57 protein-coding genes (2 of these 57 only partly in view) are annotated in these 57,671 nt (G+C 41.2%); 29 read left to right on the plus strand and 28 right to left on the minus strand.

The genetic code is table 11. The features are described 5' to 3' along the window. Nucleotides 1-1,864: the 5' portion of a SusC/RagA family TonB-linked outer membrane protein gene (locus tag EGN73_RS08365; RefSeq protein WP_219288252.1), read on the minus strand. 1,214 nt of this gene lie to the left of the window's left edge; the window shows 1,864 of its 3,078 coding nt (coding positions 1-1,864); its start codon is at nt 1,862-1,864; its stop codon lies off the left edge, out of view. Between the two features lie 430 nt (nt 1,865-2,294). Between EGN73_RS08365 and EGN73_RS08370 the strand changes: the two genes are divergently transcribed. The 4 genes from EGN73_RS08370 to EGN73_RS08385 are packed head-to-tail and all read left to right on the plus strand — an operon-like array spanning nt 2,295 to nt 6,183. Beyond that, a complete protein-coding gene (locus EGN73_RS08370) occupies nt 2,295-3,590 on the plus strand; it encodes a DUF2851 family protein (protein ID WP_219288254.1) in 1,296 nt (431 codons plus the stop codon). Nucleotides 3,591-3,645: 55 nt separating this feature from the next. Beyond that, entirely contained in the window at nt 3,646-4,284 is a 639-nt protein-coding gene (locus EGN73_RS08375; RefSeq protein ID WP_219288256.1) for an acetyltransferase, read from the plus strand. Nucleotides 4,285-4,340: 56 nt separating this feature from the next. Next, entirely contained in the window at nt 4,341-5,354 is a 1,014-nt protein-coding gene (trhO, locus tag EGN73_RS08380; protein WP_219288258.1) for an oxygen-dependent tRNA uridine(34) hydroxylase TrhO, read from the plus strand. Then, on the plus strand, nt 5,317-6,183 hold the full coding sequence (locus EGN73_RS08385; protein ID WP_219288260.1) for a nucleoside phosphorylase: 867 nt from the start codon (nt 5,317-5,319) through the stop codon (nt 6,181-6,183). Before trhO ends, EGN73_RS08385 begins: the two co-directional genes overlap by 38 nt. A gap of 22 nt (nt 6,184-6,205) precedes the next feature. On the opposite strand, the gene EGN73_RS08390 is transcribed toward EGN73_RS08385, so the two are convergent. The 3 genes from EGN73_RS08390 to EGN73_RS08400 all read right to left on the minus strand — a co-directional run bounded on the left by EGN73_RS08390 (nt 6,206) and on the right by EGN73_RS08400 (nt 9,088). Next, nucleotides 6,206-6,487, minus strand: a complete 282-nt coding sequence (locus EGN73_RS08390) for a hypothetical protein (protein ID WP_219288262.1) — start codon at nt 6,485-6,487, stop codon at nt 6,206-6,208. 97 nt (nt 6,488-6,584) lie between these two features. Next, nucleotides 6,585-7,205 carry a response regulator gene (locus EGN73_RS08395; RefSeq protein WP_219288264.1) on the minus strand — a complete coding sequence of 207 codons (621 nt, stop codon included), beginning with the start codon at nt 7,203-7,205 and terminating at the stop codon, nt 6,585-6,587. 8 nt (nt 7,206-7,213) lie between these two features. Further along, complete coding sequence (locus tag EGN73_RS08400) at nt 7,214-9,088, minus strand: tetratricopeptide repeat-containing sensor histidine kinase (protein ID WP_246611509.1); 1,875 nt, start codon at nt 9,086-9,088, stop codon at nt 7,214-7,216. A 543-nt stretch (nt 9,089-9,631) separates the two neighbouring features. Between EGN73_RS08400 and EGN73_RS08405 the strand changes: the two genes are divergently transcribed. Further along, the gene (locus tag EGN73_RS08405) at nt 9,632-12,061 is read left to right on the plus strand and encodes a TonB-dependent receptor (RefSeq protein WP_219288268.1); all 2,430 of its coding nucleotides are present in this window, start codon (nt 9,632-9,634) and stop codon (nt 12,059-12,061) included. A 39-nt stretch (nt 12,062-12,100) separates the two neighbouring features. Here the strand turns inward: EGN73_RS08405 and EGN73_RS08410 are convergent, their stop codons facing one another. From EGN73_RS08410 to EGN73_RS08420, 3 genes are all read right to left on the minus strand, one after another. Further along, nucleotides 12,101-13,990 carry an ABC-F family ATP-binding cassette domain-containing protein gene (locus tag EGN73_RS08410; RefSeq protein ID WP_219288270.1) on the minus strand — a complete coding sequence of 630 codons (1,890 nt, stop codon included), beginning with the start codon at nt 13,988-13,990 and terminating at the stop codon, nt 12,101-12,103. A gap of 97 nt (nt 13,991-14,087) precedes the next feature. After that, on the minus strand, nt 14,088-14,405 hold the full coding sequence (locus tag EGN73_RS08415; RefSeq protein WP_219288272.1) for a hypothetical protein: 318 nt from the start codon (nt 14,403-14,405) through the stop codon (nt 14,088-14,090). Between the two features lie 247 nt (nt 14,406-14,652). Further along, nucleotides 14,653-16,446, minus strand: a complete 1,794-nt coding sequence (locus EGN73_RS08420; protein WP_219288274.1) for an ABC transporter ATP-binding protein — start codon at nt 16,444-16,446, stop codon at nt 14,653-14,655. 147 nt (nt 16,447-16,593) lie between these two features. Here EGN73_RS08420 and EGN73_RS08425 point away from each other — a divergent pair, with 147 nt between their 5' ends. The 7 genes from EGN73_RS08425 (at nt 16,594) to coaE (ending at nt 21,788) form a co-directional block, all read left to right on the plus strand. After that, complete coding sequence (locus EGN73_RS08425) at nt 16,594-17,694, plus strand: Glu/Leu/Phe/Val family dehydrogenase (RefSeq protein ID WP_246611510.1); 1,101 nt, start codon at nt 16,594-16,596, stop codon at nt 17,692-17,694. Nucleotides 17,695-17,833: 139 nt separating this feature from the next. Next, entirely contained in the window at nt 17,834-19,018 is a 1,185-nt protein-coding gene (nusB, locus tag EGN73_RS08430) for a transcription antitermination factor NusB (RefSeq protein ID WP_219288276.1), read from the plus strand. A 10-nt stretch (nt 19,019-19,028) separates the two neighbouring features. Continuing rightward, the gene (locus EGN73_RS08435; RefSeq protein WP_219288278.1) at nt 19,029-19,331 is read left to right on the plus strand and encodes a YtxH domain-containing protein; all 303 of its coding nucleotides are present in this window, start codon (nt 19,029-19,031) and stop codon (nt 19,329-19,331) included. Nucleotides 19,332-19,343: 12 nt separating this feature from the next. Then, nucleotides 19,344-19,886, plus strand: coding sequence for a DUF1573 domain-containing protein (locus tag EGN73_RS08440; protein WP_219288280.1), 543 nt, complete (start codon nt 19,344-19,346; stop codon nt 19,884-19,886). 3 nt (nt 19,887-19,889) lie between these two features. Then, on the plus strand, nt 19,890-20,201 hold the full coding sequence (yajC, locus tag EGN73_RS08445; protein ID WP_219288282.1) for a preprotein translocase subunit YajC: 312 nt from the start codon (nt 19,890-19,892) through the stop codon (nt 20,199-20,201). A gap of 8 nt (nt 20,202-20,209) precedes the next feature. Next, nucleotides 20,210-21,172: a CdaR family protein gene (locus tag EGN73_RS08450; protein ID WP_219288284.1), complete on the plus strand. Its 963-nt coding sequence runs from the start codon at nt 20,210-20,212 to the stop codon at nt 21,170-21,172. Continuing rightward, the gene (gene coaE, locus EGN73_RS08455) at nt 21,165-21,788 is read left to right on the plus strand and encodes a dephospho-CoA kinase (RefSeq protein ID WP_219288286.1); all 624 of its coding nucleotides are present in this window, start codon (nt 21,165-21,167) and stop codon (nt 21,786-21,788) included. The genes EGN73_RS08450 and coaE overlap by 8 nt, the downstream gene beginning before the upstream one ends. Here the strand turns inward: coaE and EGN73_RS08460 are convergent. Together EGN73_RS08460 and EGN73_RS08465 are read right to left on the minus strand one after the other, a co-directional pair. Beyond that, the gene (locus EGN73_RS08460; protein WP_219288288.1) at nt 21,777-22,019 is read right to left on the minus strand and encodes a hypothetical protein; all 243 of its coding nucleotides are present in this window, start codon (nt 22,017-22,019) and stop codon (nt 21,777-21,779) included. The genes coaE and EGN73_RS08460 overlap by 12 nt on opposite strands. After that, complete coding sequence (locus EGN73_RS08465) at nt 22,016-22,987, minus strand: tetratricopeptide repeat protein (protein WP_219288290.1); 972 nt, start codon at nt 22,985-22,987, stop codon at nt 22,016-22,018. The genes EGN73_RS08460 and EGN73_RS08465 overlap by 4 nt, the downstream gene beginning before the upstream one ends. Before the next feature lie 78 nt (nt 22,988-23,065). On the opposite strand from EGN73_RS08465, the gene EGN73_RS08470 reads away from it, so the two are divergent. From EGN73_RS08470 to hpf, 7 genes are all read left to right on the plus strand, one after another. Next, nucleotides 23,066-23,560: a C40 family peptidase gene (locus EGN73_RS08470; RefSeq protein WP_219288292.1), complete on the plus strand. Its 495-nt coding sequence runs from the start codon at nt 23,066-23,068 to the stop codon at nt 23,558-23,560. 202 nt (nt 23,561-23,762) lie between these two features. Beyond that, on the plus strand, nt 23,763-25,265 hold the full coding sequence (atpD, locus tag EGN73_RS08475) for a F0F1 ATP synthase subunit beta (protein WP_219288294.1): 1,503 nt from the start codon (nt 23,763-23,765) through the stop codon (nt 25,263-25,265). A gap of 44 nt (nt 25,266-25,309) precedes the next feature. Beyond that, the gene (atpC, locus tag EGN73_RS08480) at nt 25,310-25,558 is read left to right on the plus strand and encodes an ATP synthase F1 subunit epsilon (RefSeq protein WP_219288297.1); all 249 of its coding nucleotides are present in this window, start codon (nt 25,310-25,312) and stop codon (nt 25,556-25,558) included. A 279-nt stretch (nt 25,559-25,837) separates the two neighbouring features. After that, a complete protein-coding gene (gene rpsU, locus EGN73_RS08485; protein WP_009035170.1) occupies nt 25,838-26,032 on the plus strand; it encodes a 30S ribosomal protein S21 in 195 nt (64 codons plus the stop codon). Between the two features lie 154 nt (nt 26,033-26,186). After that, nucleotides 26,187-26,828 carry a DUF6624 domain-containing protein gene (locus EGN73_RS08490; RefSeq protein ID WP_219288299.1) on the plus strand — a complete coding sequence of 214 codons (642 nt, stop codon included), beginning with the start codon at nt 26,187-26,189 and terminating at the stop codon, nt 26,826-26,828. A gap of 80 nt (nt 26,829-26,908) precedes the next feature. Then, nucleotides 26,909-27,793, plus strand: a complete 885-nt coding sequence (locus EGN73_RS08495) for a tyrosine-type recombinase/integrase (RefSeq protein WP_219288301.1) — start codon at nt 26,909-26,911, stop codon at nt 27,791-27,793. Between the two features lie 28 nt (nt 27,794-27,821). Then, nucleotides 27,822-28,127, plus strand: a complete 306-nt coding sequence (gene hpf / locus EGN73_RS08500) for a ribosome hibernation-promoting factor, HPF/YfiA family (protein ID WP_219288303.1) — start codon at nt 27,822-27,824, stop codon at nt 28,125-28,127. Between the two features lie 348 nt (nt 28,128-28,475). On the opposite strand, the gene EGN73_RS08505 is transcribed toward hpf, so the two are convergent. From EGN73_RS08505 to EGN73_RS08525, 5 genes are all read right to left on the minus strand, one after another. Then, the gene (locus tag EGN73_RS08505) at nt 28,476-29,654 is read right to left on the minus strand and encodes a CynX/NimT family MFS transporter (protein WP_219288305.1); all 1,179 of its coding nucleotides are present in this window, start codon (nt 29,652-29,654) and stop codon (nt 28,476-28,478) included. A 30-nt stretch (nt 29,655-29,684) separates the two neighbouring features. Further along, on the minus strand, nt 29,685-30,719 hold the full coding sequence (gene hemH, locus EGN73_RS08510; protein ID WP_219288307.1) for a ferrochelatase: 1,035 nt from the start codon (nt 30,717-30,719) through the stop codon (nt 29,685-29,687). Between the two features lie 146 nt (nt 30,720-30,865). Further along, nucleotides 30,866-31,360 carry a DUF4168 domain-containing protein gene (locus EGN73_RS08515; RefSeq protein ID WP_219288309.1) on the minus strand — a complete coding sequence of 165 codons (495 nt, stop codon included), beginning with the start codon at nt 31,358-31,360 and terminating at the stop codon, nt 30,866-30,868. 279 nt (nt 31,361-31,639) lie between these two features. Beyond that, a complete protein-coding gene (locus EGN73_RS08520; RefSeq protein ID WP_219288311.1) occupies nt 31,640-32,881 on the minus strand; it encodes a cation:proton antiporter in 1,242 nt (413 codons plus the stop codon). A gap of 9 nt (nt 32,882-32,890) precedes the next feature. Beyond that, entirely contained in the window at nt 32,891-33,721 is an 831-nt protein-coding gene (locus EGN73_RS08525) for a universal stress protein (RefSeq protein WP_219288313.1), read from the minus strand. A gap of 241 nt (nt 33,722-33,962) precedes the next feature. On the opposite strand from EGN73_RS08525, the gene EGN73_RS08530 reads away from it, so the two are divergent. Together EGN73_RS08530 and EGN73_RS08535 are read left to right on the plus strand one after the other, a co-directional pair. After that, entirely contained in the window at nt 33,963-35,573 is a 1,611-nt protein-coding gene (locus EGN73_RS08530; protein WP_219288315.1) for a M14 family metallopeptidase, read from the plus strand. A gap of 13 nt (nt 35,574-35,586) precedes the next feature. Next, complete coding sequence (locus tag EGN73_RS08535; protein WP_219288317.1) at nt 35,587-37,335, plus strand: M14 family metallopeptidase; 1,749 nt, start codon at nt 35,587-35,589, stop codon at nt 37,333-37,335. A 55-nt stretch (nt 37,336-37,390) separates the two neighbouring features. On the opposite strand, the gene trxA is transcribed toward EGN73_RS08535, so the two are convergent. The 11 genes from trxA to EGN73_RS08590 form a co-directional block, all read right to left on the minus strand. Further along, entirely contained in the window at nt 37,391-37,696 is a 306-nt protein-coding gene (gene trxA / locus EGN73_RS08540; RefSeq protein WP_219288319.1) for a thioredoxin, read from the minus strand. Nucleotides 37,697-37,939: 243 nt separating this feature from the next. Continuing rightward, nucleotides 37,940-38,479 carry an OmpH/Skp family outer membrane protein gene (locus EGN73_RS08545; protein WP_219288321.1) on the minus strand — a complete coding sequence of 180 codons (540 nt, stop codon included), beginning with the start codon at nt 38,477-38,479 and terminating at the stop codon, nt 37,940-37,942. 21 nt (nt 38,480-38,500) lie between these two features. Beyond that, nucleotides 38,501-39,031: an OmpH/Skp family outer membrane protein gene (locus EGN73_RS08550; RefSeq protein WP_425515021.1), complete on the minus strand. Its 531-nt coding sequence runs from the start codon at nt 39,029-39,031 to the stop codon at nt 38,501-38,503. 2 nt (nt 39,032-39,033) lie between these two features. Further along, nucleotides 39,034-41,736: a BamA/OMP85 family outer membrane protein gene (locus EGN73_RS08555; RefSeq protein ID WP_219288324.1), complete on the minus strand. Its 2,703-nt coding sequence runs from the start codon at nt 41,734-41,736 to the stop codon at nt 39,034-39,036. Further along, the gene (uppS, locus tag EGN73_RS08560; RefSeq protein ID WP_219288327.1) at nt 41,736-42,479 is read right to left on the minus strand and encodes an undecaprenyl pyrophosphate synthase; all 744 of its coding nucleotides are present in this window, start codon (nt 42,477-42,479) and stop codon (nt 41,736-41,738) included. The genes EGN73_RS08555 and uppS overlap by 1 nt, the downstream gene beginning before the upstream one ends. A gap of 84 nt (nt 42,480-42,563) precedes the next feature. Then, nucleotides 42,564-43,316 (minus strand): type IX secretion system protein PorG, encoded by a 753-nt coding sequence (gene porG / locus EGN73_RS08565; RefSeq protein WP_219288329.1) that lies wholly within the window; start codon nt 43,314-43,316, stop codon nt 42,564-42,566. Between the two features lie 151 nt (nt 43,317-43,467). Then, the gene (locus tag EGN73_RS08570; protein ID WP_219288331.1) at nt 43,468-44,337 is read right to left on the minus strand and encodes an NAD kinase; all 870 of its coding nucleotides are present in this window, start codon (nt 44,335-44,337) and stop codon (nt 43,468-43,470) included. A gap of 10 nt (nt 44,338-44,347) precedes the next feature. After that, nucleotides 44,348-45,013: a CBS domain-containing protein gene (locus tag EGN73_RS08575; protein WP_219288332.1), complete on the minus strand. Its 666-nt coding sequence runs from the start codon at nt 45,011-45,013 to the stop codon at nt 44,348-44,350. A 72-nt stretch (nt 45,014-45,085) separates the two neighbouring features. Next, the gene (locus tag EGN73_RS08580) at nt 45,086-45,691 is read right to left on the minus strand and encodes an anthranilate synthase component II (protein ID WP_219288334.1); all 606 of its coding nucleotides are present in this window, start codon (nt 45,689-45,691) and stop codon (nt 45,086-45,088) included. Next, on the minus strand, nt 45,675-46,211 hold the full coding sequence (locus EGN73_RS08585; protein WP_343207098.1) for a CvpA family protein: 537 nt from the start codon (nt 46,209-46,211) through the stop codon (nt 45,675-45,677). Before EGN73_RS08585 ends, EGN73_RS08580 begins: the two co-directional genes overlap by 17 nt. Before the next feature lie 20 nt (nt 46,212-46,231). Next, nucleotides 46,232-46,681, minus strand: a complete 450-nt coding sequence (locus EGN73_RS08590; protein WP_219288338.1) for a GatB/YqeY domain-containing protein — start codon at nt 46,679-46,681, stop codon at nt 46,232-46,234. 61 nt (nt 46,682-46,742) lie between these two features. On the opposite strand from EGN73_RS08590, the gene EGN73_RS08595 reads away from it, so the two are divergent. Further along, nucleotides 46,743-47,459: a pyridoxine 5'-phosphate synthase gene (locus tag EGN73_RS08595; protein ID WP_219288340.1), complete on the plus strand. Its 717-nt coding sequence runs from the start codon at nt 46,743-46,745 to the stop codon at nt 47,457-47,459. Nucleotides 47,460-47,481: 22 nt separating this feature from the next. On the opposite strand, the gene EGN73_RS08600 is transcribed toward EGN73_RS08595, so the two are convergent. Then, nucleotides 47,482-47,742 carry a hypothetical protein gene (locus EGN73_RS08600; RefSeq protein WP_219288342.1) on the minus strand — a complete coding sequence of 87 codons (261 nt, stop codon included), beginning with the start codon at nt 47,740-47,742 and terminating at the stop codon, nt 47,482-47,484. 183 nt (nt 47,743-47,925) lie between these two features. On the opposite strand from EGN73_RS08600, the gene EGN73_RS08605 reads away from it, so the two are divergent. Next, the gene (locus EGN73_RS08605) at nt 47,926-48,768 is read left to right on the plus strand and encodes a hypothetical protein (protein ID WP_219288343.1); all 843 of its coding nucleotides are present in this window, start codon (nt 47,926-47,928) and stop codon (nt 48,766-48,768) included. A 156-nt stretch (nt 48,769-48,924) separates the two neighbouring features. Here the strand turns inward: EGN73_RS08605 and EGN73_RS08610 are convergent, their stop codons facing one another. Next, the gene (locus EGN73_RS08610) at nt 48,925-50,610 is read right to left on the minus strand and encodes a DUF885 family protein (protein ID WP_219288345.1); all 1,686 of its coding nucleotides are present in this window, start codon (nt 50,608-50,610) and stop codon (nt 48,925-48,927) included. A gap of 109 nt (nt 50,611-50,719) precedes the next feature. Next, nucleotides 50,720-51,592 carry an AraC family transcriptional regulator gene (locus tag EGN73_RS08615; RefSeq protein ID WP_219288348.1) on the minus strand — a complete coding sequence of 291 codons (873 nt, stop codon included), beginning with the start codon at nt 51,590-51,592 and terminating at the stop codon, nt 50,720-50,722. Nucleotides 51,593-51,791: 199 nt separating this feature from the next. On the opposite strand from EGN73_RS08615, the gene EGN73_RS08620 reads away from it, so the two are divergent. The 6 genes from EGN73_RS08620 to ccsA form a co-directional block, all read left to right on the plus strand. Further along, nucleotides 51,792-52,688 (plus strand): dihydrodipicolinate synthase family protein, encoded by an 897-nt coding sequence (locus EGN73_RS08620; protein WP_219288350.1) that lies wholly within the window; start codon nt 51,792-51,794, stop codon nt 52,686-52,688. A 400-nt stretch (nt 52,689-53,088) separates the two neighbouring features. Next, on the plus strand, nt 53,089-54,534 hold the full coding sequence (locus tag EGN73_RS08625; RefSeq protein ID WP_219288352.1) for an aldehyde dehydrogenase (NADP(+)): 1,446 nt from the start codon (nt 53,089-53,091) through the stop codon (nt 54,532-54,534). 663 nt (nt 54,535-55,197) lie between these two features. After that, nucleotides 55,198-55,392, plus strand: coding sequence for a type II toxin-antitoxin system VapB family antitoxin (locus EGN73_RS08630; RefSeq protein ID WP_219288354.1), 195 nt, complete (start codon nt 55,198-55,200; stop codon nt 55,390-55,392). Beyond that, nucleotides 55,389-55,778 carry a type II toxin-antitoxin system VapC family toxin gene (gene vapC, locus EGN73_RS08635; protein WP_219288356.1) on the plus strand — a complete coding sequence of 130 codons (390 nt, stop codon included), beginning with the start codon at nt 55,389-55,391 and terminating at the stop codon, nt 55,776-55,778. Before EGN73_RS08630 ends, vapC begins: the two co-directional genes overlap by 4 nt. A gap of 143 nt (nt 55,779-55,921) precedes the next feature. Beyond that, nucleotides 55,922-56,920 (plus strand): 4-hydroxyproline epimerase, encoded by a 999-nt coding sequence (locus EGN73_RS08640; RefSeq protein WP_219288358.1) that lies wholly within the window; start codon nt 55,922-55,924, stop codon nt 56,918-56,920. A 353-nt stretch (nt 56,921-57,273) separates the two neighbouring features. After that, nucleotides 57,274-57,671, plus strand: the 5' portion of a protein-coding gene (gene ccsA / locus EGN73_RS08645; RefSeq protein ID WP_219288451.1) for a cytochrome c biogenesis protein CcsA. Its footprint extends 283 nt past the window's final position; the window shows 398 of its 681 coding nt (coding positions 1-398); the start codon lies at nt 57,274-57,276; its stop codon lies beyond the right edge, outside the window.

Here is a 57,671-nt window from a genome sequence, read left to right on the forward strand (position 1 = left end):
TGTTATAACCTACAGCAGCAGAGGGGAAATACCCCCACTTATTACCTGCTCCAAAACGGGATGAGCCATCTGCCCTGAATGTTCCTGTAAATAAGAATTTGTCAAAAAGAGTATAATTTACCCTTCCAAACCAAGAATCAAGTCTCCATAAACTTCTTCCTGAAAATTGAGTCCCTACTATCTGTCCAAGGCCCAAATTGTCTGAACCCAATGCATCTGTAGGAAAGTTTGTGGCCGAAGCTCCTACAAAATCTACCATTTGAGACTGTGTTTCATAACCGGCCAAAAGAGTCAGATGACTATTGTTTTCAAACTTTTTGGCATAATTGAGTGTGAATGTCCCAACTGGGCTAAAAATGTCTTTCTTTTCTACCAGTGCTGAACCGAAGGCATTTCTTCCCCTGTTGTTTGTACTTGGGGCATAAAAATCCCTCCGTCCTCCTTGATAGTCTACACCTCCGGATGCCCTGAAATTCAAATTTTCCAAAATTTTCCATTCCATGTACACATTTCCTAAAACCCTATTGGTTATCGTTTTATTCAAAGTTTCCATGGCATCCTGTACAGGGTTTCCAACCTGTTGAGAACCTGGTATAGCACTATTGTCAAAAGTATAGTTTCCGTCTTCATCAAAAACAGGTAGGGTTGGTGAAAATACCAAAGCTCCATTGACCACTCCTCCTCGTGTAATGTCAGTAACTTGTTGGTTGTTTACCGATCTTGACACCGTCAAAGAATTGCCGACAGTCACTTTATTATTTAGGGTTTTATCTACATTGACTCTGATAGAGCCCCTTGAAAATCCAGAATTAATTATCACTCCTTCCTGATTGAAATAATTCCCGGTAATGGCATATCTTGTCTTGGCATCTCCTCCTGATACAGTTACTTGGTGATTTTGAATAGGAGCCTCCCTAAAGACCTCATTTTGCCAATCGGTACTGTTATTCCTGAAATTTGCTATTTGTTCTTGGGAGAAAATTGGCGTTTGACCTCTGTTGACACGGGCTTCATTTGCAATGATGGCAAACTCTTCCCCATTTAATAGAGGGATGGTTCTGGCTACCTGTTGAACACCATAGTAGCTTTCAAAATCCACATTTGTTGCTCCGGCTTTGCCTCGTTTGGTTGTGATGATAACTACACCATTGGCTCCCCTTGAACCATAGATAGCTGTTGCAGAAGCATCTTTTAGGATTTCCATGGATTCGATATCCCCTGGGTTGATGTTTGCCAAAGCATTTTGCGGTTGGGCACCACCCGTTGCACCTGGTGAGAATGTGGCATTGTTGGGGAAAAATGGAATGCCATCTATTACATAAAGAGGTTCGTTCGATGCATTTATTGAATTTCCTCCTCGGATCCTAATAGAAACACCCCCGCCAGGTGCTGCCGAGGCTTGAGTCACTTGTACCCCTGAAGCCCTACCTTGGAGGGCCTGATCCAATGAAGCTACAGCTACCTGTTTGATTTCCCGTTCACCTACTGATGAGACAGAACCTGTAAGGTCAGATTTTCTTTGGACTCCATATCCGACTATGACTACTTCACCTAGATCAGAGAGTTGTTCGGAAAGCCTTATGTTTATTACTGACTCATTTCCGATTTGGACTTCTCTTGTTTGAAAACCGATGAATGAGAATACCAAAACTCCTGTTTCGGGAGCATTCAGTGAATAGTTTCCATCGATATCTGCTACTGTTCCTACAGTAGTACCTTTTACAGTTACAGAAGTGCCGGGTATTGGCTCTCCGTTTTCATCTGTGATTGTGCCCTGTATCACTCTGTTTTGCGCATTGACCTGTATTGTCAAGGCAAATAGAAGTGCGACTAAAGCCAACCCTCCTTTAATGTAATTTTTCATAAATTTTAGGTTATTGTAATTGATAGATTGGTTCTTTATTTAAGGAGGCTATTTCTATTTTATTTTTAAAGACAAAGCCATTGTATCGTTTCGGGAAATTTATCAAGTACAAAATTTACAATGATTCTTAGGTGAAAAATCATGTGTAAGAGGGATATTTACGAAATCGATTGCGCTTTGAACAAGGACTGTTTTACACCTTGTTAAGAATATAGATTGTTGGAAAAATTATATAAATGTGGAATTTGTTAAATATACTCACGGTAAAAGGAAAATTCTGTATCAAAATTCTACGTTAAAAGGAGAATTTTGTACAGAAGCATTGAAAATCACAAATAAATTACCTTAAATTTTTTTCAAGTCTCAAAAAGGAATTAACTTAATAGTGCTTTAAGTAGTCATTATCTTTAGTTTTTAAATCTTGATTTTTATGGAATTCAAAGAGGATTTTCTTCAGGCTGTATGGAAATACCAGTATTTTGATAAAAACAACCTCAAGACCACAGATGGTCAGCCGCTTGAAATCAAAAAAATCGGATACCATAACTTTTTTCATGGGCCGGATTTTTTGGAAGCCTGTATCAGGGTAGGTGGAGTGGATTTCTTTGGCCATGTGGAGGTTCACCGCTTCGCGTCTGATTGGAAAAACCATGAGCACGATGCCGACTCAAGATACAATTCTGTCATACTACATGTAGTATATTACAATGATAAGCCCATTCTCAGAAAAGACGGCAGTTCTATCCCCACTCTTGAACTGAATGGGAAAATCTTACTTGATGTGATCAGAAATTATGAGAAACTGATCAGGTCAGATGATGGGATTGTGTGCGGAGACTTTTTGACTCAGATCAAGGATATACAAAAATTCTCCATGCTGGAAAGGGCATTGGTGGAGAGGTTGGAATCCAAATCAGAAAGGGTAATGGAAATCTTGGACGAAACTAACGGCAATTGGGAGGAGACTTCATACAGGTGGTTGTTCCAAAGTTTCGGATTTAAGACCAATGCCCTGACCATGTACCGACTTTCGGAAAGTATGCCTTACAGCTACCTCAAAAAATCCAGCCATCTTCCCCAAGCCATTGAAGCGATGTTGTTTGGACAAGCAGGGTTTCTGGGAGAACTTATCCAGGATCCCTACACGGAAGTCTTGGCAAGGGAATACAGCTTTTATAGGAAAAAATACGGCCTCAAAACTGTCGTTTTTCCTTCAGATTGGAAGTTTATGGGAGTCCGTCCTGTCAACAGCCCCGTACTCAGATTGGCACAACTCACTTCTTTTTTGTCTAAAGGGAAAAACATTTTCAGTGACGCCATTTATGATTTTTCCACCCTAGATGAGTTCTACAGGCTATTTGAACTCAGGGTTCCGGAGTACTGGAAATTACATTTTAAGCCAGGAAAGCCTTCCAAAAAAGCCTTGCCTGACCGGATCAGTAAAAATTCCCTGAAGTTATTGGCTATCAATTTTGTGGTTCCTTTGTGGTACAGTTACGGAAAATATGTGGAGGATCCCATTTGGAAAGACAAATGCTTTGACCTGCTTCAGGAAATAGAAGCCGAGTCCAATCACATCACCCGAAAATTTACCTTATATCAATGGTCATGCAGCAATGCCTTTGACAGTCAGGGGATGATAGGCTTGTACAACACCTATTGTCTTCCCAAAAAATGTATGGACTGTAAAATCGGGCAGTCCCTTCTCAAGGCCAGGTCTGTTTGATTTTTGGTTGGAAGCTTGATTTACTGTACTTTTGCACTCCGATCAAAGAAAAGAAATGGAAAAACCTGTAATCATATTAGGAGCGAAAGGAATAGCGCAGGCAGCATTGGAAATTTTCAATAGTAATGATGTCATTACGTATGGTTTTTTGGATGAGGATGCCTCTATCCATGGAACCGAAATCAATGAAGTGTCTGTATTAGGGCATACAGAGGATGAAGGATTCTTGAAACTGATCGGTAAAAAGTGCGAAGCATTTGTGGCGGTTGATGACAATAAATACAGGCAGTTTTTGGTGAAGATGCTTCAGGATAACCGGAAGATGCAGCCCGTAAATGCCATACATCAGACAGCCTACATTTCCAAAAATGCTGCTATAGGTCATGGTAATTTTATCAATGCAAAAGTGACCATAGGTACTTCGGTTGAAATTGGAGGTCATTGTATTTTGCATACAGGTGCTATAATAGACCATCAAGCAGAGCTCGCAGACTTTGTACAAGTGGGTGCTGGATCTGTGGTCAATTCAGGAGTGAAAGTAGGTAAAGGAGCATTTATCGGATCTGGAGTCACCATAGTGTCAGGAGTAAAAATCGGAACCAATGCACGTATAGGCGCTGGCTCGGTGGTGATATCCGATGTGGAAGATGGACAGACCGTGTTTGGAAATCCAGCTACAGCCATCAAAAAGTAAAAAAATAATTTATCTATCAAATACCAAAACACCCTGTCGGAAACAGGGCTTAAGTTATGGAAGACAAAAAGTACAGCATCTTGCTTTATTACTGCTATGCCCAGATCGAGGATCCAGAGGCATACAGAGAAGAACACCACCTTTTTTGTGTGGAAAACAACATCAGGGGAAGGATCATCATATCCCCTGAAGGCCTCAACGGTACCGTGTCAGGTTTGAAAGAAGACTGTGAAAAGTACATGGCCTATGTGCACAGTGATCCCCGCTTTGCCAAGACCGAGTTCAAGATTGACAGTCACGATCAGCATGCTTTTGCAAAGATTCATGTCAGAGCCAAGGCGGAAATCGTCCACAGTAGCCTCAGACATATCGACCCCAATCAAAAAACAGGAAAGCACCTTGAGCCTGCAGAGTTTAAGGCCATGAAAGACAGAGATGATGTGGTGATTTTGGATGTGCGATCCAATTATGAGCATGAGTTGGGAAGGTTCAAAAATGCCATTACGCTGGATATTGACAATTTCAGGGATTTTCCACAAAAGGTAGAGGAACTTCAGCACCTAAAAGGCAAGAAGGTACTTACTTATTGTACAGGAGGAATCAAATGCGAAAAAGCTTCTGCTTTTTTGTTGGAGCAGGGATTTGAAGATGTTTACCAGCTTCACGGCGGTATTATCAAATACGGAATGGAAGCCGGAGGAGAGGACTTCGAAGGCAAATGTTATGTGTTTGACAACAGGATAGCGGTAGATGTCAATAAGGTCAATCCCAAGGTGATTTCCACCTGCTATGTATGTGGTACAGAAAGTGACAGAATGGTCAATTGTGCCAATCCTACCTGCAACGAACACCTTCCGATCTGCGAAAAATGCGGATGGGAAATGGAAGGAGCTTGCTCCATAGCTTGCAAAGAGCATCCCGAAAAAAGACCTTATGATGGTACCGGGTATTATCAGAAAAAGTCCAATGGATACAATCCTTACAAAGGTATTTTCAGAGGAGAAGACAAGAAAAAAATTAAAAGCATTATCAATGAGCAAAAGAATTCCAGAGTCGGAACTGATCATTAATCCAGATGGAAGTATTTATCACCTCAATTTGAAGCCAGAGCACCTGGCTTCAACTGTTATTACAGTAGGGGATCCTGATAGGGTTGAAAAAGTCTCAAAGTATTTTGATGAGATCGAATTTACCATGTCCAAGAGGGAATTTGTAACCCACACAGGAACTTATCAGGGCAAGCGGATTACTGTGATGAGTACTGGAATGGGTACCGACAATATTGAGATTTTCATGACCGAGTTGGATGCTTTGGTCAACGTAGACCTGGAGACCAGACTTCCAAAAGAAAAACATACGAGCTTGGATATCATCAGGGTGGGAACCTCGGGTAGTATGCAAGCAAGCATTCCCGCCGGGGCAATGTTGGCCTCTGCTTATGGAATTGGCTTGGATACCTTGATGGCATTCTACCAGACTGATTTCACGGATTTAGAAGTGGCAGTTGGCGAAAAAATCCAAAAGGAACTCGGGCTTTCTTTTTTGCCGTACTGTATTCAAGGTTCCCAAAAGTTGCTCGATTTGCTAGGTGGAGGATTGATTCAGGGAAATACTGTAACTTGTCCTGGATTTTTCGGTCCTCAGGGACGAGAGGTCAGGTTAAAGCCGGCCATTCCTGATATCATAGAAAAGCTAAGCCAGGTCAATGTGGATGGGTTTGAACTGACCAATTTTGAAATGGAAACTGCGGGCTATTATGCCATGGGAAGATTGCTGGGACATGAAGTGCTGAGCCTCAATGCTATTGTTGCCAATAGGATCACCCATGAGTTTGCAGATAATGCCAATGAAATCGTAGATGAACTGATCAGACATACACTAAAAAAATTGGCGGGTTAATACCCGCCATTTTTCAGTCTAATCACCCATTATAAACTACTCTTTCAAAAAGTGTAGTGTTTTCGATGCTGATGGAGTCCAGATCCAACAGCTCAATGTTTTTTAAGAATTTGCAGAAGATATCCGCGCATTCCTGCCTGCTAAGGTAAACCCCAAAAATCCTTTCTTTGGAACTTACCATAAATACCCTTTTACTATCAAAAATTCTGACCAGGCTTTCCCAGTCTGACATCATCAAAAGTTCATCTGATTTGCTGATAGATTGTGTGATTTTAAAATCTCCAAAAGTAGAACTGATTTTCATGGCATTAGTGAAATGGTTTGATATTCAAATGTAAAATGTATATCCTGGCCAATCAATACGTGTTACCACGTATTTTTAGCTTTTGACATGGGCTGTCTCAAAAAATTATGCCTTTGTTTTTCTGTGCCCAGACCAAAAGGGAATTGTGTTTTTTGTCGAGGTTGAGTTTGTTGATGATATTGCTCCTGTGTTTTTCTACGGTCCTTTCTGCCACAAAAAGCCGATCCGCAATATCTTTTGTAGTCATTCCCTCAGCAATCAATCTCAGGATTTTTTTTTCAGAAGGCGTGAGGCTTCCACCTTCTTGGGCGAGGTTTTTATCCTGCTTTTTGAGAAAAAGTTTGTCACTGAAATATTCTTTACCTAACTGTATCTGTTCAATACAGTGAAGGAGTTCTTCTGTAGCAAACTCCTTGAGTAGATATCCTGAAATATTCAATTCTTTGGCTTGCTGATAAATGTACAATTCTCTGTGCAAAGTAAAAAGAATGATTTTCGTATCCAGTTTGGCTTCTTTACAAGCTTTGGCTATTTCGATACCGGTCATGGAAGGCATCTCAAGATCTAGTATGGCCATAGGAGGGATATGTTTTTTGATAGCATCGAAGGCTTTTTGCCCATCATTGGCCATCTCTGTAATGTGATAGCCGTTTTCTTCCAAAAAATCCTTAAGACCTTTCAATAAGAGTGGGTGATCATCTGCGATTACCAGTTTCATTTTTTTCTTCATTTGTAAAAATAAAATGAGAATTTAGTCCCTTTGCCTTTTTCTGAATCTACTTTCATGGTTCCTTTTAGTCCAGCAGTCCTTTCTTTAAGTGTCTTCAAACCCAGACTACCGAAGTCCTGGTATTTTTCCGAAAAGTCAAATCCAATACCATTGTCTTCTATAGAAAGGCTGATGTTACTGTTTTCCAATAGCAATAGTACCCTTACGGCTGAAGCTTCAGCATGTTTGAGGATATTATTGAATACTTCCTGAAGGATTCGGTAAATATGGAGCTGCTCCTCTTTAGACAATAAGTGATCTACATCGTCCAGTTCAGAAGAGACGAAGATATCTGTCTCTTCGTCCAGGTGATCCAGCGTGTTTTGTATGGCTTTGGTCAAGCCCAGCTCCTCAAGTTGAAATGGATGCAGGGAGCGTGATATACCACGTAGCTCTTCTATAGCCGAATTGAGTAAACCCGCAGCTGAAGGATCTGCACTCATAGCTACTTTGTTTTTGATCAAAAGAAGGCTTTGACCCAACCCGTCGTGCAGGTCTTTGGATATCCTCTTCCTTTCTTCTTCCTGATATACCAGGAGATCTCTGGAAAATTGTTCCTGCATTGCCCGCGCTTTTTTGGCTGATTGAAGGCCTCTATAGAGATAGAGAATGGAAAGCAATACAAGGACGGTCAAAAATCCTCCAATGATCCAGGCCAATCTGCGCTGATTGCTGGCAGTGATGTTCTTTATTTCCACTTCCTTATTCAGCAGTTCTCTTTCTTTTTTTTCTGTTTCATACAGGGTCTGATAAAAGGCGAAAGAGGCGGCTTTATTTACGGCCATCAAAGAGTCTTTTTTCTCGGTCAATTTTGTCAAGGCTTCAAAAGCTTCCTTATGCCTGCCAAGGTCATTCATCAAGTCCGCTTCAAATTTTAAGGCGTCCATTTGGTCTGAGAACTTATCGAGCTGTGAGGCCAAACTTTTATACTCATTCAGTGACTTGATCGCATTTTGCGGATTGCTGAAGTTTTTTTCACCCAAATAGACTGCTCTTAAAAATGTAAGGTCAAGAAAAGAGCCTGAACCTATTTTTTCTTCACGGAGATTTTCTGCTTTGTCATAGTGAAAGCGGTATTTTTCCTGATTCCCGGTAGTGGCATAATGTATGGCTAGTGCTAAGTTTACCGATATTTCCAGCTCGGGATCTTCTAAGTTTTCCTTTTCTATAAAATCAAAGGTCTCCAGTAACAATTCTCGATTTTTTTCCTCATGTCCTAACTTTTTGTAGGAGGAGGCACGGTTCAACATGACCACAGCCCATTCCCTGTCAAACCCGAGATTTTGGTATTTATCCAGAAGGCTCAACCTTATTTTTTCAGCTTCCTCATAAAGTTCATACTTGCTGAAAAGAATGCCCATGCTGTTTTCAACATGCGCAGTAAACTCATCATCTCCTAATAGTTCATAATACAAAGCAGCCTGTTGATAATCCGTGAGAGAGTTAATAAAATCGCCGATGTAGTCTTTGGCCTGACCCCTGAAAAACAGGGCGTCCGCCACATATATGGAGTCCTGAACTTCAAACTCTTCTATGGCTTGACTGTATCCTTCTATCGCAGTGTCAAAATCCCCAAGATTATAATGGGCTGCTGCTAATTTCAAAAAGATACTGCCTCTTAGTACACTTGATTCAACGTTTTTTGAAAAATCAACAGCTCTTTGCATCAATTCCAAGGCTTTTTGTCTTTGACCAGGCATCCGCTCATATACTTGGTAGAGTTCTATAGACCATCTTCCTGCTACATCAAATTCATGTTGCTGCAAGGCCAAATTTATACCTTCGGGAAAATAGGTGATAATATCCTCTTCAGTCCCTTCTTTATAAAGCAAAGGCAGCAGATCTTGGAAAATTTCCAGCCTTTTTTCATCAGTTGCCGGCAGTTGGTCCTTCAGTTTGTCGATTTGGTTCTGCTGACAAAATCCAGTATGAATGTTCGAAAACAGTAAAAAAGTGGTACAAATTTGACCAAATAAAATAACGCGAAGAAAGGAACTCGGAAACATAAGTGAGCAGGTGTAATCAATTCGAATCCTAATTTATTGCTTTTTAAATAAAAATTAGAGCATTTACGCCCCGTCCATGTAAAGAATTGACTTTTTATACCATGATAAGGCCGATCAGTGTATATACATATATATTATAAACAATGTCCTGCTCTATTCGTTTTCTAAAAGGAGTATTAATGAATATTAATACACTTTATGACATTGGAAAAAGGTAAGTTTAGCCTTTTAAGGTTTGGTTAAATTCAGAATTTTTAACTGTTTTTAACGTTTAATTTTAATCATTTAGTGCACCGATGATCAAAAACGACTTTACAACCGATATTTTGTTTTGTAATTTCGAGATTGCCACAATTGAAAAATACCAACATGAAACCTATTTTAACTCATTTATTTTCTTTAATTCTATTGCTTGCATCATCCAGTTTATACGGTCAGAGCTACACCATCAAAGGGAAGGTACTTGAAAGGGGTTCCGACAATCCTATGGAGTTCGCCAATGTCGCTTTACTGAATCCTGCAGATTCTGCATTGGTGACGGGAGGTATGACAGAGCTTGATGGTACATTTGACTTTCCTGCTGAATCTGGAGATTACATTTTGAGAATCGGATTTATTGGATATGAGAATTATTTTCGAAATATAAATGTAGGAGACCGGAACACATTAAATGTGGGTAATGTGCGCTTGAGGCCGGACGCACAAAATCTTCAGGAAGTAACAGTGGAAGGAGTACAGTCCATGTTTGAAAGTGATATAGACAAAAGGACTTTTAATGTAGAAAACAGTATTGTTGCAGAAGGAGCAACAGCCACCGAACTTCTTGAGACGTTACCCTCCATTCAAGTAGATGACGAGGGAGGAATAAGCATGCGCGGCAGCGGAAACATCCTCATTTACATCAATGGCAGACCATCCAATCTTTCCGGTGATGATGCGGAGAGTATTTTGGCGCAGTTTCCCGCCAATAGTATCAAATCCGTAGAACTGATTACCAATCCATCTTCAAGATATGATGCAGCTGGGGTTGGTGGGATCATTAATATTATTTTAAAGAAAAATGAAAAAACGGGCTTAAATGGTCAGGTTAATGCATCCATAGGTACAAGAGATAAATATACAGCCGGCTTTAATATGAATTACGGTCTGGAAAAGGTCAATATTTATGCATCTTATAATTTTCAGGACAGAAGATTGTTTAGGGAAGGAGAAGGACTAAGAGAGTCCTTCATACCAAATGTTTCTCCGTTTTTGGACCAAGATAATTATGGTGAAAGTTTTGATGTCAGTCATTTGGTACGCACAGGTTTGGATTGGAATATCACTGAAAACAAAACCTTTGGTGTCTATGCCCAAGCCAATTTCAGGGACCGTTACAGCTTTAATGATCTCAATCAAAGAAACCTGAATTCCATCGGGCAATTGGATAGTCTGTTTGTCAGAAATAACGAGGATACCAGAACAAGCTACAACATCGAGGCTGGGGTCAATTATACCTGGGAAATAGATACCTTGGGCCAAAGGTTGTTTACCTCTGCCAGTTATTCCTACGATGATAGATTTCAGGATGAATTTTATGACCAGAGATTTTTCAACTCTTTTAATGAGGAAGTTCCCGACAACAGGCTCATCCAGATCAATGAAAGACCACAGTGGAGTAACTTTTGGGTATTACAGGTGGACTATGAAAAGCCGTTCCAAAATGGAGGTAAATTTGAATCAGGCCTGAAAGGAACATTTGGTGAATGGGACAGAGGACAGGATTTCTTTCAGGGGGACCAAACCACTAATTTTATTCCTGTAATGGATGATCAGTTTAGTGATGGATTTAATTTTAGGGAGGATGTCTACGCTGGATACATGAGTTATAGAAACAAATTGGGGAAGTTTGGCTACCAAGGTGGTCTGAGGGGAGAATACACAGAGACAACTTCCTTGCAGGAAAGTAACCAAAACGTGGTAGTCAATAATTACTTTAACCTTTTTCCATCCCTTTATTTGTCTTATGATTTGGGAAAAGAGGAGGAGTTTACAGCCAATTACTCGAGAAGAATCTCCAGACCTAATATTTGGGCATTGGCGCCTTTGTTCAGAGTAGCTGACCTTTTTAATTTAAGTGTGGGTAATCCGTTCCTTCAGCCTGAGTTGACCGATAGCTATGAAGTAGGGTATATGAAAGGTTGGGAAAGGTACTTGATGAATGCTACAGTCTATCACAGGTTTTCTACGGACATTCTGACACGAGTAGTAAGGGTGGATGATAATAATGTAGCTGTACAGACAAGAGAAAATGCCAACAGCAGAAGTGCTACCGGTTTTGAATTGGTCAATCAGATTCAGGTGACGGATTGGTTTGACGCCACTTTGACGGGTAACTTGTTTTATTCAGAAATCATCGGCGACAATATCGAAGAAGGCTTTAACAATTCCAACTTTAGTTGGACAGTGTCTTTACTGGCAAACATGGCAGTGCCAAAGTTTGCAACTGTACAGATTCAGGGAAATTACAGAGGGCCGATCGTACTTCCACAGGGAGAGATAGAGCCGCTTTGGGGAATCAACGCAGGTATTAGAAAAAATATCATGAACAACAGGGCTACCATTTCGGCCAATGTGAGTGATATATTCAATACCAGGATTTTCCGTATCAGAGCCGAAGATCAGAGATTTGTACAAGACAGGATGTTCAATAGGGAAACAAGGATTGGTACGCTTTCATTTACATGGAGATTTGGAGGTTTCAGAGATAGAAATGGAAGAGGCGAAAGAGAGGAATATGATGAGGATATGGATTTTTAATTCCCTTCTAAAAAATAGATTAAAAAAAAATGGAAGGGGTCATTCGATTCCTTCCATTTCACTTAGTTCCAGCCAGCGCATTTCTTTTTCTTCCAGCAGATCATCGATTTTTTTGATCCTTTCAGACCATGAGGTAATCTCTTCTATGTCTTCCGATCCGGAGGAAAGTTTTTCAATCAATTCTTCTTTTTCCTGACCTAATTGGCTTATCTGTGATCCGAGTTCTTCAAACTCCTTCTTTTCTTTAAAACTTGCTTTGGCTTTTGGACTGTTGTTCTGGCTTTTCGGGGCAGTGACTGCAGGAGCCGAAGGAGCTGATTTTTCTGCAGCTCTTTGTTCTTTTTCCCATTCCCGGAAATCTGTATAGTTGCCGGGGAAATCTTTGATTTTTCCGGCACCTTCAAATACAAAAAGGTGCTCTACCAACCTGTCCATAAAATACCTGTCGTGAGATACGATTATAAGACAGCCTGGAAAATCATCCAAGAAGTCTTCCAAGGTATTCAAAGTGACAATGTCCAGATCATTGGTAGGTTCATCCAGAATCAGAAAGTTTGGACTTTTGATCAGGACCATCAGCAGCTGAAGCCTTCTTCTTTCCCCACCGCTTAATTTGGCAATGGGAGTATACTGCTGCTTGGGAGGAAAACCGAATTTGGTAAGAAACTGGGAGACGGTAATAGTAGCGCCTCCAGCTATGGTCACTACTTCCGCCACATCCTTTACTATATCGATCAGGGTTTTTGACTCATCAAAGGAGTCTTCTTCCTGTCTGTAATACCCTATGGCGGTGGTTTGACCTTTACTGATTTTTCCTGCATCCGGCTCTATTAGTCCGGTCAACATATTCAGAAAAGTAGTCTTTCCGGCACCGTTTGGACCCACGATTCCGATTTTATCACCTTTTTTGAAAGTATAGCTGTAGGAGTCGATCAGAGTCTTATTGTCATAGGATTTGGTGATCTTATCTACTTCGAGAATTTTATTTCCCAGCCTTTGAGTGGTGACAGTCAGTTGAATGTCCCGTTCTTCCCTCTTTTGGAAAGCCTTTTCTTTGGTTTCCTCAAAGGCATCCACCCGATACTTGGCTTTGGTACCTCTGGCTTTGGGCTGCCTCCTGATCCATTCAAGTTCTTTTTTGTAAAGGCTTTTGGCTTTCTCCTGTTCACTGGCTTCGGCCTCCCTTCTCTCTGCCTTTTTTTCGAGAAAATAGCCATAGTTGCCCAAATACCTGAACATGCCTCCTTGGTCCAGTTCCAGAATTTGGTTGGTGACTTTTTCGAGGAAATACCTGTCGTGAGTCACCATAAGCAGGGAAAGGTTGGCTTTGGAAAGATAATCCTCCAGCCACTCTATGGTTTCCAGGTCAAGGTGATTGGTGGGCTCATCCAATAATAGCAAATCAGGCTTTTCTAAAATGGCCTTTGCCAAAGCGACTCTTTTTCTCTGCCCTCCACTGAGATTTCCCACACTCATGTCAGTGTCATGAAGTCCTAGCTTTCCCAGTACTTCTTTGATCTGGTATTCAAAATCCCAGGCTTGAAGTCTGTCCATTTTCTCAAAAATATCCTGCAACTTGGCTCCGTTGTCTATGCCATTCTCAGAATCGATCATGGCTTTTTTGTAAGATTCCAAGACCTTAAGTACTTCGCTCTCACTGCTGTCAAAAATCGTTTGGTAAATGGTCAATGAAGCATCGAACACCGGGTTTTGGTGAACATAAGAGACTTTGATCTGTTGATTGATGGCAATCTCTCCGGAGTCGGGAACTTCTATGCCCATGATAATTTTCATCAAGGTGGATTTGCCTGCTCCATTGATGCCGACCAGTGCTACTTTTTCTCCTTGACTAATTCCGAATGAGATATTATTAAAAAGCCTTTTTTCACCAAAAGACTTACTTAAGTTATCGACCGATAGTAAATTCATGGGGCAAAGATAGTGCTTTATTTTACCCTTAGCAGAGGGATCACAGTAAATACCGAAAATCCCTAATTTGAATTTCTATATGGTTATTGAAGATGGATTATTTAGAGCCAAGTAGTGTCTTGATCCCTTCGAGAATCTGCTTGAAACCTTCTTTAAAATGCCCAGCGGATTCGCTTAGGTTTGGCTCCATCTGTCCTTTTTTTTCCTGATAGAATTTCTCAAACTTGGTTTTTCCCTTTTCAAACTCTTCTTCCAGGGTGGTCCTCTTCTCCTTGAGATCTTTTATTTTTTTCTCGATGTCTTCTTTTGCTTCACCGCCAACTTCTTTTCCTTTCTCGATCAGCTCTTCTATTTTGGCACCGATCTCCTGAAGCAGGGATTCTACTTCGTCAAATCCTGTTTTTTTGTTAGACATGGTTCAATGGTTTGATTTGTAACCTGAAAAATAGTGATTTCTATATTAATAACTAGTCCTGCTTTGTTAAAGTAGTAGATTAGGTCAAACCTGCCATATTTATAAGCCAAATCAGATTTATTTTTTATTATTATAAAAAGAAATCTGGCAGGTTTTTTCTTGTCATTTTCTAACCTGACAAAGTAGGACTAGGAATTAGGAGTGCTTCTGAAAATTAATTGTGATTATCAAAGGTGAACCATGCTCCTTATTTTTCTTCCAAAGTTTCCGGTGTTTGGGTTTGCTTCTCGTATAGCTCCGCGTAAACCCCCTTTTTATCCATGAGGAATTGATGGGTACCTTGTTCTACTACTTTACCGTCATCCAGGACGATAATTTTATCGGCCAGCTTGGCCGAAGATACCCTATGGGAAATGATAATGGAAGTCCTTTTAGCCATGATGTCTTTCAATGCTGTAAGGATAGCATTTTCAGTTTTGGTGTCTACAGCAGATAGACAGTCATCCAGAAGTAGGATGCTTGGTTCTTTCGCGATGGCCCTGGCTATGGATACCCTTTGTTTTTGCCCTCCTGATAAAGTGATGCCTCTTTCACCCAGTTTGGTTTCAAATCCATTAGGGAACTCAACGATATTTTCATATACGTCAGCATCCTTGGCGGCTTTTTCTACTACTCCATCAGGAATAGTATCCAGTCCAAAGCCAATATTGTTGCTGATACTGTCGCTAAAAAGGAAAACATCCTGAGGAACATATCCGATTTGCTTTCTCAGGGATGCGATATCATAGCTTTTGATATCTCTTCCGTCAATAAGAATACTTCCACTACTTGGATCATACATTCTCATCAGCATATTGGCAATGGTGGATTTACCGGATCCGGTGGTCCCAATGATCGCTAGGGATTCTCCGGAATTGATGGTGAATGATACGCTTTCCAATGCCCTAATTCCCGAATCTGGATACACAAAGCTCAGGTCCATTACTTCAATATTGCCTTTGATGACAGTTTCCAGGCCTTCACTACTCACAATATGGTTCTTTTCATCCAGAAACTCATTGATTCTTTCCTGTGATGCCGCCGCCCTCTGTATGATGCTGGTCACCCAACCCAAGGAGGTGACTGGCCATGTCAGCATGTTGACATATAAGATAAATTCTGCAATGACCCCATAGCCTATAGTACCATCAATTACCTGTACACCTCCGATATATACGGTAAGAATGGTACTCAATCCAATCAGGGCCAGGATAAGTGGGAAAAACAGTGATTGGACCAAAGTCAGCCTGATTGACTTTTCTTTATAATCTTCGCTGGCTTCTTTGAACTGGTTTGCACTGTCTTCCTCTCTCACAAATGCCTTGATCACCCTTATTCCTGAAAATGCCTCTTGGACAAAAGTGCTGAGACCGGAAAGGCTTCTTTGGATTTTTTCAGAACGTTCGTTGATCAGGTTGTTGACAAAATAAATACTGACTGAAAGTATAGGCAAAGGAATAAGGGAATACAAAGTCAACTCTACATTTACACTGAGCATATACCCTATGACCATAGGGAAAAGTATCAACAAGTTGAGCCCGTACATAATGGCAGGTCCCAAGTACATTCTGACCCTGCTGACATCTTCAGTAATTCTGGCCATCAGATCACCCGTACTGTTTTTTCTGTAGAAGCTTAAAGGGAGATTTTGATAGTGGTCGAAAATTTCATTTTTCATGTCATATTCTATCAGCCGTGACATGATGATGATGGTCTGCCGGATCAAAAAGAGAAAAAATCCCCTCAAAAGAGCCATGCCAAGGATCAAGGCACCGAAAATGAATATATATTTAAGAAATTGTGTCCTAGCTGAAGCAGCTAAAACCTCATCCTCAATCACTTGAAATAAAGAAAAACTTTCTACCACATAATCTATTGCAATCCGGACCAACTGTGCAGGGATTATTACAAAAAAATTGGAAATCACAGTAAATACGATTCCCAACAGGAGGTAACCCTTATATTTGAACAGGAACTTATTTAAGCGTAATAATGGTTTCACAGAAGAAAAATTTTTAAATCACTTGATTTGTTTTTTATTACTCCATTAATTGCATTAGTAAAGGCCAAACAAAATATATAATTTTGTGTCGCTGATTTTACAAAGCAGTAATCCCAAATATAACACAATTAAAAATTCCAAGTTCACATGGTAGAATTAAATACTGAGGAAAAAGTGAGGGAAGGATCCATATATGGACAGATTACCTCTTTAGGTCATGAGCAATTGGTCATTTGCTATGATGAGCCTACCGGGCTTAAAGCAATAATTGGTATCCACAATACAGTGCTTGGGCCAGCCTTAGGCGGAACGAGGATGTGGAATTACGCTTCGGAAGCGGAGGCCATTACGGATGTACTCAGGCTATCAAGAGGTATGACTTTCAAAGCTGCCATCTCTGGATTGAACTTGGGTGGAGGGAAAGCTGTCATCATAGGGGATCCTAAGTTAAAAGACGAGGCTTTTCTAAGAAGATTTGGTAGGTTTATCAACAGCCTCGGCGGTAGGTACATTACTGCTGAAGATGTCAATATGAAAACCAGCGATATGGAATATATCGCGATGGAAACCAAATATGTCACTGGTCTTCCGGAAGTCAAGGGCGGAGGAGGAGATCCCTCTCCGGTTACTGCTTACGGTACTTACCTTGGGATGAAAGCTGCCGCAAAGAAAGCTTACGGTTCAGATAGCCTTACGGGTAAGAAGATTGCCGTACAGGGAATCGGACAGGTAGGTAAATATTTGGTTGAGCACTTGGTGAAAGAAAGAGCTGAAGTCTTTATCACTGATATTTTTGAAGACAGGTTGCAGAAAGTATCCAAAGAGACCGGTACCACTGTAGTAGATCCATCTGTGATTTATGATTTGGATATGGATATTTATGCTCCATGTGCTTTAGGAGCTACCGTGAATGATCAGACTATAGACAGGCTAAAATGCCAGATAATCGCAGGCGCTGCCAATAATCAGTTGCAGGATGAAGAAAAGCATGGCAAGCTCCTATTAGAAAAAGGCATAGTATATGCACCGGATTTCCTCATCAATGCTGGTGGCTTGATCAATGTGTATGCAGAATATGTAGGAGGTTACAACAGAGAACTAACCTATCTTCATGCGGACAAGATCTATGATATCTGTACTGCCATTCTCCAAAAATCAGAAGAGGAAAATATTCCTGCCCAGCAGGCTGCTATAGAAATGGCCTGGAGTAGAATTGAATCAATGGGCAAAGTGAAATTGCCTTACTAAATAAACCAAACAATCAAAAACCACCTAGGGTTGAACTTTGTCTGTCCTTAGGTGGTTTTTATTTCTCAAATAAGGAAAAGGACAAACCTTTCCTTTCACCAGTCAAATTACATTATATTTACGTTCTTTATTTTCGGGTATGTTAAACAGAAGAATTCTCAGAGTCAAGGCATTCCAAAACCTTTATGCTTACGAGCAGTGTAAAGCTTCCAACCTCAATCTTGCAAAAGATCAGATTAAAGAGGCTTTTCAGCCAGATCTAAACAGTATGGAGGTTCAGGATAAAGCTCTTTTGAAAAAAGAGGCGGCATTGTCAATGGAATTATTTTTAAAAAATCTCTCCACCGACATTTTTGAATCCGGTGAGTTTAGCAACCCTAAAATCATTGTGGAAGCAAAAAAGGCCCTTCAGGCTTTTAATAAGGCCAATGATAAGGATTTTGACTTTTTGTCCAATAATATGGTAACATCAGCTGAGCGACTTCCTCAGCTCTACTTATATTCTATCCAGATTTTACTTGCTTTTGGAGATCATGTAGCAGCTGAATCCGAAAGAAAAAAGAAAATGTCCAAGGATACGCTTATCGTTGAAAAAAGTGAACTTAACCTGAGCCAAAACAAAGTTTTGCAAAAAATTAAGGCCTCTTCTGCATTTCAAAGTGCAGTGACAAGACATGCAGCCTATGTAGATGACTTGGAACTGGAGATCAGGGAGTGGTTTAGAGATTACATCAAGCCTTTGGAAAGCTATCAAGCTTACATCAAAAAAGCAGATCCAAGTCTAGCTGATGATTATGATATGGCTGATGAAATTCTGAAACAGGTAATTTTTAAGATAGATGCGATTTTGAATTTCTTTGCAGAAAAAGACTTGAACTGGACAGAAAACAAATCTGTTATAAGGAGCCTGGCATCTAAAGTGCTTAAAAATGTCAAGGAAAATTATGATTCTGAGGACTATGAGCTTCCGGAAATAGCACTCAACTGGGAGGATGACAAGGAATTCTTCCAAAATATCTTTAACTTGACCGTTCAAAATGATGATCAGAACAAAGACCTGATCGCAAAAAGAACCCAAAATTGGGATATAGAAAGGATAGCCCAGACTGATAAGATCATCATGTCCATGGCTATCACCGAAATGAAGCACTTTCCAAGTATTCCTGTGAAAGTAAGTATCAATGAATACATTGATATCTCCAAAACATACAGTACACCCAAAAGTAAACAGTTTGTAAATGGATTATTGGATGTTTTGTCAAAGGAGTTAACTGAACGTGGTCAAATCCGTAAGAGTGGAAGAGGTCTTTTAGATAACAAATAAATATAAAGAAATGAGCAAATCATCAAATGCATGGATGGCATTCGTAGCAGGAGCAGGAATAGGTGCTGCCCTGGGAATACTTTTCGCACCAGACACCGGCAAAAACACCAGGGACAAGCTGACTTATCAGCTGTCCAGATACAAAGAAGAGTTGGAAAACTTGATCCAAGACCTTCGCGAAGGTAAAAACCTGCCTCAGAACGAAGCCCGATCAGAAGGTAATAAGGTAATTTCTGACGCGAAAAACAAAGCAGAAAACCTTTTGAGCGATGTCAATAAACTCATCGAACAAATCAATAAAGAAGCTAATTAACCCTTTAGAATCATGAAGTACATTAAATTACCCGTGATGGCGCTTGCAGTAGCGCTATTTGCTGTTGGTTGTGAAACCAAAAGCGCAGATCAAAATGAAAAAATTGCAGAATTGGAGCAAAAGCTTGCCCGATTGGAAGCTGCTCAGCCTGCTGCTCCTTCCAATGTAGCTAATACTACCCCTGCTGATCCCTCTACATTGGGACAGTTCAGCTTTAGTGAAATGGAATACGATTTTGGAACCATTGACGAAGGAAAGGTGGTAGAGCACATCTTTAAGTTTACCAATGATGGACAAGCTCCTTTGGTCATTTCCAATATCACAGCTTCTTGTGGATGTACCAGCCCTGACTGGACTAAGGCTCCGGTGAAGCCAGGAGAAGAAGGCTTTGTGAAAGTTGTTTTCAACTCCACTGCTAAGCCAGGTACTCAGGCACCTACGGTTACCATTCAGGCCAATACCAATCCTAATGTGACCAGATTGAGAATGAAAGGAAATGTTACACCAAGATCACAGGCAGGAGCTGCCGGACAAGTAGGCCCGGTAAAAAGATAATTTATGAAACTTTGGATTTTATTGCAGGCTGAAGGTGGAGGGATTATGGGACAAGTATTCCTTTTCGGCTCCATTATTCTGATCATGTATTTCTTTATGATCAGACCTCAGCAAAAGAAACAAAAAGAAACAAAAAACTTCCTTGAAGCCATGAAAAAAGGTGACACTGTAGTTACCATAGGAGGAATTCACGGCAAAGTCAATGCTATCGATGGGGATACAGTCATCGTGGAACTGGACAAGGGAATGAAAATCAAAGTAGAAAAATCAGCCATCTCAGCTGAATACACCAAAAAGGCTACAGGAACTAAATAAGATCCATTTTGGCTAAAATTAAAAAACGTTTTACCAATCTTTCACCACAAAAGATTGCAAATCTCAAAGTGGCGGCTCTGTGTTTTTTCGCAGCCGCCACTTTTTGGGTTTTAAATGCACTTAACAAGGATAATTACACCACGGTAGTAGATTATCCTATTGAGATCGTATTTGACCCGGAAGAATTTATGCCTGTCGAAAAGCTTCCTAACAGGATCAAAGTAGAAGTGAATGGCAACGGATGGGATTTATTGAGAAAATATTTTAAAGTCAATGAATCACCTTTTACCATTGAAATCAATAATCCTTCTACCAAAAACTATATTCTGACTTCAGAAATCAGAAGAGGTTTGGCAGAATCCATTAGCCCTACCAACCTGGTGTCAATGGTGTCTGATACCATTACATTTAATATTGACAAAGTAGTCACCAGAAAAATCCGTATCCAACTCGATACGGCTACCAATACATTGGCCCGTAACTACAGGTTTGCCGGGGACATCGAAATGGACCCCAATATGGTAAATATCAAAGGGCCCACCTCCATTCTTCAAAAGTTGGATGGGGCCATCCTCGTCAAATTGGGGGACGACCGGATCAATAAAAACTTCAATAAAATTTTACCCCTTCAACTTCCTGATGATACTAAAGACTTTTTGACTTTGGATGAAGAAAGTGTGCATGTCAAATTTGACGTTTATCAAATGTTGGAAGGCAATAAAAGACTTAAAATCAAAAAGCTTAATTTCCCCAATTCTGTAAGTCTGGAAGAAGAACCCACGGTCATCATGAGGTATATGATTGATGAGAGGAGGGTTCAGGAATTGAATAATTTTGATTTTGAGGCAGTAGTCAACTATTATAATAGAAATAGGGATGACAGTACAGTGACTGTACAGGCTAATCCACGACCTCCATTTTTGGAAAATATACAGCTTGAGCCCTCAATACTAAAACTTCGCTATGAGTAATCCCCAACCTCTGAAAGTCGGCATAACAGGAGGTATAGGCTCAGGAAAAACTACTGTAGCCCGTATTTTCAATATATTGGGAGTTCCCATCTACTATGCGGATGACAGGGCCAAATGGCTCATGGGCAATGATCCGAAGTTGAAGGAGGAAATTATTGCAGCTTTTGGAAAAGAGAGTTTTCTCGAAAATGGAGAGCTCAACAGGACTTATTTAGCTAAAGAGGTTTTTTCTGACGAAAAAAAGACCAAGAAAATCAATGGTCTTGTGCACCCGGCAGTGGGAAGGGACTTTTTTGATTGGTTTGCCAAGCAGGATAGTCCATATATACTTAAGGAGGCTGCATTGCTTTTCGAAACAGGATCATACCAGCAGCTGGATAAAATCATCAATGTCAGTGCGCCCTTAAAAATCAGAATATCCAGGGTGTTGATGAGAGATCCTCACCGTACCGAAAAGCAGGTCAATGATATCATAGACAAGCAGCTTCCGGATGAAGAAAAGAACAGCAAGGCCGATTATGTAGTGAAAAATGCAGAAAACAAACTCCTTATCCCTCAGGTATTGAGTATTCATAAAAGTCTATTGGATTTAGCTTCTGGCCAATCAGAGGGATAATTGGATCTGGTCCAGGTAGAATTTCATCCTGGTATGATGTAGGTTCAAAAAGTCAATCTTTTCGATCTTATCTAATTTGTGGTTGTAGAATACTTCTATGTATTCATTGTCCAGCAAGTAAAGGTTGACTTTGTGTGCGTAATACCGGATGGCTACCACAAAAGTCCCTTCTGTATATAAGAGATGGATTTTTTTATGTAATGGTAAATTTTTGAAATCTTCCCTGCTCATTCTCTCAGTTTTGCTAATTCCATTTCAGATGCAATATAGCCAAAAGCGGACCAATATCCAGTATTGAGGACATTCTCAAAAATCCTTATAGCCTGACTCGTATCACCTTTTGCCAGATAATAATTGCCAAGTCCATAACCCTGAGTGACGTACTGAAGTTTTTGGTCTTGGTCCTGAGCGTTGACATCCAAAAGTTTTTCAGGCGCCAATTTCCCTTTATACATCAAAATCCTTTTGTGATAAGCGTCATTTTCAATGATTTCCATATCAGAAGTAACAACGGCAATGGCTTCATTTGCTTCTGATTTTTTGCCCATTTTCATCAAAGTCATGTAGTACCAATCCAGGGTAGCCACGATCAGGTCATCGTTGTCGGAGACTTTCATGCACTCTACATAGGCTTCAAGAGCTCTTTCCCAATCTCCTTTCAGGTAGTGGGCAAGCCCCAAGTGGTACCACACATTGAACTGAACATTGGAAAGAGGTATATTGAGGCGGTTGGGCATTCCATCCTCTTCTATGATGATCTCCTTTCCCTCCATTAGGGCCGATGCTTTTTCAAAATCTTCTATTGCCTGATCGAATTTGCGTACAGTAACCAAACGGTGACCTCTATGGCGTAAAGGTTCAAAAGCTTCGGGGTATTCTTTTATGGCTTTGGTGAAGGTGCGGATGGCAAGGTCATGTCTTCCTAAATAGGCTTCCCTTCTTCCAATCCAGATAAGGTTTTCCATAGAAGGGTCTTCGGCATACTTTTTTTCCGCTTGCTGAAGCTTTTTGATCTGATCCTGTTGGCTAGCTGAATCTATTTTGGATGTAAGTGTATCTCCCAGCAGGCTTACACCTTGGATTACTGTAGCATTTTCGGAATTATAATTGGCCGTAACCACCGAATTATTGCTTGGAGGGGCAGTACAGGAAAAAACTCCTGCCACAAAAATGAAATAAATAGATTTTCTGATGTTCATAGCGTTAATTTATAGGGTCAAAAGCTTGATGTGTAAAAACAGAAACTTCAATTGAATATAACTATATTTTCTTCAAATATGAATTATTCCAAAAAGGAAAACTCAATTAAATTTTTCCCCTATTTATTGTTGATTTTTTCTTCACTGTTCTTTTTCAGCAGCTGTGCTTCTTCTAAGAAGGTCAAAAACAAAGAAGTGGAAACAGTGATCAGTACTGCAAAATCTTACAGAGGAACACCTTATCGGTACGGTGGGATGAACAGGTCCGGGATGGATTGTTCCGCGTTGATTTACCATTCTTTTGCCAGTGTGGGAGTCAATATGCCCAGAACTTCCGAAGCACAGAGCAAATTAGGTAAAAATGTGGCTGGAAGAAACCTTGAAAAAGGTGATTTGGTGTTTTTTGCCACAGGCAAAAGCAGGAGAAAAGTAAGTCATGCCGGAATCGTGACCGAGGTGGCACGAGGAAGGGTGATTTTCATTCATGCATCTACTTCTTTGGGTGTGACAGAAGATAATCTTGCCAATCCCTATTGGAGCAAGGCCTTTCTTTTTGGAAAAAGGATTCTATAGCCAATAGCTTTGCTAATATTCTAAGCTTTTGATTTTGATAGAATTCCATTTTTAATACTGAATGAATGCCTTTATGAAAGCAGAATTAAAAAAAGGATAAATACAGGGATTAATTTTCCAAACATCCTTTGGTATTAAGCATTAATAATTAATTTTGCAACCAAATTCAAAAAGCATCAATCCTTTTTACAATAAAATACAAATGGCAAATATTGGTAAGATAACTCAGGTAATTGGTCCGGTAGTGGATATCTCCTTCGAAGGGGGCAAGTTACCTAATATTCTGGATGCATTGACGGTCACCAGAGAAGATGGTCACCAAGTGATTCTGGAAGTTCAGCAGCACCTTGGAGAAGACAGGGTAAGGACCATTGCGATGGACGCCACTGAAGGTCTCGTAAGAGGTCAGGAAGCTGTCGACAACGAAGCTCCTATTTCTGTTCCTACCGGAGAAGCTATCAAAGGCAGGCTGTTTAATGTGATCGGTCAGGCTATAGATGGTCTTCCTGAAGTGAAATCTTCCAAAAGATTGCCAATTCACAGATCCGCTCCAAAATTTGAAGACCTATCCACTTCTACTGAAGTATTGTTTACAGGTATCAAAGTAATCGACTTGATTGAGCCTTATGCAAAAGGTGGTAAAATCGGTCTTTTCGGAGGTGCCGGTGTAGGTAAAACGGTATTGATTCAGGAATTGATCAACAATATCGCCAAGGCATATTCAGGACTTTCTGTATTTGCAGGTGTAGGAGAAAGAACCCGTGAAGGAAATGACCTTCTTAGGGAAATGATTGAATCAGGAATTGTAACTTATGGTGATGATTTCCTTCATACGCTTGAAGAAGAAGGTGGATGGGATCTTTCCAAAGTAGACCTTACAAAATTGGAAGAGTCAAAAGCGACCTTTGTCTTTGGACAGATGAATGAGCCTCCAGGGGCGCGTGCAAGAGTGGCTTTGACAGGTCTTACTTTGGCTGAGTATTACAGAGATGGAGAAGGAGACGGTGCCGGTAAGGACATTCTTTTCTTTATTGATAATATCTTTAGATTTACCCAGGCTGGTTCTGAAGTGTCCGCACTTCTAGGCCGTATGCCATCTGCGGTAGGTTATCAGCCAACATTGGCTACAGAAATGGGTTCCATGCAGGAAAGAATTACTTCTACCAAAAACGGATCCATTACTTCAGTTCAGGCTGTTTATGTACCTGCGGATGACTTGACTGACCCGGCTCCGGCAACTACTTTTGCCCACTTGGATGCGACTACAGTACTTTCCAGAAAAATTTCCGAACTTGGTATTTATCCGGCTGTGGATCCTTTGGATTCTACATCCAGAATTCTTTCTCCGGACATTTTGGGTAATGAGCATTACGACTGTGCCCAGAGAGTAAAGGAAATCCTTCAGAGATACAAAGAACTTCAGGATATCATTGCCATCTTGGGTATGGAAGAATTGTCCGAAGAAGATAAGCTTGTGGTACACAGAGCCAGAAGGGTACAGAGATTCCTTTCCCAGCCTTTCCACGTAGCTGAGCAGTTTACCGGACTTAAAGGTGTGCTGGTAGATATCAAGGATACCATCAAAGGATTCAATATGATTATGGATGGAGAATTGGATCATTTGCCTGAAGCGGCTTTCAACTTGGTGGGGTCCATTGAAGATGCCATTGCCAAGGGAGAGAAAATGCTTGCTGAAGTAAGATAATCTAGTTTAACCCAGCGGCGGATCAAGCCTCAAAATTACAGTATATGATGCAACTGACGATAATTACACCTGACCAGAAGGTATTCGAGGGAGAAGTGGAAGAAGCTACTTTTCCTGGAGCTAACGGTTCTTTTCAAGTTTTGAAAAACCACGCGGCACTGGTTTCGGCCCTAACCAAAGGTGCTGTTTCCTATACTACCAAAGAAGGGAAAAAAATCCATACCATAGATGGAGGTGTAGTAGAAGTGAATGACAATAAAATCGTCCTTTTGGCAGAAAAAGTAATCGGCTAATGAGGATAATAAGTTTATAAAACAAAAAAACCGGTATCCGCCGGTTTTTTTGTTTTATATGGCTAGTCTGTTAATTAAGGCGTGCTGAAACGCAGCTGAAGAATAAATTCTTTAAATTTTGATGAATACCCCGATTGTCAGGTATTTTCTTTTTAATCAGGTGCACGTTTATTCAATGTTATAGCTTGATTAATGGACATTGGGCGGCTAATATTGAAAAAATTTTGGCAATGGGAAATTAATCCTTACCTTTGCCAGCCTGAAAGGAGGTGTATACATATGATCATAGTCAACGTAAAAGAAAACGAATCTATAGAGAAAGCGCTTAAGCGTTTCAAAAAGAAGTTTGATAAGACTGGAGCTGTTCGCGAATTGAGAGCCAGACAGCACTTTGTAAAACCTTCTGTTAAAAACAGGGAGCAAGTTATTAAAGCAGCTTACAAGCAGAGATTACAGACAGAAGCTAGCAAGTAATTGTTTGTTATCTTTTTGAGATAATTCACATCTAAAGGCGTACCTACCGAAAGCGGGTACGCCCTTTTCTTTTTTAATGCTTTAACAAACCTTAAAGCAACAGGTAGTGATTTTTTACTGGAAAGGTTTTAGATTAGGTTTAAAATTGACCTGTATGAAGCATTTATTTTTTATTATCGCATTGGCCATTTGTGCCTCATGTTCCCAGCAAAAGGAAGAATCATCTGAATATGATACGTTTGATATAGAGGCATTCAAGGCTTCAACAGACTCCATAATGCAACTCGATCAAGATGTAAGAAGAAAAATCACTACTGCGATAGAGAGTGGAGGACAATTTGATACTACTCTGATGCAGGAAATGGAAAGAATAGACAAGTCCAATCAGGAATGGGTCACCAAACATTTGCAAAGACATGGTTGGCCCAAACGAAGTCTTGTTGGTGACCAAGCGAGTACAGCGGTGTTTTTGGTCGTTCAGCATGCTGAGCTTCCTACTATAGAAGCCTATTACCCTCAATTACAGCAATTGGCGGATGGAGGGGAAGCCAACGCTGTCCATGCAGCCATGATGCAGGACAGGATGCTCATGTATCAAGGAAAGAAACAAATATACGGTACTCAGGCAAGCGGTATGTTGAGGGAAGACGGTTCTTGGGTAATTTGGCCAGTTGAAAGCCCTGATTCCATAAATGAGAAAAGGAAGCAGGTTGGATTTTTAGAAAGCATAGAGGATTATGCAGCGATGATGAATGCCGTTTATAATCCCAAAGAAGCCCTACCAGTAGACCACTGATGTTTATCCGCTCTTGGGATGACTTTCGTCACAATTCAGTCGGATAGTTTTTTATAATTTCATACATTCAAGTAACATATATGACTGATTCTTTCATCAATTATCTGGAGCACGAAAAAAGAGCAAGTGCCCATACCGTGCTTGCCTACAAAAAGGACCTGGAACAATTCTCAGAATTTGTTGCAGTGGCCTTTGGTTTAGAAGTGATAAAGGATGTAGGACATGCGGAGATAAGGGCCTGGTTGGTAGATTTAGTGGAATCAGGTCTTCAGGCCAATAGTGTCAACAGGAAAATTGCCACCTTAAAGTCCTATTACAAGTTTTTGCTGAGGTCCGGAGAGATTTCCAAAGATCCAACTTACAAGGTCAAATCCTTAAAGACACCCAAACGTCTTCCTGAATTTGTACAGGAGGCAGCCATTGAAAGGATATTGGAAGAATTGGTTTATGAACCTGATTTTTCAGGTCAGAGAGACAGAATGGTCATGGAGTTTTTGTATCTGACAGGAGTGAGGCTTTATGAGTTGATTTCACTCCAATGGAAAGATATCAATCTTGCCGAGGCCTCTGTTAAAGTGCTTGGGAAAAGAAAAAAACAAAGAATAATTCCTCTTACAAACACCTTGAAAAAGAATATAATTCTGTTCAAAAAAGTATTTGAAGAAACATTTCCAAATGTACGCGAGAGTGATTATTTTATCGTTAATAATAAAAAAGAGCAGGCATATCCTATGATGATTTACCGGATTGTGAGACATTATCTTGATCTTTTTGCCCAGACTTCAAAAAGAAGTCCTCACTTGCTCAGGCATACATTTGCCACCCATTTGCTCAACAAAGGTGCTGACCTGAATGCTGTAAAGGATCTGTTAGGCCACGCCAACCTTGCTGCAACTCAGGTGTACACACATAATTCAATGGAAAAACTTAAGGCTGTGTTTGATCAAGCACATCCCAAAGCGTAATAAATGTTCAATTTTAAATGAGAAAGTTATGAAACTTCAAATGCATTCCATCCATTTCGATGCCGATTACAAGCTTATCGATTTTATCCAGAAAAAAGCTGACAAACTGGATACATTTTATGATCGTATCGTCGACGGTGAAGTTTTTATGAGATTAGATAAAAATGAGAGAAATGAGAATAAAATCGTAGAGATCAAGATGAACGTACCTGGGAAAACCCTGTTTGCAAAGCATCAGAGCGATTCATTTGAAGCTGCTGCTGATGAAGCTGTGGAAGCATTGAGAAGACAAATCAAGAAATTCAAGGAAAAAGTAGTCCTTGCCAACCAGTAATTCAAAGAGGCTGTCTCATAAATTGATCTTCAGATTTATTAACCAAACAAAATTCTGTTTAAGAGTCGATTCCTTTGTGGCTTTGTGGCTGAAAATACCACGAAGGCTCTAAGGCACAAAGTTTCACTGATTACAAACAAAATAAAATTTTGGTTATTTTTTAAGGCATTGACTTATGAGACAGCCTCTTATTTTTTTTAATAGAAATCTATCAGGGAAATTGCAGTTGAGGAAAGTTTTGAATTCACAACCTCGATGATAAATATCCTAATATCAAAAGTATCCATTAATATCCCTTTTAGATAAGCGCATAAGATTATTCATAAATTGATACAAAAATCATATTCATTATATCTGAACTGATTTTCCTGCCTTGCCACCGAAATAGATAAACAGTACTGAACAGATTAAAGTGAGGTAGATGAGGAAGTCCCACTCCTGAAAGATATCAAAGGTCACCCCGAATAGTAAGGGACCTAAGGCTGCCAGATAGTAGCCTGTGGATTGTACCATTCCGGAAAGGGATGCAGTTGTTTTTTCTAGCTTAGTTCTCAGCCCTACGAGGGTATAAGCCAAGGAAACACTGGATCCCAAACCCAGGCCGACGATACTCAGCCCAATGTAATTGACCCATAATTCATGTATGAAAAGGCTGGAAAAACCAATTAGGTACATTGATCCTAATATCCTTACCATGCCTACTTGGTCCTTAAACTTTACAGCCACGATAGGAGCTAGAAATGAGCCTATCAGACCGATGATCTGCATCAAAGATACCAGTACTCCAGCTTCCACCGCCGACATTCCTCTTGCTATCAACATATCCGGCAACCAGGCTATCAAGGTGAAGAACAATAAAGATTGCACGCCCATAAACATGCTCACGTTCCAAGCGAGTTTTGAGGTCCAGACGTTCACTTTAGGTGCATCCAGGTCATGTTGATTCGGAGCTGTTCTGAATTTTACCTGAGGAGCCCATATTACAATCCCTACAAGAAGAAGTACCGCCCAAAACAACAATGAACCACGCCAGCCAAGATCCAAATCTATCGCCAATGGTGCAGAGACTCCTGAGGCAACTGCCGCAAGGAAGGTCATTCCGGTGGTGTAGGATGCTGTGACAATTCCGATTTTGGAAGGTAATCTGTTTTTAATAAGGGGGATCAAAAGAACATTGCAAATGACTATCCCAACACCTGTGAGTCCTGTGCCGAGGAAAAGGACCACTGGACCCCCCATCACTCTGGTGATGGTGCCTATCAAGATGAGCACCATTCCCAAAAGAATTGCAGGAGAATTTCCCATAAGCTTACCCAGCTTTGCGGAAAACAGAGAAAACGTAGCAAAGGTCAATAAGGGGAAAGTGGTCAAAAATCCCGCCCAGCCATTGCTAAGTCCAAGATCCTCACGGATCATGGGGATCAAAGGGCCCACCGCCGTGATCGAAGGCCGTAGGTTGAAGGATACAAACAATATCCCCAAAAAAAGAAACCAGTTTTTCTGGGTCAGAGGTTTTTCAGATGGCATGGGTTGAGGTCTTAATCTAAAAATTTGTACTTAGGTATTTTCCTCCACTAGGGATTTGATGCAGTCTACCCAAGTGTCTCTGGAATTGAGGCTGGGTACGAGGTCCCAATGTTCTCCTCCCAGTTCTTCAAACTCTTCTTTGTATTCTTCCCCGACTTCCACGGTAGTTTCCAGACAGTCTGCAACAAAAGCAGGTGAAAAAACCAATACTTTTTTTACACCTTTTTCAGCCATTTCCTTGATTACATCTTCAGTGTAAGGCTTGATCCAAGGGTCTTTGCCCAACCTAGACTGGAAACAAGTCACCACTTTTTCCTCCGGAAGGCCAAGTTTGGCTGAAAGCAGTCTTGTGGTATGAAAACACTGACCTCTGTAGCAGAATTGGTTTTTCTTGGTATAGTTGCCGCAACACTTGTCCGAAAGCTGGCAATATCCATCTACTGAGCCTTTGCGGATCTGTCTCTCGGGAAGGCCATGATAAGAAAAGAGGTACATGTCATACGTTTCTTTTTCCATCCACTCTCGGCCCAGCTCAGCCCATGCTTCCAAAAAGAGCGGATGCTCCATAAAGTTGTTTACAAAAGTAATGTTGGGGATAATCTGCCATTCTTTTGCGATTTCCATCACTTTGTCCACTACCGAACCGTTGGTGGCCGATGCATACTGGGGAAATAGAGGCAATACGATGATTTTTCGCACATTGGCCTTATTTAGCTTTTCGAGTCCTTCTTCTATGCTAGGGCTCTGATAGCGCATGGCCATTTCTACCACATATTCTTTGGGATCCAGTTTTTGGATCAGTTTGTCACGTAAGTCTTCCGTATGAAAGAGCAGGGGGGAACCTCTATCTGTCCAAAGCTTCCTGTATTCCTTAGCAGATTTAGGAGCTCTGAAGGGGGCTATGATCAGGTTGACCAGCATCCATCTTGGAACGGCAGGAATATCAATTACCCTCCAGTCCATCAAAAATTCCCTGAGGTATTTTCTTACATCACCGGTCGCTGTGCTGTCAGGTGTTCCAAGGTTGACTAAAAGTACTCCTACTTTTGCTTTATTTTTGGTCATGATTGTATTTGGATGATTAAAAACTCAAATAGAACCCAAAAGTAAGTGCTTTGGTTAGAAATATCTAATAGAATTGATCTATGCGGGATGGATAAAAAAAAGCATCCCTTTTGGGGATGCTTAGAGTCATGTTTCTGAACTTCAAATTAATCTTCAATGGCATCTGCCATCAGCTTGTCAATTTTTGCCCTTACTTTTTCGCTTTGTGTGTAAGCCATATATATCTGTTGGAATTTTTCCGGCCCCAAATCACTTTGAGAGATATGTCCTACCACTTCATTTTGCATTTCTGATTGGATTTGCATGATTTCCTGACCTACCTGATTGTATTGTGCCAATTCCTCAGGATCTTCGGAAGCTTCTCTGATGTCGCCACTCTGTTGAGCCATGCTGAGTTCTTCAAAACGCTGCACACTCATTCCGCTTTCCTCGATGGTTTCCACCATTTTACCTTGATACTTCTCCTGAATAGGCATTACCTGAAGGTTGATGTCCACGAATTTTTTGATGTCTTCATCAGCAAAATCTTCCTGAACTTCCTGTTGAGGCATCATTTCCTGAGCAGAAGCCTTAAATCCAAAAAGTAATGCAAATGCAAAAATCGGAGCAATGAGCTTGGTTATTGATTTAGTGTTTTTCATCTGTTGTAATTTGTTTAGGTTTATATGAATCTCACGTTTTTTATAGACTTACTTCAAAAGGTGGCCCAATTGCAAGATTTCACTGAATTTTATTTCGTTTGTCTATGTAAAAATACAAAAATCTCTCCAAAAGGGATAAAATATTTGATCTTTAACAGTTTTTTACAAAATCCCTGAGGGAAATATTTTATTTTTCTTCCTGAAATTTAAAGAATAGCTTGTACTGATATTTAAATATGTCTTCAAAATTGGGATTTATTAAGTTTGGATTTTGTTCTGTCAGGTTTCCTTGATATCTGTCTTCAAAGCCCACTTCATCAATGGTCCGCTACTCATGCTGGTAATGATTGCCATAATGACAAGTGCTACAAACAATTTCTCATTGATAAGGCCATTTTCCAATGCGATAAGGCCCAGAATAATCTCCATGGCCCCTCTGGCATTCATTCCAAAGCCTACTGCCAAAGACTCCCTGATACTGAAACCGCCTTTTGAAGCTCCAAAGCCACTGCCTACTATCTTTCCTGCAAATGAAATAACCAAAATCGCTAAAGTAAGCATCAGCTCGAAATTGGTGAAAAAGTTGATTTTCAGTCCTATGGATACAAAGAATAAGGGAGCGAAGATGTTGTTGATAAACTGATGAACAATTTCCTTGGCTCTTTCTGACATGTGTTCGGAGTCTCCTAGCGCCACGCCAAGCAAAAATGCCCCAAAAATAGCATGTATGCCCAACCATTCTGTAAATGCAGCTGCCATAAAACAAAAAGCCATGGAAAGGGACAAAACCCCTCCCGGCCAGGCCAACTTCTTGTTGATCCAGGGTAATACCTTGTTGATTATGATTTTACCGAGGGTCAGCATAAAGAAGGTAAATGCCAGCGTAACGCCTATAGTCTGAACCAGCGACAGGTTGCTGCTTTTTCCCATAAATGACAGGATGACAGAGAAAATCAGCCAACCTATGATGTCATTGACCATGGCAGAGGCCACTATCAACATACCCATTTTGGTTTTGAAAAGATCCAGGTCCATCAGGATCCTGACGACCACAGGCAAGGCCGTGATGGACATTGCAGTCCCCATAAACAGAGAAAACAACAACCTGTCACCGTCTGCAAGGCCAAAAAATTCCGAGAAATAGTATGGGAAAACAAAGCCCAGTGCAAAAGGGACCACTAAGCCAAGCAGACTGATACTCAAGGCGGATTTACCTTGGGACCAGACCAAGTGAAGCTCTACCTCCAGTCCGGCAATAAATAGAAGCAGGACTACGGCAATTTGTACAAATCCGTCCAAAGCCAAGTTCGCGCTTGGGTTGCTCATAAATAAGTATTGGTGCAGATCGGGGTAGAATGTCCCCAAAATGGTCGGCCCCAGTAAAATTCCAGCCAATAGTTCGCCGACAACGGCGGGCTGCTTGAATCTTTGCGCAATCTCCGCAAAGACCCTTGCCAACAGCAGCATTGCTGCCAATTGTAGGAATAAGTTGACTACATCCTGATGTGATAGATTTTCCATGTAGTCCTGTTATTTTTTTACGATCAAAAGGTTGCTCGGCAGATCTGAAAGTATTTCTTCCAGATCATGTGGAAATAGACGGTCTAAAAATCCCAGATTTCCTTCATCGCCAACTATCAGGAGATCTGCTTTTACGTCACTTGCAAATCGGGCCAGTTCTACAGCCCATTTGCCACATGTGATTTTTATACTGATTTTGAGAGTTCCTTTATCTAGGTCTTTCAGGATATTTTCTACGTAGGCAATTTCTTCACTGACCAGTTTTCTTCTTGTGGCTGCAATTTCTTCTTCCCCTCCCTCGCCGGCAGTAGCCATCTGCAGACCATACATTTTGATTTCGTTGACAATATAGACTTGTTTGGCCCTATCTTTTTGGCACCAGTTCAGTCCCTGCTGTATCACGAAGGGAGTCTGTTCCTGCTGGGTGCCGTTGATGACTACCCGTTCAAATGGTTCTGGAACAAGCATGGGTTCGATCAGCACAAGGACCGAGCATTTGGATTTTCTGATGATCTTTCTTGCTATGGAGCCTATATAATAATTAAAAAAGCCTTCAGTCTTCAGTGCCCCTGCTATCAAGAGATCGACCCCTTTTTCCTCGCATACTTTGATAATTTTTTTGGCAGGATTACCTTGTTCCCACACGGTCTGTATGTCTGTGCCTTTTAGGCCTTGTTTGGTAAGCATTTCCGAAAGCTTGCCTTCGGAATCACTCGTTTTTTCTCCCACATGGATCAGCATAAGCTCGGCTGAGAAGATTTCTTTAATCCTTTTTGCTTCGGCAAGAAGGGCCTCCATTCTTGGGGAAAAGGCTATGGCTAGGGCAACTTTGGAAAACATATTCTGGCTATTGGTAAAAGGCAAAATAATAAGAATAATGATTTATTAATAATCAAATCTGAAATGCTTGATAAATGGCAGGACTATCGTTCCACTTATCCATACTTGGTACCATTCAAAATCCACAGCATCGTTACTTCCCAAGCGTTTTTATTTGTCAGCCTTTTTTTTGTAACATTAGGCTTTCTATCAGGTACACCCAAGCCTGAATTAGACTTCAGAACTAAACCTTAAATTCTTTATGAAGAAAATGTATTTATCACTGGTAGCTGGGGCAGGAATGCTGTTTTCTGTCCAGTCAGCCACACTGGCGCAGGGGGATTACCCCACCTTGAGCCAGGTTACCCAAAGGCTTCAGGCTGTAGCGGGAAGCAGTAATGCCAGCCTGGAATCCCTCACCAAGACAGCAGGTGGGAAGGATGTATGGGTGCTGAAAATCGGTAAAGGAGACATGGACAATAAGCCCGGTATCGCTGTAGTAGGCGGGGCAGAGGGATTTCATGTGCTCAGCGTGGAATTGGCACTCCAGTTTGCAGAGAAGCTTGTCAAAGATCACGATGCCGCATTGGAAAAAAACACTTTTTATGTTTTTCCAAATATGTCTCCTGATGCCTATGAGCAGTACCATGCTTCCTTAAAATATGAAAGAAGAGGCAATGCTTCCAAGGTGGACCATGACAGAGACGGTAGGGTTTCCGAGGACGGCTACGTAGACCTCAACAATGACGGACTGATCACCATGATGCGGGTGGAAAGCCCCATGGGCGACTATATGCCACATGAGCAGGATGATCGTGTAATGGTCAAAGCCGATGTTTCCAAAGGGCAAAAAGGAAGCTATTTGGTATACCCAGAAAGCAGGGACAAAGATAAGGATGGCAAGTTCGGGGAAGACCTGGAAGAAGGCATAGCGTTCAACAGGAACCAGACGTATAAGTTTCCGATCTTTACTCCTCTTGCCGGAGACTTTGCGGTATCAGAGGCTGAAAGCAGGGCTTTGCTGGATTACCTTTTTGAGCAGTGGAATATTTTTGCCTTTGTGACTTTCAGCCCGGCAAACAACCTTTCGGCCCCACTGAAATACAATGCAGCAGATGCCAAGAAGAGAATCATCACCTCCATGTTGGAAAAAGATGTAGCCATCAATAGTATGGTCTCTGAAATGTACAACAAGACCGTATCCCAAAAAGCATTCAACCAAAACAATCAAGGAACGGATGGGGACTTTTTCCAATGGGTATATTTCCATTTTGGAAGATTGAGCTTCAGCACCCCCGGCTGGTGGGTACCTGAGGTGAAAGACGAAGAAGGCAAATCCACCTCCAATCCGGAAGCCAATTTTCTGGCTTGGGCCGCTCAAAATAAAATAGATGCCTTTGTGCCTTGGACTGAAGTGTCACATCCTGACCTGCCCAACCAAAAAGTTGAAGTAGGTGGTGTTAAGCCATTTGTCATGTACAATCCTCCTTTTGATCAGGTAGGAGGTATTGCCGAAGAGCATACGGAATTCATTTTGAAATTGGCTGAAATGAGTCCTAAGCTGGAATTTCATAATGTACAGACCGAAAAACTCGGAAATGGGCTGACAAGGATCACAGCAGACCTTTATAACAATTCTCCCTTGCCGACGCATACTGAGATGGGAGAAAAATCCAGGTGGTTAAGAAAACTCCGTGTAGATATCAATAGGGATAAAAAGGATATTCTTTCCGGAGATAAAATCAAGTTGATAGACAAGTTGGGAGCTTTTGAAAAAACAACACTGAGCTGGATAGTGAAAGGATCCGGAAATGTGGAAATCAAAGCTGGTGCCGCACATATGGGTATTGCAACTTTGAATGTGAAACTCTAAAACCAACACGACAATGAAATTAAAAAATTGGATATATACAGCTGCTTTAGGAGCGGCAATCAGTATCGGGTCCGTTCACACATCCGATGCGCAGGTGGCTCAGGACAGGTACTTCAGGGCTTTGGGTACTCCCCATAATCCCAAAGTGCAGGTTTCCTGGAACAGGTACCACACCAACCTTGCCCTAGAGGAAATCATGAAGGACATGGCCAAAAAGCACCCGAATTTGGTCAAATTGGAAAGTATAGGAAAGTCCTATCAGGGCAATGATATATGGGTACTGACCGTGACGGATTTCAATCATGGAAAAGCAGATGAAAAACCTGCCATGTGGATAGATGGCAACATCCACTCCAATGAAATACAGGGTACCGAATTTACCCTATATACAGCTTGGTACTTGGCTGAAATGTACGGAGACCTGGATTTTATCACAGAATTGCTGAAAGACAAGACCTTCTATATCGCTCCAACCATCAACCCTGATGCTCACGATTATTTTATCAAAGAGGCCAACACCCAGAACTCTCCGAGATCCGGTATGATAGTCCTTGATAATGATGGCGATGGTCTGGCCGGGGAAGATCCTTTTGATGACCTGAATGGGGACGGACATATCACCTTTATGATCAGAAAATCTCCAACCGGTAGGTTTGTGAAGGATCAGATGGATCCACGAAAGTTGATTATGGTCGCTGCCGATGAGCAGGGAGAATACGAAATGCTGGGTTATGAAGGTATAGACAGAGATGGTGACGGAGAAGTAAATGAGGACGGAATCGGCTATTATGATCCCAACAGAGATTGGGGCTGGAACTGGCAGCCGGATTACGTACAGCGTGGAGCGTGGAAATATCCTTTTTCCGTACCTGAAAACAGGGCCGTGATGGAGTTTGTAATGAAGCACCCCAATATTGCCGGAGCGCAGAGCTACCACAATTATGGAGGAATGATCCTGAGAGGGCCGGGAGCTGAAGAGGATTTGGGTACCTATAATGCTTCGGATGTGAGGATTTATGATGCTATAGCCAAAAAAGGCGAAGAGTTTATGCCGGGATACAAATACCTTGTGGTCTATAAAGACCTTTATTCAGTGTTTGGTGGTCAGCTGGACTGGTTCTACGGTGGCAGAGGTATATTTACTTATTCCAATGAGCTAATGACCTCTTATCTGTATTTCCATGAAAATGCCGGCCGCAACAATCAGGACGAACAGATGAAGGTCGACAGGTACCTTACCTTTGGTGATGCCTTTGTAGATTGGGAGGAATATGACCATCCACAGTACGGAAGAATTGAAATTGGTGGGTTCAAAAAGAATTTTGGACGTTTGCATCCGGGATTTTTGATGGAGCAGGACGCCCATAGGAATTCTGCCTTTACCATTCTTCATGGGTACCATACGCCCAAGCTGTCCGTTTCTGATGTGAAGGAAACTGATTTGGGTGGTGGATTGAAAGAAGTGGTTGCTACTGTTTACAATGAGCGTTTGATTCCTACCCATTCCAGTCAGGACCTAAAATACAAGATAGCTAGACCTGATTATGTAAGTATTTCCGGTGCTAAAGTAGTGGCGGGATTTGTAGTGGAAAGCGAGGATTTCAAAAAGTATAAAGAACAGAAGGTAGATCCCGAGAAAATCCATGTGGACAATATTCCTGGAATGGGAGCAGTCAAGGTAAGGTGGATCATCTCAGGAGGAGGAAACTACAGCATCAATGTGGATTCCGAAAAAGGAGGAAAAGCAAGCTGGAAAAAGTAAAAAAATGGAATAAATACAATTAAACACCGCTGGTTTTGCCAGCGGTTTTTTTTGCCTATACAAAGCCCCTGAGGGATTGAAGCAAATCTCTTTTGGTCATATAGCCACCTTTTCTCCAGAGAATTTTTCCGTTTTTGAACAGAATAAAATGAGGAATAGACCTTACCCCAAACTGTAGACTTGCCTGGGGATTTTTGTCCACGTTCAGTTTGTAGAGCTTGATCTTTCCGCCCAGTTCATGCAGTGTTTCTTCCAAAATAGGTGTCATCGTCTGGCAAGGAGCGCACCAGTCGGCATAGAAGTCTACCAATACCGCTTCTCCCGGAGATTTTATGATGTCTTTTAATTTCTTCTTTGACATATAAGATTAGGTCAATTAAAAAAACCTGCATCCTTTCCGAATACAGGTTTTTAATTATTTTGACTTTCTGAAATCTTAATACACCTGATTTCTTTAAAGAAAGTAGTCGATGATCAGAATTAGTATCTATTAATAACTTGTCCGTCGAGGCGGATCCAATATCAATGAGTATCTGAATCTATAAAATTACATTTCTAATCAATAGTGGTACGATTGCAGCTATCAAGTTAAATATTTTAAATTCTACTGCTGTCTCGCAGGTATTTCAATTCCCAATTTGGTCAAAACCAATTCGGTGAATTTGTCATCGTCTCTGGTGTACAACAATACAGGGGCGTTTCCGGCAGTTTCAGAGAATACATGGGTGTAATTGTTCTCTGCTGCTACTGCATTGATGGCGTTGAATACTTTTTCCTGAACAGGCTCCAAAAGCTCCTGAAGTTTTCTTTGGTAAGAAACTTGAGCATCCTGCTCATATTTCTGAACTTCCTGCTGCAACTTCTGAAGTTCCTGCACCTTTTGGTTTCTGGCATCTTCAGTCATCGTCTGGGCGGATTGCTCATAAGCCTGTACTTTTCTTTGGAAATCCTGGGCCTTCGTCTGTATGTTGGTCTGAAGCTGGGATTGGTAATCCTGAATATCAGCACCAATCTGCTCCATTTCCGGCATCAGGTCCATGATCAATTCCACATTGGTATAACCAATTTTTAAATCCTGTGCCTGGGCAACAAATCCTATGCAAAACAAAGCGATTGCGGAAAGGACAACTTTTACTTTCATCATTTTTGGTTCTATTTTTAATATTTAGTTTTCAATACCTAATTCTTGGAGAACAAACTCCGAATAATCATGCCTGGGGTCTGTGTAGATCATGGTCGGTCCGGCAGCTTTGTCAAACAGGACTGCCAGCCTGAATCTCTTGCAGACTTTGTCAATGGCATCAAAGATCTTTGATTGTAAAGGCTGCATCAGTTCCATTTGTTTTTGGTAGTATTGGCCATTGATACCAAATACCCTGTTATTGAAGGCCACCGCTTCTTTTTCCTTTTCCCTGATGGCTTCCAGGCGCTCCTGATACATTTCTTCTGTCAATAAGACCTCCTCGGCTTTGAGACTTGCTCTCATTTCTTTGATCTCTTGATCCAAATTTTGTGCCTCTTTTTTCCACTGGTCTTTTAAGGCCTCCAATTCATCTTGTACGAGCTTGTAGTCAGGATGTTTGTTCAGGAGAAATTCGGAGTCAACATACCCGAATGTCTGGGCCTCTGCCTGATATGAACAGAGCCAGCTTCCAAATAAGACGGACAAAATTAACAATTTAAATGATTTATGCATCATTATCTGAATTGCTGACCAATGGTAAAGTGGAACTGGGCACCTGATCTTCCTCTAAGTGAGGGGTTGATGTCTTCCAACGAATCAAAGCCATATCCCCAGTCAAGTCCTAAGAGTCCGAATGCCGGCATAAATATCCTGGCACCCACACCTGCTGACTTTTTCAAGTTGTATGGATTGTAATCTGCATAGCTTCCCCAGTTGTTACCCGCCTCAGCAAATCCCAAAAGGAATATGGTGGCGGAAGGGTTTGGAGATACCAGGAACCTAAGCTCCATAACATGTTTGTTGTATACGACTCCACCAAAAGGAACACCCGAAATTCCTTGTCTTCTTTCGAAACTCCCGGGAGTGATCGCCTGGTTTTCATATCCTCTCAAACCTATAATTTCCTGTCCGAGAGCGAAGTTGTTGAAGTTCATTCCATCTCCACCCAATACAAATCTTTCTAATGGAATCATCCCGATTCTTTCGCCATAGCTGCCCAGGAAGCCCATGTGGGTTCTCGCGCTGATCACCCATTTGGATGATCCGAATACAGGTGTGTAGAAAGTCGCATCTAACATCCATTTGTGGTATTCCAGCCAATTGAATCTTTCCTCATCAGGAGATTCCCTGTCAATGTTTTGGTTCAATGTGGCATAAGGCGGCGTAAATGAGGTTGCCAATGAGATATTGGACCCCAATCTTGGATAGATTGGATTGTCAATGTTGTTTCTGGCAATGGTATTGTTGAAGGTAAAGCTATTGGCCCTACCGGTATTGTAGCTCAATCCGAAGAACTCACCAAACCTGTCGAAGTCATACACTTGATACTGTAGCGAGTGGCTGACCATAAAGTAATCATCTGGCCAAGTTACCCTTTTGGACAATCCTAAGGTAGCTCCTGTAATCCTGAAGGCGCCTTGCACGGTGGTCATGTCCCTGAAGTCAATCTGCCTTTGTACGGAATGGTTAAAGCTAAAACTAAGCGCATTTGGTTTCTTGCCACCAAACCAAGGTTCGGTCAAGGATACAGAATAGTTCTGGAAGGTCCTACCATTCGCCTGTACCCTTAGAGAAAGTTTCTGTCCATCTCCTACAGGAAGTGGTCTCCATTTGGAGAAGTCTCCGATGTTTTTGATGGAGAAGTTATTGAAAACAAGTCCGACGGTACCTACAAATCCGAAGAATCCTCCCCAACCACCAGAGAGTTCGATCTGGTCATTGGGTCTTTCTTCCAAGATGAAAGTAATGTCTACTGTAGCATCCTCAAAGTTTGGCCTCATGTCAGGCTCTATTTTTTCCGGATCAAAATAACCCAGCTGGGAAAGTTCCCTGATTGTCCTTACCAAAAGGCTTCTGTTGAATTTTTGTCCAGGTAAAATCCTGATCTCACGCATTACTACGTGGTCCGAAGTCCTTTCATTGCCCTGTATGTTGACAGAATTTACTGTTACCTGAGGTCCTTCAAATATTCTCATTTCCAAATCAATGGAATCTCCCTGTACCATGACTTCTACCGGGTCGATATTGAAGAAGAGGTATCCGTCATCCTGGTAAAGTGAACTTACATCATCACCTTTCTGAGGGTCATAGTTCAGCCTCTGCTGCAACTTTTCCTTGTTGTATACATCTCCCTTTTCAATTCTCAGACGGGACATCAGTACCTCGTCTTCATGTAGGTAATTGCCCACAAAGGTGATGTTTCTATAGTAGTATTTCCGGCCTTCTTCCAGGCTTATGGCCACGTTGATGGTGTTGTCAGAGTGCCTGTAAGTGGAATCTGCCAAAATCTCCGCATCTCTAAAGCCTCTGGAATTGTAGAAGCTGATCAGGTTGTCTTTATCTTCTCTAAAGTCCTTGGCTACGAATTTAGATGCATTGAAGAAATTAAGTTTAAAATTCTTGTTAATGTACCTTCTAATCTCTTCTTCGGTAACCGGATTACGGTAGACAATGGCTTCCTTGGCTGTTTGTGGAGTGGTATTGGTAATGCGTGAGGCCATCTCCCTGAAGAAATGAAGTCTTGGGTGCTCTTTGGTATTCTTCAGCTTACCTTTTACTCTTTTGTCGGGAATTTCCTCGTTACCGTAGACCAATACTTCATTGATTTTGACTTTGGATTTTCTATCTACGTCAAAGCGGATTTTCACGCTATTGGGAAGGGTGGTGTCCCTTTCCTGGAGGACTTTGACTTCGGTATTCAAGAATCCTTTATCCACAAAATATTGGCGGATATTTCTTTGAGAAGTTGCCAGTACATCATCCCTGACTACCCGTCCCCGGATTTTGATTTTGTCTTTGAGCTCGCCTTCCTGGGTTTTGTTTACTCCGGAAAATTCAACCCGGCTAAATCTCGGTCTTTCAGTAAGTTCCAAAAGTAGATATATGTCATCACCTTCTATTTTGGTCACGAGGATTTTGACATCTCCGATAATTCCCTGTCCCCAGAGTTTTTTCAGTGCTCCCGAAATGGCATCTCCCGGAACGGAGATCTGATCATCTACGCGGAGACCTGACAAAGAAATGACAGCAACCTCATCCAAAGTTGACAAACCCACAGCTTTTATTTCTGCAATCCTGAATTTCTGAGGCTTGGAATAGTTAAGCTCCATGATATCGACAGGCCTGGCACTTTGAAAACGGCTTTGTCCCAACCTGATCTGGGCCTCAGCCATACCTGTCATCATCAACAGAAAAAGGATAATCGTACTTCTTTTCATCAACCTTTTGATTTAATTTGAGCACCGGTTTTACCGAATCTTCTTTCCCTTTTTTGGTAATCGAGGATGGCTTCCACCAGGTGTTCTTTTCTAAAGTCCGGCCACAGTACTTCTGTAAAATACAGCTCTGAGTAAGCCAGTTGCCAAAGCAGGAAATTACTGATTCTCAGTTCCCCGCTTGTCCTGATCAGGAGTTCCGGATCAGGGATATTTTTTGTATTCAAATTTGCAGCGATTTCCGCTTGCGAAATATTTTCAATGTCCAATTGACCATCGACTACTTTTTTTGCAATGTTTTTCATGGCCTGCTGCAACTCCCATCTGCCTGAATAACTCAATGCGAGATATACCGTAAGACCAGTATTGTTCTTGGTTGTCTCGTAAGCTTCCTGGAGTTTCTCTTGTGCGCCTTTTGGCAGTGAGGCAATATCACCGATCGAAGACAGCGTGATGTTGTTTTCCATCATAGAAGGTACTTCTTTGATGATAGAATTGACCAGAATTTCCATCAGGGCATTGATTTCGTCCTGAGGCCTTGCCCAGTTTTCAGTGGAAAATGCGTAAAGTGTGAGGTGTTTGACTCCCAGTTCGGTGGCCATTTCTATGGATTCACGTACTGCGGTAAGTGCATTTCTGTGACCGAATACCCTCATCGCTCCTTTCTTCTGGGCCCAACGCCCATTTCCATCCATGATAATTGCGATATGCTGGGGGATATTGTTCCTGTCTAATAATTCCTTCATTCCTTGAGTTAAGGATTCATTCCCGTTTTTGGAGGTACAAAAATGCTATTTCTTTTTCAATAATCTAACCTATTGCTCAATTAATTAATAGGCATAGCATTTCACGGAACTGATAGAATAGCTGATTGTCACACCCAAAAAATAGTACCAATCTTTGTCGCTGTAATTGCCTGTATTGTTGCCAAATGGCTGACTTGGATTATTGGGGTCCTGAAACCTTGGGATACTAGGGAGTGAACCGTCTATTTTGTCCAGGAGGTCGGTAAAGGTGGCCCTGAAACCTAGCTCTGCAGCTAAGGTCCACCGGTCTGTCAAGCGGTACTTTACTCCAGCACCAAATGGAATCACAGGAGTGGTGAGGGAATAACTTCCGGCTTCCGGATCTCCAAAGTATGCCTGTCCTTCTGCACTGTAGTAAGTTACTCCAAGGCCAAAAAAGCCATATGGGGAAAACCTAAACTGTGCCTGGGGATGGGTAAAGTCCAGAAAGTGGTACTCCATCACTGCTGATGCTTCCCATACATTTCCTTTAAATCCCGCGTCTCTGTAGACAGCTGCCGGATCCAGCCTTGTTACAGAATCTGCTGCGGATATCCTACCAAATGAAAGTCCGGCCCTCAGTGACCAAACATTGTCAAAATTTCGTCTGCCAAATAACGTCCCTTGAAGTCCGACCTTTCCCTGATCCAATCTCCTTACAATCTCTCCGGAGTAGGCGGCTACACCCAATCCTCCTCCGAAATCATACTGTTGAGCTTTCGCTTCTTGGTCTGTCCCCGATCCGTAAAGGAAAAAGAAGACTGTAAGTACACCAACCAGGTAATTGACTTTTTTCAAGACGTTGCAATTTATGAAGTAGTAAACGATATCAAAACCGTCCCTAGTATTCGCAGGGTTAATTTTTGTTAAGTTTAACAAGCTTTGAGGGATTCACAATTCTGATCCCAAACCGACAGCCAAACTTAGGGATTAATCTCAGAAAATTCTATCAATTTCTCATGTCAAAGCCCCAATTTAATTTTTGTCTCAGGGTATCGAAATAATTGTACTTGGAAAACTTCACCAATTTGGCGCTGAAAGGGGCTTTTCTCACTTTGAGTTCTACCGAAGCATCTATAGCGGTGGACCTGGAGTCTAAGGAAATCAGGAATTTTTCAGAGCGACCTTCAATGCGGAATGAAATCTCTGACTCATCTGATACTACAATAGGCCGGACGTTGAGGTTGTGCGGACTCACTGGCGTGATGACAAAATTTCTTGCGCCGGGAGTGATCAGCGGTCCTCCACAGCTTAAGGAATAGCCTGTAGAACCTGTGGGAGTGGACACAATCAAGCCATCTGCCCAATAGCTATTGAGGTACTGTCCATCAATGTAGGTATGGACAGTGATCATGGATGATGTATCTCTTTTGTGTATGGTAAATTCATTGAGGGCAAAATTGGCCCCGTTAAATACCTGCCTGGATGCATGCATTTCCAATACAGCCCTGGATTCTATGGTATACTGACCATCAAATAAATCTGAAATGGCACCTTCTATGTTTTCCTTTGCTACGGTAGCCAAAAACCCAAGTCTTCCGGTATTGATTCCAAGTACAGGGACTTCTGAATTGCCTATGAAAGTCACCGTGTCGAGAAGAGTACCGTCCCCTCCGACAGAGAAGATAAAATCCATTTGACTGAATTCATCTTTCCCGATTTCCTTTAATTGTGCTTTGATGTTGAGCCTCTGAAGGGATTTGCTGAATTTTTCGGTACAAAAAATCCCAGCATCCCGGTTTTGCAAACTTTTTATGAGCAATTCTATAAATGGAACAAACTCCTTCTGAAGATTTATTCCATGAAGGCAGATATTCATGTGCTGTGGTTTATATATCCAAAAATCTCAAAAGGTTACCTATCCTGTCTTTTTCTTCACTAACCCCGGCTTCTTCCTGATAATGGTCTATGATTCTGTACCCAAATCTTTCCAAGGTGGCTTTGATATGCCTAAGTTCGGTTTGGTCCAATTTTAAGGTCAGCTTGATTTTGCTGTCATCCAAGGGGTCATTTGAAATGAAGCTGCTGAGTATTTTGGCATTTTCAGTTTCTACTATTCGGGCGATTTCAAAAAGGCTGTAGTCGGTCATAAACATGGACAAGACCAATACGGCTCCGCGGGATTGGATGGAAAGTGTGTCTGCAAAAGCGCCAATGGCATCTTCCATGGTCACTACTCCAAGGTATTGGTTGTCCCGGTCAACTACTCCCACCATGTTGATGCCATATTCTGAAGCCACTTTGATCACATCATAGATATGCTTATCGAGGTAGACAAAACATGCAGGGGATTCAAGTTCGAAATCACCGATGCTCAGTTCCGGGCTGTTGCGGGTATAGATCAGGTCATCTGACACAAAACCCAAAAACCTGCCCTCTTTGACTACAGGCAATACATTGGTCCTGATTTCTTCCATCCATGACAAAGCCATTTTTGCCTTGTCGTTGGTTTTCAAGGGAGGAATCAAATTGTTGATGAATTCGTATGCCTGCATTTGCTAAAGATATTAAATTGAATCTGAAATATAAAACCCCAAAATGGCGTCAAGGGTTTAGTTTTCGGTGAATCAATAGTTTGCAGTTCCCTCAAGTAGGAGATTTTTGTCAAAGGTCTTGGAATGGTCAAGCCAGTGTTGGATGATTTCTTTACCAAATTCCGTGAGGTGTGCTTCAGGATGATACTGAATGCCCATGATGGGCAACTCTTTGTGGACAAAGGCCATGATTTCTGAGGATTCGGTTTCCAAAATCACTTCAAGACATTCAGGCAGTTCTGAAAGGACTAGCGAGTGGTATCGGGTTACCATAAAGGAATCAGGTAAACTCTTCAACAGCCGATGATTTCCGGTCTGATGGATTGTATGTACTTTTCCATGAACAGGATTTTTGCCTTTCTGAAGCCGGGCACCAAAAAACTCTCCTATTGCCTGATGTCCCAGGCAAATGCCTAAAACGGGGATCTTGTCTGAAAAATATGCCAAAATTTCCATGAGCTGCCCTGAAGTGGAAGGAGTTCCGGGGCCAGGAGAAAGTATCAGAGCATCATAGTCATGGGTTTTAAGCTCCTCTATAGAAATGTCGTTGCGGACAATTTCCAGTTCAAGTCCAAGCTGACGTAGGTAATCTGCCAGTATATGAGAAAAAGAATCAAAGTTGTCAATCAATAAAACCATCGGGTGTAGATTTTACGATTTGTTGGATACTGGCCACAGTTTCTCTGATGATTGGTGTGTATTGGTCCATGGCAGTGATGACAGCAGGGGCTATGGGCTGTATCCAAGCGTAGGATTTGGAGTCGTTTTTCCAATCTTCTGTCAAGCTGAACTCAAATGAGTCGGCAATCCAGATAAAAAGGCTTAAAATAAAGGCTGTTTTGACAATGCCCAACAATGCCCCGGCAATACTGTCTACAGAGCCTAGAATGGTGAAATCCAGTGTTTTTTTGACCAAAAAGGCCAAGCCTCTAATAATCATGATCACTCCCAGAAATATCAGTATGAAAGCGATAAAGGGGAGAAGGAAAGTCATCTCATCCACCCTGGAGGCCAACAGCTGTGCTCCCCAGTCCATAAAATGAAAAGCTACAATCACCGCCAAGATAAAAGCAACTATAGAAAGGATGCTTATAAAAAGCCCCTGTCTATAGCCGCTGTATGCTCCAAGGATGCAAAAAACCAATATGACGATGTCCAATGCCCCCAATTTGCCAATGATTAGGAAAGAAGTGATTTTACTTTTGTGGAAATCGCTTTTCCATCAGCTTTTCCTGCCAGTGCCTTAGTAGCAGCACCCATTACTTTACCCATATCTTTGGGGCCCTCAGCACCTGTCTCGGCAATGATTTTTTTCAATTCAGCCTCAAGCTCTTCCTCACTCAGTTGCTTGGGAAGAAATTCATTGATGATATCCAGTTCAGCCATTTCCACGGCATAAAGGTCCTCTCTGTTTTGCTGCTTATAAATATCAGCGGAATCTTTACGCTGTTTTGCAGCTTTGGTCAATAACTTCAGCTCTTCCTCTTCAGAAAGTTGCTCCGCAGCTCCTCCTTTGGTTTCTTCCAACAAAATCAAAGACTTAATGGCCCTAAGAGCTCTTAGTCTGTCTTTGTCTTTGGCCAGCATGGCCTTTTTGATTTCACTTTCTACACTTGCCTTTAAACTCATTCTCTTGTTCTTTGTGTTATAGGTGTAAATTTGTCACAAAATTATCTTTTATTTTAGGAACATGACCAAACTGAGTGTAAATATTAACAAAATTGCCACCTTGAGAAATGCCCGGGGTGCGAATAATCCGGATGTGGTAAAAGTAGCTTTAGATGCTGAGAGATTTGGAGCACAGGGGATTACTGTTCATCCCAGACCGGACGAGAGACATATTACAAAACAGGATGTACTGGACTTAGCTTCTGTGGTGACCACAGAATTCAACATTGAAGGGTATCCTGACAAAAGATTTATGGAACTGGTCAAAACTGTAAGACCTGCCCAAGCTACACTTGTTCCTGACCCACCCAATGCGATCACTTCCAATACAGGCTGGGATACTATTTCGCACAAAGAAATGCTAAAGGATATAGTAGCGGAATTGAAGAGTTATGGAACCAGGGTTTCAATTTTTATCAATCCCGAATCCAGGTATTTTGAGCCAGCCAAAGAGACCGGGACGGACAGGGTAGAGCTGTACACGGAACCCTATGCTTCCGGATATCATGAAGACAGGCAAAAGTCCGTGGCTCCATATATTGAAGTGGCACTTCTTGCAAGGGATCTTGGACTGGGGCTGAATGCAGGGCATGATCTCGATCTGCACAATCTCCGGTTTCTCAAAGAAAGTATACCTTTTTTGGAGGAAGTATCCATAGGGCATGCTTTGGTATGTGATGCCCTGTACTTTGGGTTGGAAAATACCATTCAGATGTACAGAAGGCAATTAGAGTTGTAAAAAGCAGAGAAAACACGGATTGTCACATTACAGCCAAAACCAAAACTGTAATCAATAGGAGGAAAAAACCTAGATAAACCATTATTTTGATGTGTTTTTTATGCTTTTCCTCTTCTTTTTTCCAGGCCTTTAGTTCGTCGAATTTACTGTTGGCTTCCTTGGTAGATACTTTTTTATGGGGGGCATACGGGTTGTCTTTCAGGCCCGGTCTGGCAATCCTGAGATCACGGTTTTGCTTGAATGATTCTTTTCCCTGCCCTGAAAATCCTATTCCGCCTGTCATTGTTCCAAAATTAAAATCTCTCTGGTAATATAGTTGATTGGTCTAAACCATGCAAGCCCTATCATAAAATTCGAATAGAGGTTTTGAAAATTTCAATGTTTTTTAGTGTTATTATTGAATTTATAAATAGGAAAAACATAAAAATTAATTTAAATATTTACTTTTGTAGCAAAAGTATTTAGAATGAGAAATTGCATTGTTTTGATCCTAGCCTTATTTGTTTTTGGATCTTGTGACCAAACGGAAGAGTTGGAACAACAGCTTCCGGAATCTTTTTATCCTGCATTAGAGGACCTGAGTGAAGAGGTGATTTTTGTAAGGGAATCTGATATAGAGGTTCCCCCTGCATTCGCTTGGGACATGCATACTGAGGCTAAATTTTACTATACGGAAGGCGCTCTCTTAGGTAGTGATGGAGAGACCAGGCTTTTTACGAATAGGGAAAGGTTTAGCAGTATGGTAAATCACTCAGGAGCCAACTTCAAAGTAAATGGGTATGCCATGTGCCGAAATGGCGAAACAAACTGCGATTATGAAGAGTACAGGTTGACTGGGGCTTGGAATTTCAAAGGGAAGGTACGCATTCCCGGTTATTTTGAATGGGAGTTTATTGATCTGAAAAAAGCCAAGAAGTTTATACTGAAATTTGATCAACTACCAAAACCGGCTTTGATAACCGATTATGATCCGGTTTTAAAATTAGAAGGCAATAATGTTATCCGATTTCAAAAGGATAATGAAATGGATTCAGTTTTTCTACAACTGAATGTAATTCCTAAAAGCAATCTTAATCCGGATAATTTAAGAAACTTCGGTTCTATAAACTATGCTTTGCTGCCCCAAGAAAATGCTTTTGAAATCAAAGGGGAAGACCTGTTTCATAATCAACAGGCAATACCAACAGAACAGGACTCACTTTTCATAACAGTGGTTACTGTCAAAAGGATTGTGAAAGAAGTAAACGAGACATTGTTTGGTTTCACTTATTATACTAGAGACCATAGGGCTGTAATGTTGCAAAAATGACCTTTTTCTAAATCTTTGGTTTTTCTGAGTCAATCCCGATAAAGATGTAAGGAATATCCAGAAGTATCTGAAATAAGTATTGATATCGGAATTGACCCAGAATCAGGTTTTTATTTCTTTGTTGTTAAAGTTTAGGATTTACAACATGAGATCCAATTAATCCAAAAACCTCCACTTGCTTTTGAAGTTTCTTGGAATGTCTTCATTCATCCTGGCACGAAGCAGTTCTATAGGGGTATAGTTTTGTGTGATGAAGAAATCATGAAATTCCTTTTCAGTCATTTTACCTCCTTCTACCATTTCATTTCTCAAGCTGTACACCTGTAAGCCTCCGATCATGTATGCCAGTTGGTAAAGAGGTCCGTAACTTCCTTCGAATGATCTTCTAACCTCGGCTTCTGCATTGGCTCTTTCGTGACCTACTGCATCTACCAAATAATCTATGCATTGCTGTGGAGTCCATCTTTCCAGGTGGTAATTGAGAGAAAAGACAATCCTTGCTGCTCTGTGCATTCTCCAGAACAACATACCGATTCTGTCCTCTGCATTTCTCGGAAAATCTTTATCCCACAGATTGAACTCCCAATACAAGGTCCATCCTTCCACCCAAAATGGAGTGTTGAAAACCCGTCTATGTGGGAAGTGTCTTTGGTTCATGAATTGTTGCAGGTGATGGCCGGGGATCAGCTCATGCTGCACTGTGGCCCTTGAAAAATGCGGGTTGTTGCCACGCATGCTCATCATTTTTTCATCGTGCGTCATCGTGGAGGTAGGGTAAGAGATGATGATTGTTTCTCCTCCCAAAAAGAAAGGACTTACTTTTTGTCTTTCTGCTGACATCATGGTAGTTCTCCAGGTTTCTTTTGCCATATCAGGAATGGTTAAAAGATCTCTTGCTTCAAGAAAATCTATGGCCTCTTCTGCCATTTCTCCAACCATCTGCGGCCACTCTCCAGCAGGGACATAGGAATTTTTCACATGTTCCAAGGCAGCTTTCCAGTCTTTTCCATACCCCAACTCCTCAGAGGCTTTAATCATTTCAGCTTCACACCAGGCATACTGTTTTTCACCTTCCTTCAACAATTCCTCGGCTGTGTAAGGGATCATGTTGTAAGAAAGCTCTTTTTCGATAGCCAGTTTTCCGACAGGTTTCCCAATAATGCCTGATCCGTCATCTTTTACTACAGTATTTTCAAAGTGTTCTTTCAAAAAAGCCCCATAAGCCTTTAAGGTTTCATTCATGCTCTCCATGGGTTTTTTCATCCACCAGGTAAACTCGGGATCATAGTCATAATAAAAGTTATAGGCTTCCTCTGTGCTTCTTCTCAGTGCTTCTACAGTATTGGAGGCCAATTCAGCTTTTTGCCAAGAATTGAATGGGCTTACTTTTTTCATGGATTCCCATTTTGACTTGATGGCGTTTTCTGTTTGTGCAAACATGGCGGCGATTTCCTGTGAGTTGGGCTTTATGCCCATTCTTCTGGTTTGGTAAAACTTCTCAAGCTCACCTTTGAAGTCCACTACATTTTTTACTTCTTTAAATTCCTCATAGCTTAACCCATGAAAAAAAAGCTCTTTTTCCAAGTGGTTTTTGAATAGCTGATAATCCATTTTTCCGTCCAAAGTGTAGCTGTCATAGGGCATTTTTTCCAAGGCATCCAGCCAGTCTTTGTAAAGTTTTTCGAAACGTTGGAAGTATTCATCAGACAGGGGATTGTTGTATTTTCTTGCGAGGGCGCTCCTGTCTGCTTGGTAGCTGCTGATGGCCGGATAGAGCTCGGAGGCCATGATGGTGCAGGGAATGGCAATGCTTAAGATGAAAAGAAGTAGAATTTGTTTCATTTTAGTAGTTTTTAGAAATTTAATATCCCTGAAAATTTCAGGAAAGACTAATAGTGGGTTGATAAAAGGTTGGCTTGTATTGATGGATGGTGATAAAATCAATGGATTTTCATTGATATGACATTTTTGTCCTGTATTCTTTTGGCGTTTCTCCCTGAGCTTTTTTAAATGCTCGGTTGAAATAAGAAAGGTTTTGAAAGCCGCAATGATATGCGATCTGGGAAATGGTCCATTCACTTTCCTGAAGGAGTTGGCAAGCCTGGTGTATCCTTACTTGTGTCAGAAATTCAGTAAAGGTCTTGCCTGTTCTTTCTTTGAAAAACCTACAGAATGCTTCTTTGCTCAAATTGGCCACTTCAGCTACTTCCTGAAGGGTTATAGTATTTTGACTTTGTGACAAAATGTAAGACATGACTTGTCCCATTCGTTTGCCTTCTGTTTCAGTGTAGTCCTTTTGTGCAACTAATTTATTCAAGCCCTGCAGTGAGTTTGGTTCTTGTAGAGCCTGAAGCACTTGAAGCGCTGCGAGAATTTTTTCCAAGCCTTGATAATTATTAAATTCCTCCATAATTCCCAAAATGCTTTCTTTAGTTTTTTCAAGAACCTTAAAGCTACCTTTGGTCTGTTGCAGCCAGTGGTGAAGTCCTGAAAACTCTTCAACTTCCAAAAGCCCCTTTCCCAATGCTTCAAAGTCAAAGAACAATGTATTTCCCAAAGACTGTTTGTCGGTATCAGGATCAAAAAATTCAGCATCTGAGCGGAATACATGCGGCATGTTAGCTGACAATAGAAATAGGTCTCCCTTTTCGAACCTCCCCAAATAATCCCCAACCATCAATTGCCCTTTCCCTGCCTTGATCCAGGTCAATTGCCATTGTGGATGTTGATGCAACTTATCATAAAAATGCTTGCCGGCATCTACCTGATAGCGCACAAATTCTTTGTTTGATTTTGGTATCTGGAATGAAATAATTTTCTTCATGGCTAGGGAACTCTAATTTAAACCAGCTAATTACTTGAATTCATATAGCCGATTTATAATCTCTTTTAATTTGTGATATAATATTAATTATTTTAAGATTATAAAATCAAAGTATGATCAAGACAGTACTATTATATACTAACCTGGTACAGGTAAGCAGGTGAATAAGCCTCTACCTTTGACCAAAAAAACTCAAACTATGAACTGGCAAGGCGTATTTCCGGCAGTCACTACTAAGTTTCATCAAGATGGGAGCTTGGATATGGACATGTTTTTTAAAAATTTAGATGCTCAACTCGATGCAGGGGTGCATGGAATCATTTTAGGAGGCACTTTAGGTGAATCTTCGGTATTGTCACTGGACGAAAAAATCCAATTGACCACAGAGGCCATAAGTTACATCAATGGAAGGGTTCCCGTCATCTTGAATATCGCAGAAGGCGCTACAAAAGATGCAATTTTTTGGGCTGAAAAGGGCAGAGAGCTTGGCGTTTCCGGTCTGATGCTATTGCCTCCTATGCGGTATGCTGCTGACCATAGGGAAGTAGTCACTTATTTTAAAGCTGTGGCCAACAGTACGGATCTTCCTATAATGATCTACAACAACCCCGTCGATTATAAGACTTTGGTGACAATAGCCATGTTTGAAGAACTGGCCGAATGTGAAAACATTCAGGCCATTAAAGAGTCTACACGCGATATTTCCAACGTGACCCGTATGCGAAACCGCTTTGGAGATCGGTACAAAATTCTGTGTGGAGTGGACACTTTGGCCATGGAAGAGTTGGTGATGGGAGCGGATGGCTGGGTAGCAGGCTTGGTTTGTGCATTCCCTAGGGAAACAGTTGCAGTATTTGATTTGGTAAAAGAGGGGAATTATGAGGATGCGTTGGAGATTTACCGTTGGTTTCTTCCTCTTTTGGAATTAGACATTCACCCCAAACTTGTTCAATACATCAAGTTGGCCGAGCAAATGGTTGGTATAGGGACCGAATGGGTCCGAGCACCTCGATTGACTTTAGTAGGCGAAGAAAGGGTAAAAGTTGAAAATATTATTAAGAGAGGTTTGGAGCATAGGCCGAAGATTTTCGTTTAGTATGTTTGCAAAGATTAATTTCATGATATTGGCGAATTGGAATTTTGTTCTTGGAAATATGGTAGAAATATGCCTTCGGCGAAATAAATGAAAATATGATTATACACCACTTTGCCAGCAACATCCAAAAATTAATGTTTGCATTAGTTCAATATCAACTTGTATCTAAATATCAATTAATATCGAAATGAATAAATAACCAGCTATAAACTATCCTACTGGTATCATTCCGTATATACATTTATTGAATACGCACGGTGAGATATTTCTACTTTGTTTTAATTTATCCCAAATCACTTTCCTTTTGAGATTCCCGCTAAATCTCCGGTTTTAGTGATATTTCCACCATATTTTAATAACTTAAAGCCTTTAATACTTCAAATCTTAAACCTAAACAACCATGAACTTTGATCAGATATTTCAATCCGCTCAAGAAGCATTTTTATTTTTCAAAAACCTCTCTACCTCTAAAAAAGCTGATTTTCTGAGGAAAATAGCTGAAGGTCTGGAGGGAGAAAAGCAGGAATTGATTCCTTTGGCTGCCGGAGAATCCAATTTACCAGAGGGAAGGATTACAGGAGAACTGGGCAGAACTGTCGGTCAAATCCGACTATTCGCCAATTTGGTAGAAGAAGGGTCTTGGGTAGAGGCAGTAATAGACCATGCTGATCCAGACAGAACCCCTGCTCCCAAGCCTGATATTAGAAGGTTTTTGACATCCTTAGGGCCTGTTGTGGTTTTTGGAGCAAGTAATTTTCCATTGGCTTTTTCCACCGCAGGAGGGGATACTATTTCAGCTTTGGCAGCCGGTTGCCCAGTGATTTACAAAGGTCATCCTGCACATCCTGAAACGTCCAAATTGGTTGGACAGATCATCCAGAAAGCTGCCATAGATTCCGGATTGCCCGTAGGATTATTTACCCATGTAGAAGGAGGAATAGCCGAAGGTCAGGCTTTGGTGAAACACCCTTTGGCAAAAGCAGTTGCTTTTACAGGATCCTTTACCGGTGGTAAGGCACTTTTTGATGCAGCCAATCAAAGAGAAGAACCTATCCCTGTTTTTGCAGAGATGGGCTCAGTCAATCCAATCATTACTTTTAAAAAGAAGCTGGTAAATAACTTGGAGGCTTTGGCCAAACAATTTGTTGGTTCACTTACACTTGGGGCAGGACAGTTTTGTACCAACCCCGGATTAATCATGGTGCCCAGTGCCCATGCAGAGGATTTTGCTGAGGCAGTGAAAAAAGAATTGGAAGAAATCGCAGCAGCTCCAATGTTGCACGAGGGAATAGCAGAGGCTTACTACAAGTCTTTGGAGAGCATGAAGGAGCGCAAAGAACTCGATTGGGTACAGGTAGCTGAGGCAAAAGACCTGATCAAAGCCTATCCTGCTTTGGCCAAAATCAAGGCTACCGACTGGCTGGAGGATGATCATTTTCAGCAGGAAGTATTCGGTTCATTTGCCCTGATGGTGGTCTATGAAAACTTCAATGAACTCTTTGCCATTGCGCAGCGGCTTCATGGTCAATTGACCATCACACTTTGGGGGGAAGAAGACGAGTTGGCCAATAAAATCGACTTGATCAATCAGTTGGAAGAAAAGTGCGGCAGGTTATTATTCAAAGGGGTGCCAACCGGAGTAGAAGTAGGACATGCCATGCAACACGGAGGTCCCTATCCATCTACCACCGATAGTAGATTCACATCTGTTGGCTCCTATGCTATTAAGCGATTCGCTCGACCGATTGCATTCCAGGACATGCCAGCTACCCTCCTTCCTGACGCACTTAAGGAAGATAATCCCTTGAGGATTTGGAGAATGGTGGATGGGGAATTCAAAAAATAGATATTAGTGGAAATATGTCTTAGCTGAAATATACTTCGTGAAATAAGGTAGAAACTGGAGCTTTAGCGGAAGTCCCGAGAGCGAAGCGATTCGGGATATACTTGGTGAAATATATTGAAATAGATATTATTGGATATTTGCAGTGCGATATTTGTGGATATTGACCGTCACCTTAATAGAAAGATTGAAATATGCTTCGCGAAATAAAGGTGAAATACACTTTGTGAAATAAGATAGGAAGTGGAGCTATAGCGGAAGTCTCGATAGCAGAGCGCTTCGGGAAATGCTTCGCTGAAATATATTACAATAGATATTGATGGATATTTGCAGTGCGATATTTGTGGATATTGACCTGTACCTTAATTAAAAGATTTGAAATATGCTTCGCGAAATAAAGGTGAAATACACTTTGTGAAATAAGATAGGAAGTGGAGCTATAGCGGAAGTCTCGATAGCGGAGCGCTTCGGGAAATGCTTCGCTGAAATATACCTTTGTTGAAATAAGGTAGAAATATAGCTTCGCTGAAATATGCTTCGCGAAATATTTCAACCATATATCAATCATATTTCCACTTTATTTCTATAATATTTCCACCATACTCCATTTTTAAGGGGAACAATAAAATCACTATAATGTGTATATTTATAAAAATTATACACATCATGAGAACTAATATTGAAATTGACGAACATTTGATATCAGAAGCGATGAAGGTCACTGGACATAAAACCAAAAAGGCAACGGTAGAAGAAGGGTTGAAATTAATTATACAGCTAAATCAGCAAAGCGAGATTAAGAAGCTTAGAGGTAAATTGAATTGGGAGGGAGACTTGGAAAAAATGAGACTTGACCAATGATTCTTGTAGATTCATCTGTTTGGATTGACTTCTTTAATGGTAGGGAAAAAAAGCATGTAGAAAAACTTTACGAGCTTTTGGGAAATTCGGTAGTCGTGACAGGAGACTTGATTTTAATTGAAGTGCTTCAAGGCTTTAGAAATGACTCACAATTTCAAAAAGCTAAGGAAGCACTTGAATCACTGCCATTTTTCACCTTGTCCAATAAGGAGTTGGCTTTGAAATCAGCTGAAGATTACAGAACTCTTAGGAACAAGGGTGTGACAATCAGAAAAACCATAGACATGATCATAGCCACTTTCTGTATTCAAAACAAAATACGACTGCTGCATGCAGATAAAGACTTTGTTCCAATGGAGAAGTTTTTGGGTTTGCAGGTCTTGTAAAAAACATAGTAAGTAAATTCACTATAATTCATTTTACTGATTAAGAATTTGATATTGATAGATATTCATTGATATGAATGGATACTTTTTTGGAGGGAACCCAAACAATATCTGAATATCCAATATCCTAATATCATTTAGATATGAAAAAAACCTTCCAATGCATTGATGCCCATACTTGTGGCAATCCAGTGAGAGTAGTAGCTGGCGGAGTTCCGTTTCTACAAGGTGATACTATGTTGGAAAAAAGGCAGTTCTTCCTGGAAAACCTGGATTGGATCAGGACAGGTCTGATGTTTGAGCCTAGGGGACATGATATGATGTCCGGATCTATGCTTTTTCCTCCCCATGATCCTGACAATGATTTTGCAGTGCTTTTTATAGAAACGTCTGGTTGCTTGCCAATGTGTGGGCACGGAACTATCGGGACGATCACTGTAGCCATAGAGGAAGGATTGATACAGCCCAAAAAAGCAGGTTTCCTGAGAATGGAAGCACCCGCAGGATTGGTTTTGGTAGAATACAAGCAGGAAGGTAAAAAAGTAACTTCCGTCAAATTGACGAATGTAAAAAGCTTCCTTGCAGCGGAAGGATTGGAGATTGTATCTGATGAACTGGGCAAGCTTACGGTAGATGTGGCTTATGGGGGTAATTTTTATTGTATTGTGGATCCACAAGAAAACTTCCCTGGCTTAGAACATTTCAAAACTGAGCAGCTGGTCTCAATGGCGAGGAACCTCCGTCAAAAGATGAATGAAAAGTATGAGTTTGTGCATCCCGAACATCCTGAGATCAAAGGCTTGTCACATGTGCTGTGGACAGGTGAGACCATAGACGCCTCAAGTACAGCTAGAAATGCGGTTTTTTATGGTGATAAGGCAATAGACAGATCACCCTGTGGCACGGGAACATCTGCACGTATGGCGCAATGGCATGCCAAGGGTTGGTTAAAGCCTGGCGATGAATTTATTCATGAGAGTTTTATTGGATCTAAATTTACCGGTAGAATTGAAGAAGTCACTGAGATTGCGGGCAGACCAGCTATCATCCCAAGCATAGAAGGTTGGGCAAAAGTCTATGGCTACAATACGATCATACTGGATGATGATGATCCTTATGTGCATGGATTTCAGGTAATCTAGGATGGGGTTTAAGGTTTTTTCGTACTAAAAGAGGTGAATGATTTTGGGGAACTGATACTTACATGATTTCTTTTGCCTTTCAAGTGCCTTTCTATTTGAGAGCTATAAAATTTCAATTTTTCCCCGTAAATTACTTCTACAGAATTTTCAAAATGATATTTCAGACATTCGGTAAATTGAAGAAGGATTGTCCGTAAGGTGAATTGGTGCTATGTCAATCCCCTTGTCTTTTGATGTCAAATTTCAATTAGTTTCCTTATTCAATTCAACGCTTGATCAACTTAAGTGGCAAAAAGCACAAGAATCAGGAACTTATGCCTTATTTTTGCGCTTGAATTAGCAAAATCACAATGATGAGAGCAAGCTGGTGGAAAATTCTGACAATAGGGCTGTTGCTGTACACGCTGATTGCCGGACTTCTCTTAGACGTACCGAGATTACCCATTCTCAATGAAACTATCAGGGCATTACATTTCCATGTTACCATGTGGTTTGGAATGATCATTATGCTGGTAGTGGCTGTAATATACAGTGTCAAATACCTTCGGACCAACGACCTGAAACATGACGACATAGCAGTCGAATTCACCAATGCAGCCATCCTTTTTGGCGTATTGGGAATAGTGACGGGGATGCTATGGGCCAAATTTACCTGGGGGGATTATTGGAGCGGTGATCCAAAGCAAAATGCTTCTGCAATAGGCTTGTTGATGTATTTTGCATATTTAATCTTAAGAAATTCCCTGACTGA

This window comes from Arthrospiribacter ruber (genome assembly GCF_019343195.1).
Lineage (GTDB): Bacteria > Bacteroidota > Bacteroidia > Cytophagales > Cyclobacteriaceae > Arthrospiribacter > Arthrospiribacter ruber.

Bases quoted from the DNA above. Each gene is read 5' to 3' on its own strand.
- EGN73_RS08370 (WP_219288254.1), top strand. From the start codon at position 2,295: ATGGAATTCAAAGAGGATTTTCTTCAGGCTGTATGGAAATACCAGTAT.
- EGN73_RS08375 (WP_219288256.1), top strand. From the start codon at position 3,646: ATGGAAAAACCTGTAATCATATTAGGAGCGAAAGGAATAGCGCAGGCA.
- trhO (WP_219288258.1), top strand. From the start codon at position 4,341: ATGGAAGACAAAAAGTACAGCATCTTGCTTTATTACTGCTATGCCCAG.
- EGN73_RS08385 (WP_219288260.1), top strand. From the start codon at position 5,317: ATGAGCAAAAGAATTCCAGAGTCGGAACTGATCATTAATCCAGATGGA.
- EGN73_RS08390 (WP_219288262.1), bottom strand. From the start codon at position 6,487: ATGAAAATCAGTTCTACTTTTGGAGATTTTAAAATCACACAATCTATC.
- EGN73_RS08395 (WP_219288264.1), bottom strand. From the start codon at position 7,205: ATGAAACTGGTAATCGCAGATGATCACCCACTCTTATTGAAAGGTCTT.
- EGN73_RS08405 (WP_219288268.1), top strand. From the start codon at position 9,632: ATGAAACCTATTTTAACTCATTTATTTTCTTTAATTCTATTGCTTGCA.
- EGN73_RS08410 (WP_219288270.1), bottom strand. From the start codon at position 13,990: ATGAATTTACTATCGGTCGATAACTTAAGTAAGTCTTTTGGTGAAAAA.
- EGN73_RS08415 (WP_219288272.1), bottom strand. From the start codon at position 14,405: ATGTCTAACAAAAAAACAGGATTTGACGAAGTAGAATCCCTGCTTCAG.
- EGN73_RS08425 (WP_246611510.1), top strand. From the start codon at position 16,594: ATGGTAGAATTAAATACTGAGGAAAAAGTGAGGGAAGGATCCATATAT.
- nusB (WP_219288276.1), top strand. From the start codon at position 17,834: ATGTTAAACAGAAGAATTCTCAGAGTCAAGGCATTCCAAAACCTTTAT.
- EGN73_RS08435 (WP_219288278.1), top strand. From the start codon at position 19,029: ATGAGCAAATCATCAAATGCATGGATGGCATTCGTAGCAGGAGCAGGA.
- EGN73_RS08440 (WP_219288280.1), top strand. From the start codon at position 19,344: ATGAAGTACATTAAATTACCCGTGATGGCGCTTGCAGTAGCGCTATTT.
- yajC (WP_219288282.1), top strand. From the start codon at position 19,890: ATGAAACTTTGGATTTTATTGCAGGCTGAAGGTGGAGGGATTATGGGA.
- coaE (WP_219288286.1), top strand. From the start codon at position 21,165: ATGAGTAATCCCCAACCTCTGAAAGTCGGCATAACAGGAGGTATAGGC.
- EGN73_RS08460 (WP_219288288.1), bottom strand. From the start codon at position 22,019: ATGAGCAGGGAAGATTTCAAAAATTTACCATTACATAAAAAAATCCAT.
- EGN73_RS08465 (WP_219288290.1), bottom strand. From the start codon at position 22,987: ATGAACATCAGAAAATCTATTTATTTCATTTTTGTGGCAGGAGTTTTT.
- EGN73_RS08470 (WP_219288292.1), top strand. From the start codon at position 23,066: ATGAATTATTCCAAAAAGGAAAACTCAATTAAATTTTTCCCCTATTTA.
- atpD (WP_219288294.1), top strand. From the start codon at position 23,763: ATGGCAAATATTGGTAAGATAACTCAGGTAATTGGTCCGGTAGTGGAT.
- atpC (WP_219288297.1), top strand. From the start codon at position 25,310: ATGATGCAACTGACGATAATTACACCTGACCAGAAGGTATTCGAGGGA.
- rpsU (WP_009035170.1), top strand. From the start codon at position 25,838: ATGATCATAGTCAACGTAAAAGAAAACGAATCTATAGAGAAAGCGCTT.
- EGN73_RS08490 (WP_219288299.1), top strand. From the start codon at position 26,187: ATGAAGCATTTATTTTTTATTATCGCATTGGCCATTTGTGCCTCATGT.
- EGN73_RS08495 (WP_219288301.1), top strand. From the start codon at position 26,909: ATGACTGATTCTTTCATCAATTATCTGGAGCACGAAAAAAGAGCAAGT.
- hpf (WP_219288303.1), top strand. From the start codon at position 27,822: ATGAAACTTCAAATGCATTCCATCCATTTCGATGCCGATTACAAGCTT.
- EGN73_RS08505 (WP_219288305.1), bottom strand. From the start codon at position 29,654: ATGCCATCTGAAAAACCTCTGACCCAGAAAAACTGGTTTCTTTTTTTG.
- hemH (WP_219288307.1), bottom strand. From the start codon at position 30,719: ATGACCAAAAATAAAGCAAAAGTAGGAGTACTTTTAGTCAACCTTGGA.
- EGN73_RS08515 (WP_219288309.1), bottom strand. From the start codon at position 31,360: ATGAAAAACACTAAATCAATAACCAAGCTCATTGCTCCGATTTTTGCA.
- EGN73_RS08520 (WP_219288311.1), bottom strand. From the start codon at position 32,881: ATGGAAAATCTATCACATCAGGATGTAGTCAACTTATTCCTACAATTG.
- EGN73_RS08525 (WP_219288313.1), bottom strand. From the start codon at position 33,721: ATGTTTTCCAAAGTTGCCCTAGCCATAGCCTTTTCCCCAAGAATGGAG.
- EGN73_RS08530 (WP_219288315.1), top strand. From the start codon at position 33,963: ATGAAGAAAATGTATTTATCACTGGTAGCTGGGGCAGGAATGCTGTTT.
- EGN73_RS08535 (WP_219288317.1), top strand. From the start codon at position 35,587: ATGAAATTAAAAAATTGGATATATACAGCTGCTTTAGGAGCGGCAATC.
- trxA (WP_219288319.1), bottom strand. From the start codon at position 37,696: ATGTCAAAGAAGAAATTAAAAGACATCATAAAATCTCCGGGAGAAGCG.
- EGN73_RS08545 (WP_219288321.1), bottom strand. From the start codon at position 38,479: ATGATGAAAGTAAAAGTTGTCCTTTCCGCAATCGCTTTGTTTTGCATA.
- EGN73_RS08550 (WP_425515021.1), bottom strand. From the start codon at position 39,031: ATGCATAAATCATTTAAATTGTTAATTTTGTCCGTCTTATTTGGAAGC.
- EGN73_RS08555 (WP_219288324.1), bottom strand. From the start codon at position 41,736: ATGAAAAGAAGTACGATTATCCTTTTTCTGTTGATGATGACAGGTATG.
- uppS (WP_219288327.1), bottom strand. From the start codon at position 42,479: ATGAAGGAATTATTAGACAGGAACAATATCCCCCAGCATATCGCAATT.
- EGN73_RS08570 (WP_219288331.1), bottom strand. From the start codon at position 44,337: ATGAATATCTGCCTTCATGGAATAAATCTTCAGAAGGAGTTTGTTCCA.
- EGN73_RS08575 (WP_219288332.1), bottom strand. From the start codon at position 45,013: ATGCAGGCATACGAATTCATCAACAATTTGATTCCTCCCTTGAAAACC.
- EGN73_RS08580 (WP_219288334.1), bottom strand. From the start codon at position 45,691: ATGGTTTTATTGATTGACAACTTTGATTCTTTTTCTCATATACTGGCA.
- EGN73_RS08590 (WP_219288338.1), bottom strand. From the start codon at position 46,681: ATGAGTTTAAAGGCAAGTGTAGAAAGTGAAATCAAAAAGGCCATGCTG.
- EGN73_RS08595 (WP_219288340.1), top strand. From the start codon at position 46,743: ATGACCAAACTGAGTGTAAATATTAACAAAATTGCCACCTTGAGAAAT.
- EGN73_RS08600 (WP_219288342.1), bottom strand. From the start codon at position 47,742: ATGACAGGCGGAATAGGATTTTCAGGGCAGGGAAAAGAATCATTCAAG.
- EGN73_RS08605 (WP_219288343.1), top strand. From the start codon at position 47,926: ATGAGAAATTGCATTGTTTTGATCCTAGCCTTATTTGTTTTTGGATCT.
- EGN73_RS08610 (WP_219288345.1), bottom strand. From the start codon at position 50,610: ATGAAACAAATTCTACTTCTTTTCATCTTAAGCATTGCCATTCCCTGC.
- EGN73_RS08615 (WP_219288348.1), bottom strand. From the start codon at position 51,592: ATGAAGAAAATTATTTCATTCCAGATACCAAAATCAAACAAAGAATTT.
- EGN73_RS08620 (WP_219288350.1), top strand. From the start codon at position 51,792: ATGAACTGGCAAGGCGTATTTCCGGCAGTCACTACTAAGTTTCATCAA.
- EGN73_RS08625 (WP_219288352.1), top strand. From the start codon at position 53,089: ATGAACTTTGATCAGATATTTCAATCCGCTCAAGAAGCATTTTTATTT.
- EGN73_RS08630 (WP_219288354.1), top strand. From the start codon at position 55,198: ATGAGAACTAATATTGAAATTGACGAACATTTGATATCAGAAGCGATG.
- vapC (WP_219288356.1), top strand. From the start codon at position 55,389: ATGATTCTTGTAGATTCATCTGTTTGGATTGACTTCTTTAATGGTAGG.
- EGN73_RS08640 (WP_219288358.1), top strand. From the start codon at position 55,922: ATGAAAAAAACCTTCCAATGCATTGATGCCCATACTTGTGGCAATCCA.